The organism is Methylomonas sp. MgM2 (genome assembly GCF_054172045.1).
Window position 1 is genome coordinate 1 of record NZ_JBSYXO010000026.1, and the last position, 57,671, is coordinate 57,671.

Sequence of the window (57,671 nt, forward strand, 5' to 3'; positions counted from 1 at the left end):
GCTAGCAGACCACCCGGCGCTTCAAAAAATGGCGTCGAAACCGAAGGTATGGCGGCAAATTTCAACAGCCTGCTAAGCCGCCTGCGCGGCGGCGAACTCGACCCGATAACTTCCTGCGCTCCCTCTGGCTTTCTAAGCCGCCTGCGCGGCGGCGAACTTTTGAAACTGATACTCTGTAGATTCCGTGGTTTTCTAAGCCGCCTGCGCGGCGGCGAACGTAGCGTCATCAGGATTGGTTTCCTGAGTCAATTTCTAAGCCGCCTGCGCGGCGGCGAACGGTCGTGTTCAATTTGTTAGGATTCCTTTAAATTTCTAAGCCGCCTGCGCGGCGGCGAACATCATCACAAAACACGACGCTAGAATCACAGTTTTCTAAGCCGCCTGCGCGGCGGCGAACGTATCGCCAAAATCAGAACCTATACCCGCTAATTTCTAAGCCGCCTGCGCGGCGGCGAACTTGTCTAAATTCTCCGGGCTGACAAAAATGCTGTTTCTAAGCCGCCTGCGCGGCGGCGAACAGCCAGTATCGGGGTTTAGACGGGATTAGTCATTTCTAAGCCGCCTGCGCGGCGGCGAACGAAGTCTCAATCTTCAGGTGATGACCGTTATATTTCTAAGCCGCCTGCGCGGCGGCGAACCGGCGACAACTACCCCAACAGCGTGGCGGTGCTTTCTAAGCCGCCTGCGCGGCGGCGAACGATAAAAGGGGAAAACAGACAACAAAAGCACTTTTCTAAGCCGCCTGCGCGGCGGCGAACTTACATCGGCTACGTTTAACAATTCGACAATTTTTCTAAGCCGCCTGCGCGGCGGCGAACCCTGGTAGCTCAATAGCACAGGCTCGTTCTCGTTTCTAAGCCGCCTGCGCGGCGGCGAACGCTTGCCGATAAATTGGTGCGGTAGATCACGCTTTCTAAGCCGCCTGCGCGGCGGCGAACAACTTATGGATACGATCAACTATCAGTTAATTTTTCTAAGCCGCCTGCGCGGCGGCGAACGGTCGCAAACTTATGGCCGGCTGGTGGCATTGTTTCTAAGCCGCCTGCGCGGCGGCGAACGTATTTGTAACGTCAAATTAATTTCCCCTGATTTTCTAAGCCGCCTGCGCGGCGGCGAACGTATCGAATCGAGGCTTAGAACCGGGCTTCAATTTCTAAGCCGCCTGCGCGGCGGCGAACATCTCCGCCTTGACTTTATCAATATTCGGCGTTTTCTAAGCCGCCTGCGCGGCGGCGAACACCCGGCTGAGGAGTGTCACTAAATGCCAGCTTTTCTAAGCCGCCTGCGCGGCGGCGAACTTATCCACATTTGTTGTAAGTCGTCGGCAACATTTCTAAGCCGCCTGCGCGGCGGCGAACTCAGACATTCGGCAATAGTAATAACTTCCGACTTTCTAAGCCGCCTGCGCGGCGGCGAACTAGCAACATATGCCAATGCGGACAACCATCATTTTCTAAGCCGCCTGGGCGGCGGCGAACTGGTCATATCGTCTTTAGTATCGTTTGCTACTTTTCTAAGCCGCCTGCGCGGCGGCGAACCGATGAATGTCGATACCACTATCGATGGTAATGTTTCTAAGCCGCCTGCGCGGCGGCGAACTTTGCGATTGATGCGCTTAAAGCGGGTAGGGTTTTCTAAGCCGCCTGCGCGGCGGCGAACATAACCATAAAATTCACCCGACCTGCTAACCGTTTCTAAGCCGCCTGCGCGGCGGCGAACAGGTTATTTATTACGGTTGCAATGTCCTAAATTTTCTAAGCCGCCTGCGCGGCGGCGAACAATATCCGCACGTGCCTAATTTGCGCGTTATCCTTTCTAAGCCGCCTGCGCGGCGGCGAACTTTCCAAAACGGTTTCAGGATGCCGGCCCAGCATTTCTAAGCCGCCTGCGCGGCGGCGAACAATACGGTCGTAACCCAGGATGTAAGAGCTATCTTTCTAAGCCGCCTGCGCGGCGGCGAACTATTTGCTGCTTTATCGAAATTAGTAACGAATTTTCTAAGCCGCCTGCGCGGCGGCGAACAGACATCGCGAAGCGGCTCCAATCTCGCACACTTTCTAAGCCGCCTGCGCGGCGGCGAACGTCCCTATGTTTCTGTTGGGCGCTTTTATTGCTTTCTAAGCCGCCTGCGCGGCGGCGAACCAAGGCCGCATCCGGACGCTCGTCCAGATATTTTTCTAAGCCGCCTGCGCGGCGGCGAACAAACAACACCAAGAAGGATATTGCACCGATTTTTTCTAAGCCGCCTGCGCGGCGGCGAACCTAAGGCGGTTTTAATCGACTGGTCTGTTAACTTTCTAAGCCGCCTGCGCGGCGGCGAACCCGGCTCCTCTGCTACGCGCGTGTTACGACAATTTCTAAGCCGCCTGCGCGGCGGCGAACGCTGATCCAAGAAATTATCTTGATTTTCCTAATTTCTAAGCCGCCTGCGCGGCGGCGAACTCGTGCGCAGGCGGCTGCGGCGAGGTGTGTGATTTCTAAGCCGCCTGCGCGGCGGCGAACTAGCGCGGGCGTATCGTCGGAGCGGTTTTAATTTTCTAAGCCGCCTGCGCGGCGGCGAACCCCCATCCCTCACAATTAGCCGTTGTGTGCAATTTCTAAGCCGCCTGCGCGGCGGCGAACAAAAACGCATCGATATTTTGACAAATAGCATCTTTCTAAGCCGCCTGCGCGGCGGCGAACAGGCCAAGAACAGACTGCAATTCCCTGATTTATTTCTAAGCCGCCTGCGCGGCGGCGAACGGGCCAAGGCACGGGCGAAAATGGCGCGTGATTTTCTAAGCCGCCTGCGCGGCGGCGAACCTGCTTCGAATTCGGCCATTGAATCAAATACTTTTCTAAGCCGCCTGCGCGGCGGCGAACTGTTTATGATTGTTTAATTCCTGCTCCTTTTGTTTCTAAGCCGCCTGCGCGGCGGCGAACCTCGTGCTGATCGTAAAAACATTCCTTACCTTTTTCTAAGCCGCCTGCGCGGCGGCGAACTCTTGACTTCGCCGGGAACGGGAGAAGGCAAATTTCTAAGCCGCCTGCGCGGCGGCGAACTTGCATCGCAACCGCTACGTTGGACATTTTGCTTTCTAAGCCGCCTGCGCGGCGGCGAACTCTCCCTAACCTCCATTTCGACCTGATCAGCTTTTCTAAGCCGCCTGCGCGGCGGCGAACTAATTGATTGCTTCTAATTCGGTAGGGTGAATTTTCTAAGCCGCCTGCGCGGCGGCGAACGTCACCTATACAACTGCATTACCCAACCCCCATTTCTAAGCCGCCTGCGCGGCGGCGAACATTGATATGAGGGCGTTATCGACTTATTTACCTTTCTAAGCCGCCTGCGCGGCGGCGAACGATTGACCATGCGCGCCTATAAGATAACTATATTTCTAAGCCGCCTGCGCGGCGGCGAACCCTCGTCACTTCTTCTGTGTCGCTCCGATGCTTTTCTAAGCCGCCTGCGCGGCGGCGAACTTAACAAGTTAACTCCTCCGTCCGATTTATCCTTTCTAAGCCGCCTGCGCGGCGGCGAACTTTGCGTTCATCATTTTCCGTGTTTTCGTATATTTCTAAGCCGCCTGCGCGGCGGCGAACCGGTTTGATCTCGCATGGCCTGAGCTAAAACTTTTCTAAGCCGCCTGCGCGGCGGCGAACACTCGAAGAGCATTAAAAATACAACCCGTTTCTTTCTAAGCCGCCTGCGCGGCGGCGAACGATGTGACGACGCCAGGCGCGGCTTTAGTGATTTTCTAAGCCGCCTGCGCGGCGGCGAACGTTCGGTCGAGTATTGCGGGCAATGACCGACATTTCTAAGCCGCCTGCGCGGCGGCGAACACCATAGAAGGGAAGATGTCGGAAAGCGTCTTTTTCTAAGCCGCCTGCGCGGCGGCGAACTTGCGCTTACCCTTTTTAAGCATCGATATATATTTCTAAGCCGCCTGCGCGGCGGCGAACTGAACGGCTTTTTGAATTTAACCTGCAATTTCAAAAAGCTAGCGTATTTTATACGGGAAAGGGAATGTTTCGGAAGAGAGTGGTAACCAATTGAAAATAAAAAGCTTTTATGCAAGCTTTGCAACGAAGGTAAAAAGACGATCCAGGATTTCTTCTTGCTGGCAGATTTCGATCAACGCATTGCGGAAGTCGCGTTGACTGAGTTTTTCTGCACCGGCCAGAAATGCCGCCGGCATCACATAGGCATCCTTGACTAAGTCCGCGACATCGAACACCAGAGCCCCTCGCCGAGTTTTACCATGCAGCAAGGGCAGCGAAAAACTGATCCCCAGGCCGTTCAATACCGTCGCGGCATAGCCGTAGGCAATGTAATTGCCATGATCGAGAAAGCCGTTGATGCGGTCGGCGGCCGTTTCGGACGCGCCCTTGCCTTCCTCGCGTTTGAACTCGGCCACTTTCGAAGCTTCCGCCAACTTGGCATACAAGGCCTTGGCCCATTGCGCCTCTGCCAGCAACAAGCGCTGACTGCCGTCGGCGGCGGCAATGTCGTTTTCGAAACGTTTGAGCAGCACGTCGGGTATCGCGACTTTTCGTTTCAACAATTCGGCGTTATCCGACCAGGCTTCCAAGGTCCATGCCATCCGTTGGCGCAACAAGCGCCTGCCCATTTCAATTCGAGTGTTTTCATCGAACCACGCCTTGACCCAAGCCTGCATGTATTCGGTGGGACGATATTCGCTTTGCGGGGCGAGAAACACGGAATCGGCCATCGAAAACAACGGCGAACCGCCGGAGCCGCAAAAGCCGACCAGTACGTTGGCGTCGGCCAAACGGCGAGCGGCGGCATCGGTAATCGAGGTGCCCTTGCCGAGCAATACGAAGGCGGTGTTGCGCTCAGGGATATTGAAAAAGCGTTCGATGGCTTCGCCGGTTTCGGTCAGATACACCACCCGCTCGTCCTTCTGCATCACCCGTACGTGTTCCAGATAAAACACGTTGGCGCGCTTCGACAGCAGGATGCTGCGCGGTTTGATCTGCGGCTTGCTCATATCGGCAAATCCGGCAACGCGAAGGCGCGGCTGGCGACCGATAAGCCGTAACTGTCCGGTTCTATGTCGCGGTTTTGCCAATCGGCCGGCGGCTCCGCGGATTCGATAGCGATATACAGGCCAAATTGTTGGCCGGTGCTTTGGCTGTTGAGGATGAAATACGGCAAGCGCCGTTCGTCGGCTTGCATCATGCGCCGTTGCCGCAAGCCGTCCTCCGGGTGTCGGCCGGACTTGCGCGACGGAATCCGGTAGCGGGCGTAACGTAACCAAGGGCCTTCGTAGCTCTGCGCGACCTTGCGCGGGTAACCGAGTTGAACTTGATTTTGAAACACGTGGTGGCCCGACACGGATTCCTGTAGTAAGTCCAGGTCGTCGCGTTCGCCGGCGAATACCCGCAACTTGGCGAAGGGGGCGTCGGCAAAAACCGGCAGGGCCAACGCGTAACGGTTCGGCTGTTGTTTGAACACGCCGTGCAACACCCGCAGCGCGGCGCCGGCCAGCACCGGCGGCGGCAAGCCGGCACCGCGTCCGCCGTTCTGAAGGTTTAAATCGACATAGTGGCGCGGAATCATTTGCCGGCTTCCGAATATACGCCGCCGCGAATCAGGCTGGCTGTCACAAACATACCGTCCGGGCTGGCGGGGTCGAGTTGATTCAAGCGTTTGACCAAGTCAAAAGCGCTGGTCTTCTTGTCGCGGAAAAATCGTTGCGCTTCCAGACTGGCACCGTTGGGTTCCACTGCAATCGGCCGTTGGTAGCTGTCGAATTCCGGATACCACGTATCGATGGTACGTAAGGCATTGGAGATTTTTTGATCGCGCAGGGCAGCTTGGCCCATTTGGCGGATGCCGTCGGTTTTATCTAACTTTTCTGCCGTACCCAGGCAATATAACGAACGCGCGAATCCTCGCGGCTTGTCTTCCAAGTAATTCTGCGACGGGAATACTTCGACCGCACCTTTAACCCCGAACGAAACACGGGCCACGATGTTCAGCGTCGCCTGATTATCACCGCGCAAGCCTTGCAAAATCAGCTCAGCCACTTGTTGTTCGCCTTCTGAATAGCCATCGAAGCGGTGCAACGGGATGGTCAGCGCGTTAAATTCGGCTACTTTATTTTCGGCATGATAAACCTCGACCGTAATGCTTTCCGCCAGCAAGCGGTTACGCCACAGCCATCGGGCATTGGCGATATTACGGGCGTAGCGGCGGGCGATTTCGGCAGCGCCGTCGCTGGTTTTTGCCCGTTCGATGAAACTGTCGATACTGGCGCGCAACGCGGCGATTTCAGGATCGCTGTCCTTGGGGCCGGGCGCGCAGGCAAACAAGGCCTGCTTGAAATCCAAAAAGCGCAGGGCAAAGGTGACAATCAGGGCGTCGGCGTTGGGCTCCAATTTCGCGGTGTCGGTGGTTTGGATATTGGACACTTCCTGACGTTTGGCCTCGGCTGTCACGTTGGCTTCCCCATCGCCGGTTTTATTGATGTTTTGCGTGCCGCGAATCCCGTGGCGTACCACATAAACCGGATAGGATAGATATTGGCCTTCAATCTCGTTATAAAACAAGGCATCGGAAATCACGATGCCGCGTTGGAACGACAGCACGCCGGGAAGTTTTTTAAATACAGCATCGCTCATGGGTTTATCTCCTGTTGAGTCACTATGAATACATCGTCTTGCGGCCAATGGCCGCGCCATAACGGCAACGGGCGTTCACCCCAATGGCGGGGCGAAACGTATTGCGCCAAGCCGATTAGAGGTTCGGCGTAGGCATGCGGATAACCGTCCCGTACGCCGCCGCGTTGGGCAAAATCGGTGATTGCGGCATAGCCCAGGGTGGTTGGCGTTAGCCACGAGGCTGGCAATTGACCGGGTTCGGTTTCATCGGCTTTTTGTTTAGCCAGGCCGCATGCGGCGATCAAGCCATCCAGCGGATCGCGGTTTTCCAGCAAATCACGCCGTTCGACCAACCAGAAACCGCCGCGCAGCCTGCGCTTGACGGCATCGACATCGTTCAAGGCTTCCGCCGGTTCGTGACGGATGATTTGGCCTCCGGCCAGCCTGGCGCCGTGGAGAAAGTCGTGAACTTTCGTCAATGAAGGCAAGCCGTCATCGACGGAAAACGCCAGCAACAGCGACCAAGTCAAATGGCAAGAGGCCGTGGGCTGCAATGACAAGGCATGCTTATTGGTGGATGCGTAATCGGCGCCGTCGATGAACACAGCACCGCGCCGTTGCTGGGGATGAAATTTGCGGTAAAAACGTTCACCCAATAATTGGCCGTGATGATGAAAAATACCGACCGCACGAGGAAAGCGCCGGCAATGCCGGCCCAGGTTGTGGGCAAACAGGTTGGCCGCCATCACCGGCGCGGCGTTGATCAACCACCATGCCGATTGGGCATTGGCATTCTGAATTTCCAACCGTGGCAACAGTACATACTCGTCGCTCATCGAACCGCCTCCTCTATCCAGCGGGCTATCGTTTGCAACGAACCGCCGTCCAACGGTAAAAACAAATCGTCGCCGGTTTTGTACCGGCCGATGGCGGTGGCGATACGTGCGGCAAAATGTCCGGACCAAGTTTTATCGCGTTGAATCGGGTCTATCAGGCCGCGAATCACGGTATCGGTTAATGCGTCGGATAAATATTGCTCGCCCAATATGTCGCGCTGCTTTTCCAGCAAACGCAAGGCTTTACGCCCTTGAGTCAACACGCCCTGAGCCACATCGATTACCAATTGGCGCTCCCGGTTGCGATGACGCATGTCGGTGGGAATCTGGCCGCCGTGTTGGGCGGCGGTCTGTTCTCGCCAAGTTTTCCAAGCCAGCATCGCCCGATACGGCAGACGAACAGCAATGCCGCGATGATGTACTGCCCATGCGGCCCGAATCGCGCGATCTTCGGTAGGAGCGGAAAATGTCCAGGCGGTTTGGGTTTCCCTAACCAGAGAGCCGACGTTTTGCGGGTTAGATCCGCCAATGCCGAGCGTCGCGGCGCGCAGTGCGTTAAGACCGTTTTCTTTGGCGGTACTGTTATGCGCCTGAGCGCGGTGATTAATTGCTTGGCTCATGCCGGCACTGGGCAGCGGCGTGATCGCCACGTAGTGATCGCCCTTGGGAAGCAATAGCTGTCTCAGCCGAGGCGAAACCTGACGCATGCCTGCTTCGGAAATGAAAGCTTGCGAGGTTATGCTCTCCAAACCGGTTTTCAAATCCGACAAATTTTCGCCATCCGCTTCGATGGCGCTAAGATCTTCACTCAACACGCGTTTAATTTGCTTAATGACGTCGATTTTTTTTCTGCCATCCGCAGCTTTTGCAGCGGCAGGGTTTTGGATGTAATCCAATCCCGGCACCAAACCGTGTTCCATCAAACAGCGCGCCGAAACATACGGCATAGGTAAGCCGCCTTGAAGTCCAAGCCGGACGCCGAACGCTTCGGCATTGGAGTTGACGATTTTGGCCGAGAAATGCACTAGTTCACTGGCTTCGGCGCCATAAACTGCCAGAGGAATTTTCTGCCAAGGCGGTTGATCTTTTTCACTTTTAGGGGGCTTCGCCATTTAATTTCCTTAAAAAGTACGATTTTCGTTTATTTAGGCTAAATGCGCTTTTGCTTTTTGTCAACAAAGAATTTATCCTTGCAATATACATAAATCGAACATTGAGCCTTGCCATGGACCATTACCGCCCGCCCAACGAAGTCGATTACTTCATTCTGCGCCGCGCCGTGCGCTACGGCTCGGTAACCCGCCGCGACGTAATCGATGCCTTCGGCAAAATCGGCACCACCAAGGCCAGCTTGGCAATGGACGGTGCCGCGACGCACTGGCCGGACACCTTGGAACGTACCGGCAAAGCGGTAAAGCTGCGCCAAAACGCACCCATTCCTGCTCAAGCCTCGGAAGAACAACTGATGAATTGCCTGGATCAAGGCTTGTTTTCGCTGCGAGATACCGGATTGCGCCGCGACGAACTGCCGGTCAACATCGTGCAATGGACCCGGAATGCACCGCAAACGCCCGGCGTATTGCTGACGATCAGCCGCGCGTTGGCACATCACGGCGATTTGCGAATTTTTTATGTTGGCTTACGCCGCGATGAAGCGCCGCGTTGGCGCTGGTTGTTGCCGGCCGGCTTGGAACGCATGGGCGATCAATGGCGTTTGATCGCACAAGATTTGGAAGATACCGGCTACCCGCTAAAAGTCTTCGTCCTACCCCGTATTACAGCCGCCGAATTGGCCGGGCGGAAATTGCCGAAGGACTTGATCCGATTAGCCGCCGACGATTATTTAACCGATGTAGCGGTTCGCCTGAACGAAGCCTTGAGCGAGGCCCAGCAAGCGGTATTGCGGCACGAATTGAACGTCGTGGACGGCAAAGTCAGACTACCCAAACGCGGCATATTCGAGTTTTTACGCCGTTTTTCCGATCAGCCCGCCAACGCCAATGCGATTTGGCCACACTTGTTCAAGGAGGATTGATGCACGTTTTGTTTGTCTCGGCTTGCGAAAAACGGGCGATAAAGAAAACCCTCGCGGTGCTGGATAGTTTCGCGCTCCGCACCGGCGAAAAGGCCTGGGCCACACCCATAACCGCCGAAGGCCTGCACGAAGTACGTTTGGCACTGAAGCGGGTCGCCACCCGGCAAACCGCGGTAGCCTGTTACCGCAACGAGGGGCGGCAACGCATGAAACTACTGTGGATCGTCGGTTCGCGTAACGCATTCGGTCCGGACGGACATTTTCCGGCCGGCTATCGACTGGCGAAAAACACGACACCTATATTGGAATGGTTACGGGTGGCTTCGCTGTTGGCGCAAGCCGCCGGTTGGGGTCACGACATTGGCAAGGCTTCCACGCTATTTCAAGCCAAGTTGCGCGCGGCGGCACCGATCAAAGACGCCGTGCGCCACGAGTGGGTATCGATGCGGCTGTTGCAATTGATGCGCGAAGGCAAAAATTGGGACGAAGCCTGGCAGACTTTACGCGGGACGAAGTCATTGCAACGCAATCAACTGGAATCCGGTCTTCAGTCTGCCGCTGACACGCTGGATTATTTGTTGGTAACCCATCACCGCTTGCTTGGCCCAATCAAGACCATGACCGAACCGGACCAGAGCAATCATTTTTCCGGCGAAACAGTGAATCTGGCACCTCAAGGCGCATTATCCGAAAAACCTTTTGAAGCGATACCCGCACTGTTGGCACGTATAGAGCAAAAAACCGCCGATAAGCCGGCGGCTTATTGGCGAGGAATCAGCGTTTACGCCCGTGCCGCGCTGATCATGGCCGACCATGTCATTTCCGCTAGACCTTACGGAAAGCCTCCCGAAGACGGCATGTTCGCCAACACCAAAGCAGGTAAGCTCGACCAACCGTTGAACTGGCATTTAAATGAAGTGGCGCATGCCGCCGGCGATTTCGCCTATCGCATCGGTAATTTGCGTTTACCAAGCTTAAGCGAACAAAGCGTGGAGGCGATTTGCCAACCGGTGACCAAGGAGGCGTACCAATGGCAAGACCGTGCCGCCGATGCCTTGGCGGCTTTTCGGCGAGACTCCGATTTGCCGGTATTGGCGTTGAATATGGCCGGCACCGGCACTGGCAAAACTCGCATGAACGCCCGCGCGGCTTGCGTTCTAAGCCAAGGTAGAGTCCGTTTTGCCGTGGCATTGAATCTACGCACCCTGACGCTGCAAACCGGCGACGCCTACCGCGAACAATTGGCCATTGGACCGGACGAATTGGCTTGTATCATCGGCGATCGGATTACCGCCAAACTTCATCAACAAAGCCGGCTGGCGACGCCGGACGATGCCGACGAAAACGAGGTCGAAACCGAGTTCGACGTAACGCCCGGCGAGTTCGACGTTCCGGCTTGGCTGGAAGAATTCGCTGCCGGCAAACCGAATTTCAACACCATACTCGGCGCACCAATCTTGATTTCCACTATCGATTTTTTGATCGCCGCCGGCATGCCGCACAAACAAGGCCACCATGTCGCGGCGCTGCTGCGTTTGCTCGATAGCGATCTGGTGCTGGACGAAGTCGACGGCTACGACCCGAAGCCTTTGGTTGCGGTGTTGCGCTTGGTACAGATGGCGGCGCTGTTTGGGCGCAACGTGATTTGTTCAACCGCTACCTTGGCGGAACCGGTGGCCAACGCACTATACCAAGCCTATTGCAGCGGCGCGCGGATGCGCGCAGCGTTGGAAGGTACTGAACCGGCGTTCGCCTGCGCTTTGTTCGACGATACTCGGCTAATGCCGGACATTGTCCGCTTCGATGCGAGTTTGGCTTTTGCCGATCTCTACCGGAAACGTATCCAGCGCCAACGGCAAAAAACACCAACAATGGCAGAGCGTGTACCGTTTCTACAAACGGTAGCCGAACGTTCATCCGACTGTTGGCAAGAGGCCGTAGCAACCGCAGCGGAACGCTTACACGCGGCGCATGGCTGGACGCATAAAGCCAGTGGCAAGCGGGTGTCTTTCGGCTTAGTCAGAATGGCAAATATTGTTCCTGCTATCGCCGCCGCTCGTTTTTTGGCGAAGCGACTACCGAACGCCAGGGTTGCTTGCTATCACTCCCAGGATTTTCTGATCCAGCGATTTTTGAAAGAAAAAACATTAGACAGGCTGCTGCGTCGTCACGATGGAAATACCGCTATCGAAAACGACTCTGAAATCAATGCCCTGCTAGCCGCTTCGCCTTACGACGAAACAATATTCATCGTTGTTGCCACGCCGGTCGAGGAAATCGGCCGCGACCATGATTTCGATTGGGCGGTGATCGAACCGTCCAGTACGCGCTCTATCGTACAAACAGCCGGCCGGGTCAATCGCCATCGACACGAAAAGATCACGGAACCGAATATCGCCATCATGCAGTACAACTACCGATGGGCACGTAACGAGAAGGTCGTGTTCTGTAAACCGGGTTACGAAAGCACGAACACACCTTACGACACCAAGGATCTTTCTGTTCTGTTGGATTGGCAAAATTTAAAGGTAGCCGATGCCGGGCTAATGTTCGACGGGCATCGGTTTGCTCAATTGGATAAGAACGCTATTGATCTAATGCTCAGCAAACCGCTTGATAGACAATTCGATTTGAATCAAGCAAGCCCTTGGTGGATCGGCCAAGCACTGTACGATGCTTATCCGCTCAGGGATAAAGAGCGTCGAGATGAGTTTTATTTGGATGAGGACGGAAAATTTCGTTTGATCGACTTTTCCGTCGGCTCTGTCGACAGACATGATTCAGTTCGGCAAGTGCCGTCGATAATGAATACTTGGCTAACATGTGATGTCGATAGCCTGTTCGAACACTGCCATAGCCATGACATTGCAACGAAAATGGGAATGAAGGTGGCTGTTCCAGCACTAACAGGAACTGACACTTTAATTTTCAATCGTTCGTTCGGATTCTTCGTTAACAACGGAGATGCAACCGACTATTCATGAGTAGTAGGCACAAACGGGATTTTTTTAAAACATCCCCTCCTACGCCTTCGGAGTTGAGCGCGTCCCTGCCCCGCCATCAAACCTCGACTCCACCGCCTCATTCTCCGGCCCAAGCCAAAACTGCGCCACCATCTTGAATCGCGGTTAGGTTCAGCTAATCCCGCAAGTCTTCCGCCATGGCGTAATGTCGCTTGTCACCATCCCGCAAAGCCGGATCATAGGTTTCGAACTGATTGACGTTGACGATCTTGTCGGTATCGACATCTACACCCAGCAGATAATAGGCCTGGGTAGCTTGCAGGCTGTCGGCCAGCCAACGCAAAGAGTGGCCTTGCATAGTCGACCCGCTGCGAGATCACTCGCAACGGGTCGTCTGCGATCAACACGGCATCGATCGGATACAAGTTATGGCGCATCCGGCTCTCGCCGACCGAACGGGCCTTTAGGCGCCGGGCACCTCGACGAATTCGTCGTAAGCAATATCGAAGGCAGCTAGGCCACTTCCACGTTATCGGCTTTGCTTTGATAGCTATCCATTTGATCGAAATTCAAGTAACGGTAGGTATCGGCGCTGTTGGCGTCTATCACCGATGCGTATTGCATGTATTCGGTCACCGACGGGATCTTACCCAGCAACGAGCAGACGGCGGCCAGTTCGGCGGAAGCCAGGTAGACGTTGGCGCCGGTGCCCAGACGGTTGGGAAAGTTCCGGGTCGAGGTCGACACCACGGTGGCGTTGTCCGCCACCCGGGCTTGATTGCCCATGCACAAGGAACAGCCAGGCATTTCGGTGCGGGCGCCGACCTTGCCGAAAGTGCCATAATAGCCTTCTTCGACCAACTGGCTTTGATCCATCTTGGTCGGCGGCGCCACCCACAAGCGGGTCGGCAAGGCTCCGGCTTTTTCCAGCAGCTTGCCGGCAGCGCGGAAATGGCCGACGTTGGTCATGCAAGAGCCGAGGAACACCTCGTCGATCTTGGTACCCGCCAATTCGGACAAGGGCTTGATGTCGTCCGGATCGTTGGGGCAAGCCAGCAGCGGCTCGGTGATCCGGTTCATGTCGATCTCGATGACTTCGGCGTATTCGGCGTCCGGGTCGGCTTCCATCAACACCGGATTTTCCAGCCATTCCTGCATCGACTTGATGCGGCGCTTGATGGTTCTGGCATCGCCGTAACCTTCGGCGATCATCCATTTTAGCAGCGTGATGTTGGAATTAAGATATTCGCGTATCGGCGCCTCGTTCAGCTTGATCGTGCAGCCGCCGGCGGAACGCTCGGCCGAGGCGTCGGACAATTCGAAAGCCTGTTCCACTTTCAAATCAGGCAAACCCTCGATTTCCAAAATACGGCCGGAGAACACGTTTTTCTTGCCTTGCTTGGCGACGGTCAGCAAGCCGCGTTGAATCGCCGCATAAGGAATCGCATTGACCAAATCGCGCAAAGTGATGCCCGGCTGCATCTTGCCGGTGAAACGCACCAGCACCGATTCCGGCATGTCCAGCGGCATCACGCCGGTCGCGGCGGCGAAGGCCACCAATCCCGAGCCGGCCGGAAACGAAATGCCAATCGGGAAGCGCGTGTGCGAATCGCCGCCGGTGCCGACCGTGTCGGGCAGCAACATGCGGTTCAACCAGGAATGAATGATGCCGTCGCCTGGCCGCAGCGACACGCCGCCGCGAGTCATGATGAAATCCGGCAAGGTATGCTGCATTGTGACGTCGACCGGCTTGGGGTAAGCCGCGGTATGGCAGAAGGACTGCAACACCAAATCGGCCGAGAATCCCAGGCAGGCCAGGTCTTTCAACTCGTCGCGGGTCATGGGCCCCGTGGTGTCTTGCGAACCGACCGTGGTCATATGCGGCTCGCAGTAGCTGCCGGAACGCACGCCCGGCACGCCGCAGGCCTTGCCGACGATTTTTTGCGCCAGCGTATAACCCTTGCCGGTGTCCGCCACGTCGGCCAGTTTTTTAAAAACATCCGATGCAGGCAAGTCCAAGGCCTTACGAGCACGCGTCGTCAGGCCTCGGCCTATGATCAACGGTATCCGGCCGCCGGCCCGCACTTCGTCCAAAATCACTTCGGTTTTCAGCGAAAATTTGCAAACGATTTCATCGCTACCGTGGCGTTTGATCAAACTTTGATAGGGGTAGATGTCGATCACGTCGCCCATGTTCATATTGCTGACGTCGCACTCGATCGGCAAGGCGCCGGAATCTTCCATGGTGTTGAAGAAGATAGGCGCTATCTTGCCGCCGATGCAAACGCCGCCGGCGCGCTTGTTCGGGATATACGGAATGTCGTGGCCCATGTGCCACAGCACCGAATTGGTGGCGGATTTGCGCGACGAACCGGTGCCGACCACGTCGCCGACATAGGCCACCGGAAAGCCTTTGGCCTTCAGTTCTTCGATCTGTTGTTCGGCGTTGCTGATGCCTTCGCGCGGCATCTTCAGCATGGCCTTGGCGTGCAACGGAATGTCCGGCCGAGACCAGGCATCGGGCGCCGGCGACAAATCGTCGGTGTTGGTTTCGCCGCTGACCTTGAACACGGTGACGGTGAGTTTCTCCGGCACTTCGGCTTTGCTGGTAAACCATTCGGCCTCCGCCCACGATTGCAGCACTTGTTTGGCAAAGGCATTGCCGGCCTCGGCCTTTTCCTGTACGTCGTGGAAAGCGTCGAACATCAGCAATGTGTGCGACAAAGCCTTCGCCGCGATTTCGGCCAATTCGGGCTTATCCAAGAGTTCGATCAAGGGCGCGATGTTGTAACCGCCGAGCATGGTGCCGAGCAACTCGGTAGCCTTTTCCGCCGAAACGATGGGCGACGACGCTTCGCCCTTGGCGACCGCCGCCAGGAAACCGGCCTTGACGTACGCCGCTTCGTCGACGCCGGCCGGTATCCGGTTTTCCAGCAAATCCAGCAAAAAGGCTTCTTCGCCTGCCGGCGGATTCTTCAATAATTCGACCAAGGCGGCGGCTTGTTCGGCATCTAACGGCTTAGCGACGATGCCTTCCGCAGCGCGTTCGGCGACATGTTTACGGTATTGTTCAAGCATGGGATTTATCCTGGTAATAACGGTCGATCCAAGTTGGAGACCTGTCAAAAGAAATTCAATTACGGCGTTGCCTGATCGGCGCTATTAGCCTGCCGTTCAAGCAGATAAGTCGCGACATCGTCGTTTTCCACCCTGGCGTAAATATCGGCCACGGCGAGCGTCAAATCGATCGATTCAAAACGGACATCGTCGCCCAAAAAATAATGGTTGGATATCCAGCCTTCGTTGCGGCGGCAAACCTCGACGTCGACGATGTCCTGCTCGATCAAGACGTATTCTTGCAAGGTGGGAATCGACTGATAAACCTGGCGCTTGACGGTTTCATCGATGCGCCGGGTGGATTTGGACAGCACTTCAACCACTAAGACCGGCGTTTCGGTGTAATACTCGTGCGACACCGGATCGTCGCAAACCACCATCGCATCCGGATAAAACAGATAATTGCCGGCCTTGATTTTTAAATCGGAGGAGAATGGTTCGCATGGTTTATCAAGCAAGTGATTTCCCAACATCCGTGAAATATTGAATGCGATCCTTTCATGATTGCGGCTGGCACCGGACATGGCATAGACATGTCCATCCAAATACTGATGCTTCACGTCCGCGGACAACTCGTCCCGCAAATAATCTTCCATCGAGATACTATGCGTTTCAAATTCGGGTCGCGCGCTCATAACCGCCCTCCTCCAATCAAATCATGCCATCGCGTCAACGATGGCTTGCCCCATCTCTTTAGTACCGCAAGTGCTGTTCGGGTTCAAATCCGGTGTGACATATTTGCCTTCGTTGACGACTTTCTCGATGGCGTGTTGCATGCGGTGCGCGGCGTCGTGCTCGCCCAAATGATTCAACATCATCACGCCGGCCATCATCACCGCGGTCGGGTTGGCGATGTTTTTCCCGGCGATATCCGGCGCGCTGCCGTGCACTGCTTCAAACAAGGCCGCGTCGGCGCCGATGTTGGCGCCCGGAATCAAGCCCAAGCCACCGACCAGGCCGGCGGTCAGATCGGACAAAATATCGCCGAACATATTGGTCGTGACGACGACGTCGAATTGTTCCGGCTTCATGACCATGTGCATACAGGCTGCGTCGATGATTTTTTCGTCGAACTCGATATGCGGATATCTTTTCGCGACGTCGCGGGCGGTATTCAGGAACAAGCCTTGGGTGTATTTCAGGATGTTGGCCTTGTGGCAAACCGTCACTTTCTTGCGGTCGTTGTCCACCGCGTATTTGAAGGCGTAATCGACGATGCGCTCGGAGCTGTTTTTCGTGACGACCGCCAGACTCTCGGCGATGTCTTTTTCCGGCGTCAGGTAATGCTCCAATCCGACGTACAGCCCCTGGGTGTTTTCGCGCACCACGACGATATCGACGTCGTCGTAGCGGGTTTTAACCCCCGGCCAGCTCTTCGCGGGCCGCACGTTGGCGTAAAGATCGTATTTCTTGCGCAATTCGACGTTGATGCTACGGAAACCCTCGCCCACCATCGTGGTCAACGGGCCTTTGAAAGCCACGCGGGTTTCGGCGATGGAGTCCATGGTCGCATCCGGCAACGGCGTACCGGTTTTTTCGTAAGCCGACATGCCCGCTTCCGCTTCCTGCCAGCGGATATTCGCGCCGGCCGCATCGATCACGGCCACCGCCGCGTCCATAATCGAAGGACCAATACCATCACCTTTAATCAACGTGACGTTGTGCATTCAGTATCTCCTGAGTCTATTCAAAAGTCTAATCATAACAGTTTCCGCCTCTGCAGGCAGCCGGTCTCCCGGCCGCGCGATAAAGCCGGCATCCACCTTGAGTTGCTGAAGCAAATTTCGTACCGGTCATTCCATGGCAATTAATGTCCGAAATGGATGCCGGACCATGCTAAAAAGGCATACCGATGCACCAAAACTGTTAGTTAGGCTACCGATCTGGTGCGCAATTCGGCGATTGAGCGATTGTCGGATAAAATGGCCGGACCTGACGATTATTAAGCGACTACCATGATCACAGTGCAAGACCTGATCTTTGAATATCCGGGAATCAGGGCTCTGGACAACTTAAACTTCCAGGTCGCCGAAAGCAGTATTACCGCCCTGGTCGGCCCCAACGGCGCAGGCAAGACCACCCTGCTACGCTGTATCGCCGCGTTGGAACGGCCGGTAAAAGGTTCCATCAACGTCGCCGGTATCGACGTCTTGGAACAGCCGCGCGCATGCCATCGCATCATCGGTTATTTGTCGGATTTTTACGGTCTCTACCAACGCCTGACGGTAAGACAATGCCTGCACTTCGTCGCCAGGGCGCAAGGCATCGCCGAAATCGATTGCGAGGCCGCCATTTCCGAGGTCAGTCGCAATCTCAAGGTAGAAGACCGGCTGGAAATGCGTCCTTCCGAACTGTCGCGCGGGCTGCGCCAACGCGTCGCCATCGCCCAAGCCATCATACACAAGCCCCGTCTGCTGCTGCTCGACGAACCGGCCTCCGGCCTCGATCCCGAAGCGCGCCACGAACTGGCGCAACTGTTTTTATATCTACAAGGACAAGGCCTGACGCTATTGGTGTCGTCCCATATCTTGGCCGAACTGGAAGCTTATTGCACCGATATGCTGGTACTGCGTGGAGGCCGTATCATCGAACAAACCGGCCTATCCAACGCCTCGCCCAGTCAGACCTATAAACTATCGCTGGCCGAACCTTTCCATGCGTTATCCCCAGTCTTGCAAGCGATCGAAGGCGTAGGTGTAGTGAAAATAGAACAAAACCAAACAGCTTGGCTGCGAGTGCCTGACGATGAACGGCAGCGGCATGTCATTTTAAAAGCCCTGCTGGCGCACGGCCTGCCGGTGTGCGAATTTAGCCGCGATTCCCGGAATCTACAAGAGGCTTATTTACAAACCATAAGGCAATCGCTATGAATTTAAACCCGGAATTTCAGCGCCAGCTTTATTTGGAAGCTTCGCCAGCCCGTTTAACGGGTGTGCCTCTAGTCTTGGGCACTATTTTTACCTTCACTTATTTCATTGACGGAGACCGCTTGGGAAACCTCACGGCCAAAACGGCATTGACCTTGTTCATGCTGGCTTCCTTGCTTTGGGGCGCGCGCCAAACGGTCGACAGTATCATGGACGAATACCGCGAACATACCTGGGACGTCCAGCGCCTATCTGCATTAGGTCCGTGGGAAATGACCTGGGGCAAACTGCTCGGCAGCACTATCATGGTCTGGTACAGCGGCGCATTCTGCTTGCTGACCTACAGTTTGGCAAGCAGCGCCGACCAGCAACTGCATTTGCTGTTTTTTTATTGCATTTGTGCCGCATTATTGGTTCAGAGCGCCGGGCTCTTGTTCGGTTTATTGGCCGTGCAACGCGGCCAAACCAAAGGCGGGCCCATCTTTGTATTGGCCATAATCGGTTTTTTATTGATCGCACCACGGTTAACCGACCTCTCCCAGGTCCGGTATTACACTCAGACCCTATCGATGGTCGATTGGTACGGCATATCGATTGATAGCGGTCAATTTCATCGCATCAGCCTTTTGTTAGCCTTATTTTGGTGCAATATCGGCAATTACCGATTATTTGCGCAAGCGTTGGGCATAAGCACCCTACCCTGGGCCTGGTTCGGATTCATGCTGTTTGCGATCGTATACCTAGGCGGCTTGATCCCCAACGCTTCGTATCCGTTTTCATTGGCCAGCTTCGCTGTTTGCGTTGCGCTCACTTATGTGGGTATTTTGGTCGAGCGCAACGACGCCATGCGTATCAAACGGGTGCTGACTTATTTCTCCGAGCGAAATTGGCTACGATTCGGTGAGGAATTACCGGTTTGGTTTGTAAGTCTGGTAATGATTTTGCCGTTTGCTTTCTGGTTAAGCTTCAACGAGCAACCGTTGCGCCAACTCGGCATCACCTTCAATTTTCATTTCTATCCTTTGGCGATTACGCTGATTCTACTAAGGGACTGCGCGATTTATTTATATTTTCTGTACGGACAAAATCCGCAACGGGCGTTCAATCTGACGCTGCTAAGCGGCGTATTGCTATATGGCGTTCTTCCGGGAATTTTTAAAGCCATCGGCCAAAACGGTTTGGCGGCCTTGTTTTTTCCGCTTTGGGCGGAGTCGGCTATGGGTGCTTTGATATGCGCTGCGCTGCAGACAGGGATCATGCTTAACCTGCTGTATCAGCGCTGGAGGTTAAAAGCTGCCGCCGTTTTGGGCGAGTCTCTTTGACAGTCTGTCGATCAATCTCATCGACCGGCAGCACCCGCAATTTTCGGTAGAACAAAAACGGAGCCTCACCTAATCTCAGCGGGGAAATTTGCTGCCAACTCTTGCGTGGGCGGCCCAATCTCGTCCGCTTCGACTCGGTTTTCATAATTTTCAGCGTGAATTTTTTATCAACAAACAAGGATGCCTGCGGAACCTCATCCCTTAAAAACTGAACAATTTTTGTCTTACATGTCTCGGTAATTTGGGTATTCCCCGGCCTGAATAATAATTGCTTTCCTTGCTCTGTTGGCGATGTTATATTATAACAACACAAACCATTAACGGACCTTAAAGTATCCATGCCAAATGCAAGTCAACCGCTTATTCCCGCGTAAATGTTTTGTTCGAGATATGTGAAGATATAACATCAGGTCAACACACATGATTAAAGCCCAAAAACTCATTTTACTTGCCGCATCTGCCGGCTATGTTTTGTCCGCCCAAGCCGATGATCAAGCCGCCATTGAGCTCGAACCGATGATCATTACGGCCCCTTTACCGGTGAAACTATCGGAAAGCGCCACACCGGTAACGGTTTTAAGCGGTGAAGAATTAGAGATGAAAACCGGCCACAGCATCGGCGAAACCCTAAAAAACGAACAAGGTATTACTAACGAATCATTCGGCCCCGGAGTCGGGAGACCTGTCATTCGCGGACAAACCGGACCTCGCGTACGCGTGTTGAACAATGGCATCGGCAGCAACGACGCTTCGACGATCAGCCCGGACCACGCCGTCAGTGTAGAACCCTTGCTCGCCGACCGCGTCGAAGTATTGCGAGGCCCGGCAACCCTGCTCTATGGCAGCGGTGCGATCGGCGGCGTGGTTAACATCATCGATAACCGCATTCCCGGAACGATACCCGATAAGATTTTAGGCGGTGCTTTGGAACAACGCTTCGACTCCATCAGTGACGAGACCACCACCGCGATGAAATTGGATGGCGGAAAAGGCAACATCGCTTACCATCTGGACGGCTTTTATCGCCATCGCGACAACCTGGGCATCGCCGGCGAAGCCATCGACACCGCCAACGTAGCGATTACCGATCCGTCGCTCGACGTGGTGGATAACTCACGAGGCTATATAAACAATACCGGTGCCGAAGCCATCAGCGGTTCGGCCGGGATGTCGTGGATAGACGATTTCGGCTTTGCCGGCGCATCGATCAACAACATCAACAACAATTACGGGATTCCTCCGGACGGCACCGGCGAAGAGACCGTACAAATCGCTATGCGGCAAAACAAATACGACTTCAAAAGCGAATTGAACAACCCGTTCCGGTTCGCCAAAACGATACGCGCCAGACTGGGTTACACCGATTACCAACATACCGAAATCGCTAATGGCGAACCCGGTGCATTTTTCACCAACAAAACTTACGAAGGCCGCATCGAGCTAAACCATCACGATATCGGCCCGTTGAGCGGCGCCGTCGGTTTTCAAGCACAATCCAGCGATTTCAATGCCATCGAAAAACTCAGCGGCGAGAGCATCGTGCCCCGTTCGGATATTTCCAGCTACGGCGTATTCGCCTTGGAATCCTTCGATATCGGTCCGGTTACTTACCAGTTCGGTGCTCGCGTCGAACAGACCGACATTCGCCCGGACGGTTATCAAACTTTGAGTTACACACCGGTCAGTGCGTCGGTATCGGCTGTATGGACGCTTGACGACAGCAATAAGTTGAATGTAGCCATCACCCGTGCGTCACGAGCGCCCTACATACAGGAATTATTATCCGACGGCTATCACGATGCGACCCGTAGTTATGAAAAAGGCAGTTTGAGCTTAAAAGAGGAAACCTCGTATAACCTGGATGTAGGCTATCGTTTTAACAGCGACTGGCTGCGGGCCGAAATCGACTTATTCCACAATTGGGCTCAAAATTACATCTATCAGCACCGCACCGGCCAATTCGTTGACGAGGACGGCGCCCCTTGCGTCGTCGATTGCGTACCTGTAGTAGGCGTCGGTCAAGCCGATGCCGTCTTCAAAGGCTACGAAGCCAAATTGATTTTCCCAGTAATGGAGCATCGCGATAGTTTGTTGGAACTGACGTTGTTTAGCGATTATACCCGAGGCAAATTCAATTACGGCGCCGACGTACCGCGCATGCCGCCTTTGCGCTACGGCATGCAATTGGATTACAGCAAGGAGCAATTATCCAGCTATCTGCGCTTTACTCGCGTCGACTCCCAGCCTTACGCCGGCGAATACGAAACCTCGACAGCCGGTTATTTCCTGTTAAACGTCGGACTGAACTACCAGCTCAAGGCCTATCAGGACAGCAAACTAATGGTTTTTGCCAAAGGCAACAATTTGCTCAACCAAAACATCCGCAATTCGACGTCCTACTTGCGCAATTTCGCACCGGAAGCGGGTCGCGGCGCGGAAATAGGCTTTAGATTGAGTTATTAATCCCCCCCAACCTTCCTGGCGCGCCGTTAAGCGCGCCTTTTTTTGGTTTATTGATTGCTACAATATAACATCGCCATGATCAATTTAAATTCGTCTCAACCTAACAAACTGCCAGTCACCGTCCTATCCGGTTTTCTGGGCGCCGGCAAAACTACGCTGCTCAACCACATCCTGAGCAACCGCGAAAACCGGCGGGTAGCGGTGATCGTAAACGATATGAGCGAAGTCAACATCGACGCCGCATTGGTCAAAAACGAGGTACAACTGAATCGCGGCCAGGAAAAACTGGTCGAAATGAGTAACGGGTGCATTTGCTGCACCCTGCGCGAGGACTTGCTGACCGAGGTCGGCAAACTGGCCAAGGAAGGCCGCTTCGATTACTTGGTGATCGAATCCACCGGCATCGCCGAACCCTTACCGATTGCCGAAACCTTCACGTTCCGCGACGAGCAAGGCGTCAGCCTGTCCGACATCGCGAGGCTGGACACGCTGGTGACCGTGGTCGACGCGGTCAACTTCATGCGCAACTACCAGGAAGCCTTGAGTCTGAAGGAAGCGGGAGAAGCGCTAGGCGAAGACGACGAACGCAATGTCGCCGACTTGCTGGTCAATCAAATCGAATTCGCCAACGTGATTCTGATCTCCAAAATCGATTTAATTGGTTCGGCCGAAATCGCTAATCTGAAAGCCATCCTGCACAGCTTGAATCCGGATGCCGAGATCGTGCCGATAATGATGGGCCAAGTCAATCTGGCCAAGGTGCTGGATACCGGTCTGTTCGATTTCGATAAAGCCGAACAAGCGCCGGGGTGGCTGAAGGAGCTACGCGGCGAGCACATTCCAGAGACTGAGGAATACGGCATCAGCAGCTTTGTTTACAGTGCCCGCCGGCCGTTTCATCCCGAGCGTTTTTATCAACTCTTGCATGAAGGCGAATGGGAAAACGGCACGCTGCTGCGTTCCAAAGGCTTTTTCTGGCTGGCTTCGCGACCGGAACACGCCGGTAGCTGGTCGCAGGCGGGCGGCATCATGCGTCACGGTATGGCCGGGCGCTGGTGGGCTTCCGTTCCCAAAGCGCAATGGCCGGAGGAATACCTGCAAGACATCCGCGAACAATGGCAAGAGCCCTACGGCGACTGCCGTCAGGAATTGGTGTTCATCGGCCAAAACCTCAATAGCGAACAAATCCGCCGCGAACTCGACGCTTGTTTGCTAACCGATTCGGAACTGGCTGCCGGGCCGGAGAGCTGGCGCGCTTACCCCGATCCGTTTCCGGTTTGGTTCGCGTAATGAATACGAAACCGAACCGCTCAACCGGCCCTGAAATCTCGCCTCAACGCGATATTCACGGCCAAATATACACCTCTAGGAGATGAATTCGATGAAAATAACCAATACCGTTTCCGCAACCTTAGTCGCACTCGGTCTGAGCCTGTCGCCTTCGGCCTCTGCCCACGAATCCGATTTAGCCGGTTTTTACATTGGTATCGACGGAAGGTCTAGCATAACTTCCGGCACCTACAACGGCTTGGCCGAACCCAACGCCGGCAATCTGACCCTGTTATTCAATCACGGCAACCACTATCACGGGATTGGCACCTATAGTTACACAGGCCCGGCGGCATCGCCCACTGTCAACGATACCAACGGCAACAACCGCATACCGGAAATTTCTTCACTGGAAGCGCCGCTGTCGCTAACTTTGGGGTCGAGCATTTTATACGGCGACAAGTTGACCTCACAAAACAACCCATCCGAGTACGGCCACTTGACTTTCGCGCGAGTCGATGCCTTGACCGGTCATGAAGCCGGTAGCGAAGAGCAGATCCTGTTCAATAGCAGCGCCGACCGTTGGTCTAATTTATTGGGAGACACTTCGATCGGCTTGCAATTGCTCTCCTCCACCCCTGGCCTGTTCGTTGGCGACGAGCAAAATGACAACCTGTTCGCCAATGGCGACACCATCAGCCTGGACAGCTACTTAGACGACGAATTCGCGCCTATCTTCTGGACCGCCGCCAACGCCTTGCCGGGTACCTATTCTGCTGAATTCCGTTTGATTGGTCTGAATGACGCCAACATCAATTCGGGACGTTTTTATTTCGACTTTAGCCCCGTATCTGTACCGGTGCCGACTGCTGCGTGGCTATTCCTATCGGGCTTATTGGGACTGCTTGGCTTAACACGCAAACCAAATGCAACACCGGCTTGATTCCAACATGCAAACGGTTAATAAGCCAGTACTTCCCTGCTGCGGTTCGGAGACCCATATATGCCGATTTACCTGGTGCCTGCTTGCCGCACTCGCATAGAGCGAGCGCGGCCTTTTTTGATAGGTTTACCTGCATGCGGTTCATTTATGAATAACGCCGATAACTATTTACACCTGATCGGCGCCGAAGTGCTCATCATCCTCGGCATCGTCATCCCGTTGCTGGACGACAAGACCCACAAACATGCGCTGTCCAGCGTATTTGTGCTCGTGCTCGGTTTCATGCTGGCCCATTTCGTTTCGCATGTGCTCCCCAACCGCCTAGCCGATTTTATCTACAGCTCTCACCGGGATTACCGTTCTATGAAAGACCGAGGATAGCCATGAACGTGGACATTGCCTTACCGACCATCGCGGCCTGCCTGGCAGTCAGTTTATGTTCGCTGTCCAGCGCATTCGCGTTGTGGCTACAACCTGACACCTTGAAACGCATCGTGCCGTTTCTGGTGGCGTTGGCGGTCGGTGTGCTGCTCGGCGACGCCTTCATCCATCTGATCCCGGACGCCGTTGCCCGCCACGGCTCGGTGAGCGAGGTGTGCATGACGGTACTGCTTGGCGTGTTCGGCTTCTTCGTGTTGGAAAAACTGGTACGTTGGCGCCACGACCACAATGTCGATACCCGACCCGCCAGCAGCGAGATTCTGCCGTTGGCGAAAATGAATTTGATCGGCGATGCGATACACAACTTCGTCGACGGCATTCTGATTGCCGGCAGCTTTCTGGCCGATCCGGTCTTGGGATTGACCACGACAGTGGCGATCGTCGCCCATGAAGTGCCGCAGGAACTAGGGGACGTCGGCGCCTTGCTGCGCGGCGGTTACCCGCCTCGGCAAGCGGTGCTGTACAACTTCTATTGCTCGCTGAGCATCGTACCCGGCGCGTTGTTCACGTTGCTGCTGAGCCAGGTCGCCGAATCGTCCTTGGTCGTGCTGCTGCCGATCGCAGCCGGCGGCTTTATTTACATCGCCGCATCCGACCTGATCCCGGTCTTGCACGAACGCTCGACCTTGCGCCATCTCGGCGGCCAAAGTGCTTCATTTGCGCTGGGCATCACTTTTATGCAAGCCATCGTCTTATTCGAACAAACCCTGTTAAACCCTTAAGGAGCTCACCATGTTTGCCCGCCCGCCACTTGCTCAACCAACCATATCGCGGTACATGCCCAAGGGGTCGTTCCGTCCGGTGGAACGGCGATACGAGACTAAAACCGTCGTGTCCAATCATTTTGCCGATCTCGCCCGTATCTATGAAGACGGCGTCAATTTGTGCCTGATCCAACGGCCATTGCCTAAAGCAATCGAAGCTTTCGTTTACGCTGCGCTCGACGCAAAAACCCGTATCGAGATCAGCCGACCGATCAATCCTTTGAGTTTCGATTTTTCCCTGATCTGGCCGCAAGCCTCTAAAATCCCGGGCTACCAGGCCTGGACCGCCGATGTCGCTTGGCTGACCGGCGCGTTTTGCGAACTTTTCGGACTGCGCGAAGCCGGACTGCGCCTGCGCACCTTGGATAAAGCCATGTGCCCGCGTTTTCACGTCGACCGGGTGCCGGCCAGGATGATTTGCAGCTACGGCGGCATAGGCACCGAATGGCTGCCCGAATACGCTCTGGATCGCACCAAACTGGGGATGGGCGGCTGCGGCTTGCCGGATGACCAATCCGGTTTGATAGCCGATCCGACCGCGATTAGGCAAATGCCGGCCTACGGGGTAGGTCTGATGAAAGGCGAAAACTGGGAAGGCAATGAAGGCCATGGCCTGATACACCGCTCGCCGCAGCCAACCGCCGTGCAACCGCGCCGTCTGTTGTTGACCTTGGATATGTTGTAACCCTTCGGATTTCTTTGTGCTGCATCCGGGCTACTTCTATCAACTATCCAAACCGACCCATGCTGATCAAACTGCAAAATGGCGCGATTTACGACCCCGCGCAAAACCTGCATGGCGCAATCCGCGACCTGTTCGTGCGAGATGGCGCCATTGTCGCCGACCCCGGCCCGAACGCGCGTTTCGATGCGGTGTACGATTTGACCGGCAAAGTGGTAATGGCCGGCGCCATCGATATTCACAGCCACGTCGCCGGCGGCAATATCAACACCGCCCGGCTGTTGCTGCCGGAACAGCACCGCAACCACATGGCGCGGCGGCTTAATCATGCGTTTAGTACCGCCAAGTGGTCGACTACCGACACCGGTTACCGCTACGCCCGCATGGGGTACACCACCGTGGTCGAACCGGCCATGCTGCCGGTCAACGCGCTGGATGTGCACCTGCAAATGGCCGATATCCCGATCATCGACACCGCCGCGCTGGCGATACTGGGCAACGACGATTTGTTGTTGAGATTGATGCGCGCCAAGGCCGGCCAAAACCGGATCAACGATTACGTGGCCTGGACCCTGAACGCCACCCGCGCCCTGGGTTTGAAAGTAATCAATGCCGGCGGCGCCAATGCGTTCAAGTCGAATGCCCGTCAATTCGGTCTCGACGATATCGTGCCGGATTACGGCGTCAGCTCACGGCAAATCCTGCAAACCCTGCAAACCGCCGCTTGCCAACTTGGCGTGCCGCATCCGGTACACGTGCATTGCAACAACTTAGGCATTCCGGGCAACGTCGATACCATCGTCGCAACGATGGAAGCCGCGCAAGGCTTGCCTATGCACCTGGCCCACGTGCAGTTTTACGCTTACGGCAGCGAAGGCGCCAAAGGCTTTTCCTCGGCAGCGTCCAAACTGCTGGAAGCCTTCAACCGCCATCCCAACATCACCATGGACGTCGGCCAGGTACTGTTCGGCCAGACCGTCACCATCTCCGGCGACGTGATTGCCCAATACAGCCGCCACGCCGACGCCAGTCCCAATAAGTACGTGATCTGGGACGCCGAAACCGAAGGCTCGGGCGGCGTGGTGCCGTACCGCTACCGCGAGGCCAGCTTCGTCAACACCCTGCAATGGGCGATTGGTTTGGAACTGTTTTTATTGGTCGAAGCTCCGGAACGCTTGTTCTTCACCACCGATCATCCCAACGGCGCGCCGTTCACGGCCTACCCGGAACTGCTGCAACTGCTGATGGACGCCGACTACCGGCAGCAATACATGGCGCACCTGAATCAGGAAGCCCTCGCCCTGACGCTATTGCCGGGCTTGAAACGCGAATTGAGTTTGAGCGAAGTCGCGGCCATGACCCGCTCCGCCGCCGCCAAACTGCTGGGCCTCAACGACCGCGGTCATCTCGCCCCCGGCGCGGTGGCCGACCTCGCCGTTTACGATCCGAACCGGAGTGCCGGCCAAACGCACCCCGATTACCGGGACATGTTTGCCGACGCCGCACTGCTATTCAAAAACGGCCGGCTGGTGGTGCAGGACGGCGTCGTGATCGACAGACCAGCCGGCTTGGCGCAGACCGTCAGCCCGATTTACGACGCCGGCATCACCCGCACCGTCAAGCAGCATTTCGACCGTTTCTACAGTTTGAAACTCAGCCAATATGGCGTCAACGACGCCGATTTCGATGATCTCGAGCGCGAGCGGTTTCGTCATATCGCAACACTTTAATTTTCGCTATGCAATCCAAGCAATCCGCCATCGAATCCCACCTGGAAACCTTACGCCACGACTGCGCCCACCTGTTGGCACAAGCCGTTAAAGAGCTGTACCCGGCCGCACAGGCCGCCATCGGCCCCACCGTCGAACACGGTTTTTATTACGATTTCGCGTTTCCAGAACCGCTGACCGCCGACGAACTGCCGGCGATCGAACAGCGCATGCGCGAGATCGTTGGCCGCCGCGAACCCATTCGGCGGGAAGTATGGAGCCGCGTCCAAGCCGAGACTTTTTTCGCCGCGAATGGGGAACGCTTCAAGCAAGAATTGCTGGCCGCCATCCCGGAAGGCGAAACCATCAGCGTCTATCGGCAAGGCGGATTCACCGATCTGTGTCGCGGCCCGCACGGCGAGGATACCGGACAAATCGGGCTTGCCTTCAAATTACTGAAGCTGGCGGGCGCCTATTGGCGCGGCGACCGGCGCCAACCCATGCTGCAACGCATCTACGGTACGGTATGGCCGACGCGAACCGAGCTGGATAACCATCTCAAGCAATTGGCGGAAGCGGAATTGCGCGATCACCGCCGCCTGGGGCGGGACATGGATTTGTTTCATTTCCAGGAGCAGACGCCCGGATCGGTATTTTGGCACCCCAAAGGTTGGCGCTTGTTCCAGCGGCTAATCGACTACTTGCGCCAACGGCAAACGGCGGCAGGCTATCAGGAAATCAACACGCCGGACGTCATGGACATCGGTCTGTGGCAGGCCTCCGGGCATTGGGAAAAATTCGGCGAACACATGTTTACCACCCAGACCCCGGACGAGCGGATTTTTGCGCTCAAGCCGATGAACTGTCCCGGCGGCGTACAGGTATTCAAACAGGGTTTGCGCAGCTACCGGCAACTGCCGCTACGGTTGGCGGAGTTCGGCAAGGTGCATAGGTACGAGCCGTCCGGCGCGTTGCACGGCCTGATGCGGGTGCGTTCCTTCACGCAGGACGATGCCCATATTTTTTGCAGCGAACAGCAGATTACCCAGGAAAGTTTGAACATCTGCGAGCAGATTTTAAGCATCTATCGCGACTTCGGTTTTCATGACATTCGCATCAAACTTTCCGACCGCCCGCCACAACGGGTCGGTAGCGACGCGGTTTGGGATCGGGCCGAACAGGCCTTGACCCAAGCCATGCAAACCAGCGGTCTGCCGTACACGCATAGCCCTGGAGAAGGCGCGTTTTACGGGCCGAAACTGGAATTCGTGCTGCGCGATGCGGTGGAGCGCGACTGGCAGTGCGGCACCTTGCAAGTGGATTTGAATCTGCCGGGCCGCCTGGGAGCCGGTTACATCGACGCCGACGGCAACAAGCAAACCCCGGTGATGCTGCATCGGGCCTTGTTCGGTTCGCTGGAGCGTTTTACCGGCATTTTGCTGGAACATTACGCCGGCTGGCTGCCGTTCTGGCTGGCGCCGTTGCAAGTCGTGGTCGCGCCTATCAGCAAACAAACCGAAGCCTATGCACAGAAGGTTGCCGAGCAATTTAGCGGCGCCGGTTTGATGGTGGAAAGCGATTTACGCAACGAAAAAATCGCTTACAAGGTGCGCGAACACAGTTTGGCCAAAGTGCCGCTGTTGATCGTGGTCGGCCGGCGAGAGATGCAAGGAGGCCAAGTCACGCTGCGCTGGTTGCACGGCGGGCATCAACAAACCATGCCATTGGCGCAAGCCTTGACCGAACTGTCCATGCAAAACCAATACCCTTCCTGCCTATCCGGCACTCCGACAAGACACACTGAAAACCATGACCCTCTCTGAACAAGAGCCGCCGACTTACGGCCTTTATACCCTGAAAGTCCACGCCCAATTTTGCTCCGCCCATGCCTTGCGCGATTATCCCGGCGATTGCCGCCGCCTGCACGGGCATAACTGGAAAGTCGAAACCGAAGTACAAGCCAAAGTACTGAATGACATCGGCATCGCCATCGATTTCAAAGCCATCAAGGCGGCAACCCGGCATTTGGCCGACAGCCTGGATCACCGCTTTCTGAACGACATCGAACCCTTCGACCGCATCAACCCCACCGCCGAGAATCTGGCGGCCTGGTTTTTCCGCCAGTTGTCGAAAACCTTGAACGGCAACGGCTTGACTGTCAATGCCGTGACGCTATGGGAAACCGACAGCGCCTGCGTCCGCTACAGCGAGGTGGCCGCATGAACGCCTGCGCTATCGAAGACATCCAAGGCCGCCCGGATACCCGTCGCATTGCGATCGACAAGGTCGGCATCAAGGATATTCTGCATCCGGTGCGGGTGCAGGATAAAAGCGGCGGCGAACAACACACCGTCGCCCGCTTCGACATGTACGTGAATTTGCCGCACGACTTCAAGGGCACCCATATGTCGCGCTTCGTCGAAATTTTGAATAGCCATGATCGGGAGATCAGCATCGCCTCGTTCCCGGTCATGCTGACAGAAATGCTGGCCCGACTGGAAGCCGAATCGGGCTACATCGACATGCGCTTTCCCTACTTTATCGAAAAAGCCGCGCCGGTCAGCGGCGTGCGCAGTCTGTCGGATTATCAAGTCAGCTTCATCGGCGAAATCGATGACCAAGGCTGCCGCACCAAGGTCAAGATCGTGGTACCGGTGACCAGTCTCTGCCCCTGTTCCAAGGAAATCTCCGAGCGCGGCGCCCATAACCAGCGCTCGCACGTGACCGTAACGGTTGCCACACGGGAATTCGTCTGGCTGGAAGATTTGATCGCGCTGGTCGAAGCCGAAGCCTCGTCGCCAATCTATGGCTTGCTGAAGCGCCCGGACGAAAAATACGTGACCGAATACGCCTACGACCATCCCAAATTCGTCGAAGACATGGTGCGCGACGTTGCCGCCCGGTTGGACGCCGACCCGCGCATCGGCGCTTACACGGTGGAATCGGAAAACTTCGAGTCGATACACAACCATTCGGCGTATGCGCTGATCGAGCGGGTGAAATGAACCTGTTCAAGCGTGCGGAAATCTTGGCTGTCGGCGACAGTCTGCCGTGGGATGCCGTATTGGCCGAATTACCCTTCAACGCCGACGGCCTGTTGCCGGCCATTGCGCAGCAATACGACAGCGGCGAGGTGTTGATGCTGGCCTGGATGAACCGGGAAGCATTGTTGGAAACCTTGACCTCGAGCCGGGTCTGTTATTGGTCGCGCTCGCGGCAACGCTTATGGCGAAAAGGCGAGACTTCAGGTCACTATCAATCGCTCAAAGAACTCCGTATCGATTGCGACGGCGATACGCTGTTGCTGCTGGTCGATCAGCAAGGCCCAGCTTGTCACACCGGGCGCCGCAGTTGTTTCTATCATGCGGTGCGTGGCAAGCGCGTGCTTATGATCAGCGCACCGCAGACGCCCGTTTAATTAGTTGTCTATCTTTTTGGAGAAATCTGTATTATGAATGCCGTTTCAAAACTCAACTACCCGGTGCCGGTGACGATATTGACCGGCTTTCTCGGCGCCGGTAAAACCACGCTGCTGAACCGCATCCTAACCGAGCACCATGGCAGGCGCATTGCGGTGATCGAAAACGAATTCGGCGAAACCGGCATCGACAACGAATTGTTGGTGCAATCCGACGAACAAATCGTCACCATGAACAACGGCTGTATTTGTTGCACGGTGCGCGGCGACCTGGTGCGCATTCTCGGCGAATTATCCGAGCGGCGTGAAAGCGGCGAAGTTCATTTCGGGCGAGTCATCATAGAAACCACCGGCCTGGCCGATCCGGCGCCGGTCGCGCAAACCTTTTTCATCGAACCGGACATCGCCGAAAACTATAAACTGGATGCCGTTATCACCGTAGTCGATGCGGTGCATGCTCATCAGCAGTTGCAGGAACACCACGAAGCGCAGGAACAAGTCGGTTTTGCCGACCGGATTTTGCTCTCCAAAACCGACCTCGCAGAGACGGAAATTGTTGCCAACCTGGAAGCCCGGTTGCGAGCGATTAATCCCAGAGCGCCAATCAAGCGCATACATTTCGGCGAAACCGAGTTACACGATATCCTGGACATCGACGGCTTCAATTTGGACGATATCCTGAAAATCGAACCGGATTTTCTGCAGGACGTCAGCCACGAACACGAGGACGACATCAGTTCATTCGTTTTCCGCACCGAGCGGGAACTCGACGCTGCTCGCATACTGGCCTTTCTGGACATTATGGTCCGCGGCTACGGTAACGACCTTTTGCGCTACAAAGGCATTTTGAACATTGCGGGTTGCGATAAGCGGGTAATCTACCAGGGCGTACACATGCTGATGACGGAGAATTTCGGAGCTCCTTGGCAAGACGGCGAAACCAAGGCATCCAATCTGGTGTTTATCGGTCGTAATTTGCCCAAACAGGTTATGCTGGAAGCACTGGAATCGTGCCAAGTAACAGCTTGACAGAAAAAGTTGCGGTGAATGTCGCTAAAAACCCATTGAGAATCCTGATGAGCTTTAAACCCTTGTTTGCCTATCTTTTGCGGATCACATTATGAAGGAATTACCCAAAATTCCCGTTATCGTTATCACCGGTTTTCTGGGGAGCGGCAAGACCACACTGTTGAACCGCCTGTTGGCAGACGGGATAAAGACAGCGGTAGTGCTCAACGAGTTCGGCGCCACGCCGATCGATCAGGATTTGCTGCAAAATCAGGATATTCCGATAACCATGCTTGCGGGCGGTTGCTTGTGCTGCCAGATCAAGGGCGCATTGGCACCCACTTTGAAGAACTTGTGGATGGCCTGTAACAATGCCAAGCAAAAGCCTTTCGAACGCGTCATTATCGAAACCAGCGGTGTTGCCAGTCCCGAACCCATATTGGACACGCTGCTGCGCGAACCCTGGTTGTCCAAACGCTATCATTTACAACAAATTATCGCCACACTTGCGATTCCGTCAGCCATTGTCCAACTGGAGCGTCATGCCGAAGCGCGTGCGCAGATGGCTTGGGCCGACCTGTTGCTACTGACCCAAGCGGATCTGGCGGACGCCGAGCAACACGCCGAACTGATTGAATACTTAAAGCTTCAGGCACCGGCTACGCCTACGCTTGCGGCTACGCTCGAACAGTTCGATGCTGCCATCTTGCAAAATCAGGTAATGCCGGCTTTCCGGCATATCCCCGCTAGCCAAGCCTTGCCGGAACATGGCTTTCGCAGCATTTCCCTGTATCTGGAGAACACGCTAAGTTGGTCGTGGTTGCAAGTCACTTTGCAAACATTTCTGGCAAACCACGCCGATGAAGTTGTTCGAATCAAAGGCGTAATTTATCTCCCTGAGTGCGCAACCCCTTTTGCGGTGCACGGCGCGGCTGGTCATTTATATCCACCCGTCTCAATACCGGACCGACCGAACCAGGCTAGGCGTAGCCGCTTGGTGCTGATCACGATTTCGAATCCGGAAAAATTGGCCAATGACTTATTAATCCACTTGGGTACAGAGCGCAGCTAAAATCCGAGAACGTCTGTCGGTTCGCGGCGTTCTCGGTTCGAAAAAATCACGCTTCCGCGTTCCAACCGCCCCCCAGGGCCTTGTAGAGCTGTACCATCGCCACAAGCACTTCAAGCCGGGCTTGAACCCGGTTGTTTTGCGCGGTCAACAAACTACGTTGCGTATTCAGCAAGGTTTGATAATCGATGGCGCCGACCCGGTATCGTTCCTTGGATAAACGGTAAGCCTCGTATGCGCTCGATTCCGCGTCAATCAATGCGTACATGCGTCTAGTCGAATTGTTTCTAACCGCCGCGGCGTCCTCTACCTCCTTAAACGCGGTCAACACCGTTTGTCGATAGATTTCGATCAGTTCCGCGTTACGTGCTTCGGCATATTCCAAGCCGCCTTCCAGACGGCCGCCCTGAAACAAAGGCTGAATCAAACCCGCCGCCATGGTTAGAAGAACGCCGGCGGGTTGCGGGCTCGCTACCAAAGTATCCAGATTGAGTTGCAAACTGGGATAAAACGCCGCCAGCGCAATACCGATTTCGGCGTTGGCCGCTCGTAACAGAAACTCGATCCGCTTGATATCCGGCCGTCGCTGCAGCAAAGCAGCAGGCTGCGAAGGCTTAATATACGGAGTTTGCACACGGTTGAATCGGTCTGTGGTCGGTAGTAACTGCCGAGGCGCTTGCCCGAGTAAAATCGCCAACGCATTTTCCACCAGTGCTTGTTGCTGCGTTAATAGATCAAGGTTGGCGCGAGCAAGCGCCAATTCGGTCTTTTGTTGAGCGACATCGACAGCCGATACCGCACCCGATTCAAAACGCGATTCGACGATAGCCAGCACTTCCGCCGCATTTTGCAAAAACGCCTGTGCTATCTCGATACGCTCCTTAATTGCCAACCAGGCGAAATAGGTTTGTCCGACATCGGCCATCACAACCAGTTGCAGAGCATCTCGAGCAAACGCTTCGCTCCGTAAACGCGATTGCCCCGCATCGCGTTTTGCTCGATTGGCCCCCCATAGATCCACTTCGTAGGAGACCGAAAAACTCCCCAATTTTTCTCTGGTTTCGCCTAAACCGTCGTGTATGCCTAAATAGTCCGCCCGAACACCCACCGACGGCCACAAGTCGGCTCCGGCGATTTTGGCTTGGGCTCTAGCCTGCTTTATACGCTGTACCGCGGCGGCTATGTCGTTGTTGTAGGCCAGGGCGTTTTGGATCAAACGATCCAGTTCGGTGCTGCCGAAGGCCCGCCACCAATCGGGATCGACTTGGTTATCCTTCACCGATGGCGTTTGGCGCCAATCCGCCGGCACATCGGCCGCCGGCGCTTTAAATTCCGGTACGACATTGCAGGCTGCTAACGGTATCGAAGCGAGTATCGCTCGCCAAAATTTAGCCATAGGACATCACTCCGCCGCCAAAGCCGCGACCGGATCCATATGAGCCGCTTTACGCGCCGGCAAGTATCCGAACAGCAGACCGGTACAAAAAGCGCAAGAAAAAGCCAATATTGCCGGCATGGGTGAAAACACCACGGACATATTGAAGTAGCGCAACAAAATACCCATAGCGAAACCCAACAATACCCCGATCAGGCCGCCTAAGGTGCATACCACGGCGGCTTCGGTGTTGAACTGCAATAGGATATCGCGCCGGCGGGCGCCGGTCGCCATTCGTATGCCGATTTCCCGAGTACGCTCGGTAACGCTGACCAACATAATGTTCATCACGCCGATGCCGCCGACCAGCAACGAGATGGCGGCGACAATTCCCAGCATCAATGTGAAGGTGCTTTGGGTTTGCTCGGCGGTTTCGACGATGGATGCCATGTTACGAATTCTGAAATCGACGGTTTGGTGGCGAATCAACAGCAAGTCTTCAATCGCCTGCTGAGTCTCCTCTATCTTGGAGACGTCGGCCACCCGCACGGTGATACCGCTGAGATAGGTTTGTCCGAACAAACGGATCAAACCGGTGCTCAACGGCACGAAGACGGCGTCGTCTTGGTCGGTCCCCATTGGCGTGGCGCCTTTCACGTCCAATATTCCTATCACTTCAAACGGAATGTTTTGTATCAGAATATAGCGGCCGATCGGATCTTCACCGTCCGCAAACAATGTTTTCAGCACCGTTTGCCCCAGCACCACGACCGGCGCGTAACGGCGCATATCGTCTTCGTCGAAAAAATCCCCTTTCACGACAGGCCAGTCGCGTACGACGGGCATGCTCGGCGCCACGCCTTGCACCGTGCTGCCGTAATCGACGTTGCTATAGCGTAATGTAAAGCGGGCGTTGCGTTCGGCGGAAGCATATTCCACGTTGTCGAGTTCGGCGATCGCATCCGCATCCGCCGGTATCAGCGTGGCCACGTCCGAGCTGCCGCGCAAACCGGGTGCGCCCGGCCTGACCGACAGCACGTTGGTTCCCAGCGACTTCATCCTGTCCATCACATCTTTCTGACTGCCTTCGCCTACCGCCATCATCGTCACCACCGCGGCGACGCCGATGATGATGCCGAGCAGGGTTAAGGCGGTCCGGAATAAGTTGACGCGCAACGAGCGCAAAGCGGTCTTGGCGGCTTCCAATAGCTCGGCGATCAATCCCGTTGCACCTAAATGATGATGTTCCGCTTGTGCAAGTGGAGTCTCTTGCCGGTTTGCGCCGCTATCGCTGATGATTTTACCGTCGCGTATGCTGATGATGCGCCGCGCGTTCGAGGCAACTTGCTCGTCGTGGGTAATCAATAATATGGTGCGGCCGCGCTTATGCAGTTCGTGCAGTATATTCATGACATCGCTACCGCTTTGGCTATCCAGCGCACCGGTAGGTTCGTCCGCCAATATCACCGGCGGATCGTTCATCAACGCCCTGGCAATGGCGACGCGTTGTTGCTGGCCGCCGGACATTTGCATAGGCCTATGTTCGCTGCGGTCGGCTAAGCCTAATTGCTGAAGCAAATACAGCGCCCGGCTTTCGCGCTCTCTTTTGTGCATACCGGCATATAAGGCCGGAATTTCGATATTCTCCGCGGCGGAAGCCGTATTCAACAAATTGTAACGCTGAAACACAAATCCAAAGGTTTCGCGCCTAAGCGTGGCCAGTTGATCGGCGTCCAATCCTTCGACTTCTTGGTCCAATATTTTATAACGCCCCTGATCGGGCTTATCCAGACAACCGATCAAATTCATCAACGTGGATTTTCCGGAACCGGACTGACCGACGATCGCGACAAATTCGCCCGGCCAAACGGTCAGGGACACATCGTCCAAAGCCCTGACCACCGTATCGCCATTCGGGTAATAACGTTTGATATGTTTCAGTTGTAACAGTGGATTGGTCATGGCTTGCCGAATGAGCGCTATAACTTGGGCGTTCTTGCCGCGGGGTAAGCGGCGTCCTTTTTCTTGCCGTTGCCTTTTTCTTTAGAACTAAAAAGACTGACCAGCTTGGTACCGGGCTTGACGCCGCCGCGGACTTCGGCATATCGCCGATTCTGCAAGCCTATATGCACGACTTGCTCCCGTATGCCATCGCCAAGCTTGACTTTCACTTTATAGGCCCGGCCTTTTTCGTTATCGGCTTTCGGCAACCGTTGCCCCAGCGCCACGACAGGAATCAACGCTACATTCTCGGCCTTACCCAGCACAAAAAACATTTGGGTGCTCATGCCGGACATCAGCTGCCGATCGCGGTTATCGACATCGACCAACACGTTGTACAGAACCACGTTATTGACCACCTCGGGCGAAGGCAAGATTTGCCTGACCGTACCGTACCAGCGTCTATCGAAAGCGCCGAGCGTCGTAAAATACACCGGCAAACCGGCCTCAATACGCATGATGTCGGCTTCGGCCACCTGTGCGCGCACCGTCATGGCGTCGAGTTTGGCCAACTGCATGATCATCGGTGTGGTTTGATTGGCATTCAGAGTTTGCCCCAAACGCGCGGTGCGATCCACCACCGTACCGTCCATGGGCGCATAAATCTTGGTATATCCGAGGTTGGTGCGATCCCCGCTTAAGGTTGACTGGACTTGTTCGATTTGCGCTTGAATCGCGTCGGCCGTGGCCACGGCGTTTTTAAGATTAAATTCGCTATTTTGAAAATCCTGCTCGCTGACGCCCTTGCTTTTCATCAGCTCGCGATTGCGTTCGTATTGTTGGCGAGCAAACACCACTTGCGCTTGTTGGCCGGCCAGTTGCGCGCGCAGGTTTTTAATGTTGGCTTCGTCGGCCTGTACCCGTGCCGCATAGACGCGCGGGTCGATTTCCGCCAGTAGCTGACCCAGTTTCACGTTATCGCCGATGTCGACATGGAGCTTCTGTAGTTGCCCCGTGACCTGAGCGCCGACATCGACGTATTCTTTCGGTTCCAATTTGCCTTGCGCCGTGACGTTTTCTTCGATGTCGCCGATGCTTACCTCCAGCGTCATCTGATCATGTTCCGCATCCTGCTCGGGCCGCGTCCAAAAATAAATCCCCATACCCATGAGGAGAAGCAACACAAAAGTCGACAACCAAAACCTACGCGTTTTCGCCCTTAATTGTTCAGTACGTTTCATTTTACTCTGGCGAGTGTCTTTACCATCAAAAAAGGCATCTATTAGATGCCTTTTTACAAGCGAAGCTAATTAAAATCTCACGGGAAATTCGTGTCCGCAATGTTTACGAAGCCCTTATACAACTGTCGAGGCCAACCGGCAAACCCATCGGCGCGCGATCACATAGCCAACTAATCGCCATTCGATTGACGTCTAAACTGTAATGTGCCGCTATCGGCCGGTAGCTCCAAATAAAGACTGTCACCATCGACAAAAAATGAATCGACATCGTTCAAATGCTTCGTGAAGACGTAGTCCAAAGAATCCTCGGGACAAGCCATGCGTGTCGCCATTAGCGGCCCGAACGACAACTTGCCTTCAGAAATTTCGTAACGGCCACCGCCGCTATTGCAATCGAATCTGGCTTCGAGCCGGCCAGTTTCGGCAAAATATAAGGTGTAGCGTTCCGGTTGCTTGACATCGATAGTCTCTACCGGCGTCACCGTCCCTACCCACTGCCAGGTTTTGCCGATGACCGATTGAGGGTCGCGGCTGCGCGTTGACGTCGCCTTCGTTTGTCCGGTGTCAGCACACCCCGACAGCAACAAGCCTAGCCCTGCTAAAATTAGTAAATGCTTCATCTGCTTATCCTCAAAGCGCGGCGATTCCTGTGTCATTTACGGAAACGCCGCAAATTCAAAATTCATCCACCGATCTTTATCTTTTGCCGACAGCAAAAGACGCCCGGCGCGAAACGTGTATTGGCTGGACTTCAATAACTCGGAGGCAAGACGCGCATCAGGCGTATCAGCGCTACTAGGTTCCGGCGAAACACCGGAAACCGAGATATGGCCGGGTGAGATTTCGTCGACGACGGCATGATAGGATTGCCCTGAAACTTCCAAGTAGAGCCGGTCGCCATCAATATGCATTCGAGTGCAACTCGGATGCGCGGCATTCAATCTGTCGCCCGGCCTGTCCAATAAATACCATTGTGCGTTGTGCAACACTGCGAGCGATAATTGGCCGAGTACCAGACGCTCCTTTAAAACTAACTGCCCATCCTGTAGCTGCCAATTCAGTTGGCTTAGCTGCGTGCCGCAGCACAAAGCTTGCTCGGGCCCCGCTTCGACGATTTGCAAAAGGATTTGCCGGTCCCTCACTTCCATGGACCGAACTTTAACGCGGTCGCCCAACAGCGCAGGTGCTAACGCACGATACTCCCCGTTCCGCTCCGCGCCGACAATCAAATACACGCGCTCTCCGCTGCCGCCCGACGTCTCGCTGATCAAACCGAGTTTCTCTTCACTCCCTTGGCCGTCCAAATCCGCACTTGCCAATAATTCAGGCCATAATCTAAGTTGCGGGCGCGATTGACCGCCGGGCACAAACGGCAAACCTTCGTACTGACCGGCGCGTAATGTCACCGGTTCATCGAATATCCCGCTAACGATGATGTTCGATAAATAGGGCCATACCCGCTCGGAATGATTTTGACCGGATGTCGGCAAAGGACATTCTAATGCGGCAACACCGGTGCTTAGCAAACAAAGGGTTATTACGCCGCCACTCCAAAGTTTAGAGATTGCGGTATAAAGGAACATAAGCCGATCTTTCCGCCACCGGCAGAAAGTATCTCCTCGAATTTTTTCTTCGGTGGCGAACGGTTTCAAACGAGGTCTCCTGCCGTCTATTTAACTCAAAGCATCTTGCTTTAGGCGTTGCATACGTTTAAGCATTTCGCTGCGCATCCGTGCACGTCCGATCGAATGTCTTAAACCGCTTCCTATGCCGGCGACCCGAGCGGTGGACATGCGTCTGGCATAAAACACGATGGCCCCTTCGCGATAAGCGAAGCAGCCAATGGTTAACTCACTGGCGTCATAAGAATGCCCTACGTAAAATTGACGTGCAAGAATCACCGCGCTTTCCGGATTCGTCCGTATGATTCGGTGTGCTAAAACGGGCGTTGGCCGGTCTTCTATCGTCAAATTGAACCATAAATACTTTTCTTCGGTGTCTGTTGGCAAATCGGCAGGGTAATTTAGCCATAGCCTGTATAAATCCGGAAAATATTGTGCCAATACATGATTGCTGATGGCGAATTCGCGGAGCGCCGACGCAGTATCGGACTGGTTTCCGTCCCTATCGTACGGTGCAACGCCCTTCAAACCGTCGCGTTTGTAGGCTTGCAGACGGCGCAATAAAAAGGCACGGTATTGCCGTGCGGCAGTTTCGCGTACCGCTATACCGCTACTTTCGATAGAGCTCAGTGACCGATACTCGTCGCTTGACAGATTAAATCGATCCCCGGGTTTTGCCTGTAGAAAACTATCGGCCTCCTCTTCCTGCATTGTGCCAAATTCCAATTGATTGAAATCGGCAACCCCGGCATCTTCCGGTAAGTATCCGTACGCGCTGATGTCCGCGTCTATGGACTCCAAGCGGCCGAATTTAATGAGGGTACTGATTCTATCCGGGGTAGAAGGAAAGTACATCGCCAATCCCACCGCAAGTTCTTTATCGCCTTTTTCCGTGACGTCAAACGATACGGCTTTGCCTTGCTCCAACCGGCTAACATCATCGGGAGCAATTTTGAGTTGGGCCAACAGTTGTTGAGCGTATGTCAATTCGTCCGCCGCAACCGAATTCCGGCTGTAAACGTTCAAAATAAGCACTACATGGATAAAAAAGACCCAGCTTCGAATGAGACACCTTAAAATCACGGCATATTCCCTTTGGATATTAGTCCTTAGTACCCTGCTTCAACCATGCTTCGGCTTGTTCATATTGATCCGGCGTGAAAAAAGCGATTTGCTCTGTCCGCATGGGCTGACCGGCAAACATGAATATATCGTCCCGCCACTTTTGATCGCCGACAAAGGCAATACGCGAATCCTGGTTTTCACTTGCAAGTAAAAATTCGGTATTTTCCTAATCCGGATCGTGACTCCAACCCTTAAAGTCCTGCAATTCGGCCAAAACTCTAAAATAATGATGCTGCTGCAGATCGGTACGCGCCATAGTTTGCAGGGATAAAAAATCCCGTACGCTAAACACTCCCCGGATTTGGATATGACTATAGTTCCGGTGTTGGCTAATGACGGAGTAGGGCATGCTGTTTCCTCGTTCTAACTCGCTGTAATTCGCTATATATTGTTGCAGCCGAATATTATATTGACGTTAAATTTTTGCTGGCGGCTTTCGCCAGTCTGACTCGGGAACCACAATTGCGGCTTCAGGCTGAGCTTCGAAATGCGGCGACATGATCTGAACGCCGTACTCATTAAAAATGTCTTGAATCTGTCCGTGCAACTCCGATAATACGGCGTAACGTTGTTCCGGCCGGCCGATACGAAATAACAGTTGGTATTCCACATAAAAATCCGACAGTGATCGCTGAAAAACGCGCGGCTCGGGTTCGCTCAAAACTCCCGGTGTGCGCTTTGCCGCCATCTGCAACAAGCTGTGAACTTGCCGCCACGGAGCATCGTAACCTATCGTGACAGTCGTCGACAGAATAGAACCGCCGCCTTCGCTGTAGCGGGAATAATTGACGGTGGTCGAGCCAACCAGCACCGCATTCGGAATCGTGATTTCCTCTTGCTTCAGCGTCAGCATTTTTGTCGAAAGTATGCCTATTTCGCGAATCACACCTTCGTATTCGCCGATGCGGACATATTCGCCAGTGCGAAATGCGCGCGAATAAACCACAACCAAACCGCCCACGATTTGCCCTACCATGCCGGCCGAACCCAAGGACAACATTAAGCCGACAAACACGCTGACGCCTTTAAAAGCTTCGGTATGGGCGCCCGGTAAATAGGGATAGGCGACCACCAACGCAAAAATCCAGATCAACACCACCACCAAGCGTCGTGTTGCCCGAGCTGTTTCCGGTTGCAACCAAACGGACTGAAAAAGGCCTCTTTCGGCGCTATAAAAAAAAGCGGTAATCACACGAACGAATAAACGAGTTAGCAGAAAAATAACCGCGACGGTAAAAAGATCCGGCATTGCTTGCAAAATCGCGACGCCGAAGTCTTTAAACATCTGCATTAGAAAGACGCTAAGTTGACTGCCCCATGGCTTGCTGTATGGAAATTGATGAAATACGAACGTCGCCCAAACATAAGCCAACGCCAAACCCAATCCCCAAAAGCCCAGTTTAAAAACCCCGATCTCCAATGCAATCACATAGGGTTTGATATTGACGTCACCGATCATGAAAGGCGCCAACGTGAAATCGGACATCTCTGCACTACGTTTAGCCAACCAGCGGTTACTGAAGCGGAGCGAATAAATGAGGATAATTCCGAAAATAATGGTCGCAGCAATGGAAAGTGCCCCTCCCCTAAGGAGCAACGGCCATCTTTGCTGCTCGGCTCTAACTGCTAGCCAAGCTCTCAAATTGTCTACTGTTTTTTGTTTTAAAGCCTCGAATGACTCGCCTGCTGCAATATTTGCATCTTGCAGCATTAGGCCAAAAATAATTTTATCGTTGACTAAAATCCATGCGCCGGTGTACTGCGCCATAACCGCATCTTTAGCTTCGACCTTGTAGCTGGACTGATCGGTGGGAATGGACAATATTCTATCCACAATACCGACGGCACGTTCCCTTGGAGACAAGTTTTCGAAATAGCCGCGAAGCTCGGTAATCTCCCGATTCCAAACGATAATTGGAGTCGCTTTTTCATCTATTTTGACCGGCGCAAGTTTTGATTCGGTAATTGCGATCGCCGGGAATAAACTCAACAACAAAACGATCAACAAATTCCTGCCTAGACATAAGCTCATATGATTACCGACCGATTTGACATATTGTAGAAACATTCAATACAGCGACCCGATAACTTGGCGAACATATAACCAGCAAAACCGCACTTTATAAAACCAATACGTCTAATTATGAACGGTACGATGTCTATTAACGATTTATTAGGGGTAGAAAATTATTATACCTAACGGTAAATTTCAATACGGCTCAAATTAATCGCTTGGCAACTTTTTGAATATTTCGCTAACGGCGTAATCCAGTCTTTTTCTAATTAATTCGTCCGACGGATTTTTTTGAATTTCCCCTATGGCTTCGCCAACCCAAACAACATAGCCGGTGTTTGCGTCGATTAATGCGACCGCCAGTGCCGCAGAAGGTACTTTAGACATGATATCTTGTTTCGTTTTCGGATCGGTTTTCAGCTCCAATGCTTCCATGTCAACCCCCATGAAAAACGCAACCGCTAAATCAGGGTTTTCTGCGTAGCTGTAAATACCACGTTTACCTAATTCCCTATCGATTAAATATTTTATGTCCTCCGCAATGTCCATTTTAGGCGGTTGCCAAACACCGTCGGGATCGTTTAACCCGGAAATTTCCGCCAACCATCCGTAACTTTTATAACCGCTAAATTTAATTGTCGGATCGGCTGTCGCATCAATTTCGATATCTTTAGTAACCGACGCGCATCCTCCGGCCAAAAAAGTTAAAAACAGCACCAGAATTGTTATTGTTTGATATTTTTTCATATAGTCTTTTATGTTTTAATTAAAAAAAAGTTATTCGAAATATTCACAAAATAATAAAACAAAACGCTCATCTCAGTCCATGTGGTTTTTAGGCCTTTAATCAAAAAGATAAATTTGCATTCTTCAAATAATCATTATATGCGCCTTCCAATAATCGCTTAACCAATATCGCTAAGCGCTCCGCAATAAGTCGACTTAAATTAACTGTCCATCCATGAGCACTGGATTCCGGCAATCCATGCCGGAATTTACAACAGAACTTTCTGCGAGGCTTATGTTTAACCGTTCAAACTCTGCAGCTGCAATGCTCGCGATTCCATCGGCAGCTTCGCTGTTAAGGAATAACACTCACAAAACGAACCTATTCATGGCCGGCAAACGGTAACGTTGCCGATCTTGCTTCGCGTTCGTATAGCATAAGTCAAACCTTCCCGACCAGGCCTGACCTACTGTACAGGCACATTTAGATTGCTTTTGTCCCCCACTACCAGGGTGTTGTTCCAAGTATCAAACAAAGCCCTTTGTTCTTTGAAATACCGTATTGAAACAACCGTTGGCGAACCCACGCGGCTGAAAACGGTACGCTCGCCACCGCTAGTGGTTTGATTCGATTCTATTTTCCAGCTATCGCCCAAACATCGCTGAATGATGCCGCGTCCCATTTCGTACGAGGCTTTTGCTTCGCTTTCTCCGTCCTCGGCGTTCCATTGGCAGTAGTAATTTGTTAAACCGTCACCCCATTCCCAAATTTGACAATTATCCGCTGAAGGTAATGCCGGCTCCGCAGTCCACGTTTCTCTTCGACGGCGTTGCATCTGAGTTTTTTTATGATGCTGAAACTGAGTAGCATGATCGACAATCAAACCTTGAATTCTGTTACAAGCCTCGGATTCCGAAAAATTTTCCGCTTTGCTTGGTGTTTCAGCACAACCGGATATTACCAGTAAAACCAAACAACTCATCAAGTACAAAACGTGACGTTTCATAAGATTCATGATCTAACTTCCTTGAGTTAAAAAATTAGGCCGCTTACTTTTCGACCTACGAATGATAGAAAAATAAAGTGAACAAGCCTAAGTCACGACTTTGGCTCATCGGTGCATACTATAACCGGCAAAAACTAAAGCCGGCATTCTTTTTGGTAGCGGCATTCCCCGTCCTCGCAAATGGCAGCTTGCAAACAAAAATTTCCAGATGGTTAGCGATGAAAGGTTCCGGTAAAGTCGGCACGACTTTCGTTAGGTGTTTATTTTTCTCCACAACCATCATCCTACCTATTCGGACAATTCTTCTACCGGCCTAAACCCAAGCACTTTTGCACGTTGCCAATCGGGGAAATTAATTAATGTTTGTTGTTAGTACGCCGCATCGTAATAGCGGCAAGCCCGGTATGACCTCGACTGCGACCGACAAAAGCTCGCTTCGAGGAGTTCTAATGCGATGCCTTCGCTTTCGCATTGTATCCGGCCGTCGGGTTTATATATTCTGATCGATTAAAACGCCGATTGGCCGCTAACATTGGTATTTTGATCTAACGTAGGCAAATACGCATCACAGCCAATCATTAACGAAACCACCAACATCAACAAATGAAACATCGTTGGAAACTAATCAATGTAATCCGGAAATGTATTTTTACCGCCACTCGCCGCAGCCTAATTCCCGATGTCCCCCAAAGTTAACTTAACCAGGTGACAGCGAGTCAAAATGACCGCTAGGCGATTGCCGATTGCTTATTCTTTAGGTGTTTCAACTTGCGTGCGGCGGTTACCTTCGACGACAACATGCTGCGGAAAAACCATGATCGGAATTAAAGAGCTGAATACAGTGATGACAGCGTCGCTAATGGTATCCTGCGTCCTAACCCGGACTTCAGCAAGATCCTGTTCTACTATGATTTCCTCAGGCTGGGTAGTCCAAACCGGAAGAAGACCGCCAAACAGATAGAAATTTTTGTACTCAGTCGTAAAGTTAACCGGTTCATCCTGAGATAAAATACGAACATCTTTACCTTCCGGCGCCGCTAATTCGGTCCGAAAACAAGCGGTCATACATAAGGAAATTGCGATCAGCAAGAGCAAGCGGCGGCAGGGTTTCATGGCTTTGGCAATATACGGGAAGGGTTGGCTGCGACGTAATCATCCGAAGCCTGCGGATTACCTTCAACGATCAACGTGCGCCTGGGAAATCCAAATGGTCCGGTAAACATGCTGATCAAAGCGTCGGCAAAGGTGTTGACCATGCGAATTCGTGCCTCGAACAGATGGTGAGCCTCTATGATCGTTGCGGCATGAGTCTCCGGAGCCGAAAACGGTTCATTGCCCCAATATTTGAACCAAACGACCTGTTCCGCTTCGATGACGGCCGGTTTATCTTTCGGCATCAAACTGATATTGCTGCCATGAGGCGCATCGAGATAAAGGTCGCCACAAGCTGCCAAACAACAAAAGACAGGCACGAGCAGCCAATATTTCTCGAAAGATATCGACGACCGCCGACAGGCGACAGGCAAGCGGAAAAGTCTTTCAAAAAGTTTCGTCACTTGAACTCCTTGTTGTTTGACTAGCAGGACATAACGCGAATCCTTTTAAATTCGAGACTTTCTACTCGCGGTACGCCGATTTCGAAGTTGCAAGTTCCGCTTATTTATTGAGGAAGACTAACCATCGCGTCATTAAGCTAAAAGCCAACATATTACGGCTGAAACCAGCATCTTATAAACAACACGCAACAACTAAAGGGAAGGCTAAGGTACAGAAGATACATTTAAAGGATATTGCATCGCGCCTCCCTGAAGGTTGCTATATTCTATTTTTAACTATGGTTGCGATTCGAAGTCAAATCCGAACAATCAGCGCCCATACTGAGCATCACGCCGGCCTTGCTCGTAAGCTCTTTGCTCGGATTCTTTATGTTTTCCGTACAAATATCCTCCCAAGGTTCCCACTCCGGCACCAATCGCCGCCCCCATGCCCGCGTTACCGGCCATCGCACCAATTGCCGCTCCCGCCGCTGCACCGCCTAAGCCACCGGTTACCGTACGCTGCTGGGTATCCGACATTCCTGCGCATCCCGTCAAAAGCGTTAAAACCGTGACAATTGAAATGATTTGCTTATTCATAGTACTTACTCTCTAAATCCGGTTACTTTACACAAGGCCAAGTCTCGGTCAGAAACCGGAATTCAGTGTCTACCGGTGATTCATTCATATACTCAGGATGTTGTTTTGCCCACGCGATGAATTGATCGATGGCTTCATTGCGTGTGGGTCTCGGTTCCGGAAAACAAAACAGTTGATATTGGGGTTTACCCGCAGTCTCTGACAGATGAAAATGAACCGCGCCTACCAAATATCCCTGACAAAAATGAATGGCCTTTTGATAATTTGGATCCTGCGGTGACGCAGTACAGAGATTAATTAAATTTTGCGTAGTTGTAGCTACAAAGTCTTGTTCAGTGACATTGGCATTAACTACAGGTGAAAATAAAGCGCTTGTCATACATAGGCAGATCAGACGCTTAAATGGCATGGAACACCTCCTCTTGTCATAAAATCTTTGGAACATGGGAAAAACCTACAATTCTTAAATACCTCAAATCAGGTCAAATCCGCACCATTCCCGTTAGGGATAGTACACCAGAAATAACCGTAATACGAGTGCAAGTTAAATGCGTATTTTCTGTAAAGCCGTTAAATAAAAACATGAACGGCAATAATCTAATAAATTACGGCTGTCGTTATACTTATAGCTCGCTTTAGCACAAAGGAGCGTGAGGCATAGAGTATGGCATTGTGTAATAACAGCAAATGACCTGCCTCTATTCAACTGTACGACTCAGGCTTAACCCCGGTAAATCGAGCGACCGCAAAAGGAGGCGGAAATACGAAACGATGGGCAGTAGCGGTAAATGAGCTGCGGCCGATTACATCATTGATGCACATTTATGAGGATAAACAATGGCCTTACAGCAAATTGCGGATCGTTTATGGATACATGACGGCGGGGCTGTCAGATTTTTGGGTTTGCCGTATACGACCCGAATGACCGTAATCAAACTGCAGGACGAAAGTTTGTGGGTCCATTCTCCGACCGCATTGACATCCGACTTGCAGGCCGAAATCGATAATTTAGGCAAGGTTCGCTATCTGATCGCGCCGAATAAATTGCACCATTTATTCCTGTCGCAATGGCAACAAACCTATCCGGCGGCAGAAACCTATGCAGCGCCTGGTTTGCTTAAAAAAAGGCCGGACATCGCTTTCAATAAGGAATTGACAGCAAAATCCGAACCGGTCTGGCTGACTAGCATAGAGCAAGTCCTATTTTCGGGCAGCCTGTTTATGGAGGAAGTCGTGTTTTTCCACAAAGAATCAAAAACCCTGATTCTGGCCGATCTTATAGAAAATTTCGATCCGCAAGTCTTCAGTCCTTGGCAGCACTTTGTTGCAAAACTGACCGGTATTCTGGCCCCGAACGGAAAAACGCCGGTAGATTGGCGATTGAGTTTCATGTTCGGTAAAAAACGTGCTCGGGAGGCATTGGCAATCATGTTGGCATGGGAACCGGAAAACATCGTTATCGCGCACGGCATGTGCATCTTCGGAAACGGCACGGAATTTCTAGACCGATCTTTTAGTTGGTTAAAGTAAGCCGGTATCGATAGCAGCGCTTAATTACGCTATTTGGCGGATCCTTAATAAATTACTGACATTTTATTTTCGATGGATATTTTTTGAAGTTTTGCTGTCATTGTCTCAACTGCGGCGATTTTGCCTTTAAAAAATAGCATTTTATGCTTGACCTATGAGTCACACATAGGTTTTAGAATAAACCTTAAGGAGAGGCTGAAGTGTCGTATCAAGTAAAACAGCTGGCCGAGCTTTGTAACGTTCCTGCGGATACCGTACGCCATTACACCCGAATCGGCCTGCTTAAGCCGGATCGGAATCCTGATAACGGCTATTACAAATATCGGGTCGGCGATTCTAAACGCCTTGATTTCATTATGAAAGCCAAAAGCCTAGGCTACAGCTTGAAAGAAATCGAACAGATTCTGGCTGAAAGTCGGAAAGGGAAATCACCTTGCCCGCTGGTTCGCGAACTGATTAGTCGCCGAATTCAAGATAATCGGGCACATTTGGAGCAGTTGATGGAGTTGCAAATTCGTATGGAGAATGCGCTGACCAGTTGGAAAAAAATGCCGAACGGAATACCCGATGGAAATAGTATCTGTCACCTGATTGAATCGACGGAAATTAATAAGCTTTAACAGATCAGTTTTATCGGTGGCGGATTGGACACGGCATTTGTACCGACTTCTTTATTATTAATAACAACATAACAGAGGTTGAAAAATGAATACCATCATCAGAACCATTAAAACCTTAGTTTTTTCAGGCATCGTTGGTTTGTTCTGGGCCAATATGGCTTATGCGGATGCACCTCATTCTGTAGATGCTTTAGAGCATGCCGTCATGGCGCAAGTCCATAATAAACAAGGCCATATGGATGACGTAAAAACTCACCTTTCGGAAGCAATCAAACATGCCACAGAAAGCGAAAAGATGCATGCGGCTTTACATGAGCACACTAAAGAAGCGATTAAACACCTACAAGTCTCATCCAAGCACATCAGTATGCAACATACTTTGACGGGCGTTTATGACAGCGAAGCTTTAAGACATGCCGAAATGGCGGAGAAAGCTCATGGGGAGTTCCATCAACATATGACCGAGGCGGTTAAACATCTTAAAGAAGCCGAGACACATGCCAAAGCCGGACATAAAGACAAAGTTTCCGAACATTTGACACAAGCGGTAGAACACATCGAAGCCACGCTTTAACGATAACGTCAGCAAAACTGCTTACGTTAAAATTGTATGGGAACGTTTAAACCGGTTTCCATCGTTCTTCTTTAAGTTTTGGAGTCGCCGGCCTTGACTTTAAGTGTATAAACACTAGAGGTTAGCGCTGGTGGCTCTATAGTTAAAACGTTAAGTTAGATTGTAATGAACTGATTAATTGATACGTTTATTGATCGCAGGATGGGCCGACAAATAATCGAATTCCGGTTCTCCATGACGGTTTTGTGCTTGTTACGTCAAAATTCGAATGAATTGTTCGAGGTTTATTCGGAAAATATACCTTGACATATCCCAATAGCCGCCACATACTATTTTCAGCTTAAAGAATAAAAATTTACCCTCAGTTTATCAATTCGACGTCTCTTCTTAGCAGTCCCTCGTCCTGTTTTTCACAAAGTAAGTTCAAATTTTATTTTAGCGGCTACATCACCTCTCTGAGGTATTTATTCACATTTATTAGGACTTACTATGTCTACACTTACAACAGGCACCGTGAAATGGTTTAACTCCGGCAAAGGCTTCGGTTTTATTGAGCAACAATCAGGTCCTGACGTGTTCGTTCATTTCACAAGCATCGTCAATACAGGCGGCTATAAAACCCTTGAAGAAAACCAAAAGGTCGAATTTAGCATAAGCCGTGGACCTAAAGGTCCCCAAGCGGAAAACGTCAAAATCATAGGCTAATCTAATTTACGGGTTGCTGACGCATTTACGCTGCAACCTGTTTAAAAGCGAACCTATCTTGAGCGTTATTGTTTCACGAGAGCGAATAACGGCACTCAAGCATTAAAGCTCACCTTTGGGCCCTTATGCAGGATGCCAATTTTTATTGTCTCTGCAAACCTGGGCAAAAATAACAATGCTGTCCGGTTCTCGTTAGCCAACCGATTTTCGTTTGGCTTAACTAAGTCTCTAGTCAGTTTCAAACGGTCGTTTTTTCATTATCCACAATTATCTCAGTCGACGAATTTTAATAACGCCGTTTCGATTGAGGGAAGTTAGGGCTCAGTCCTAGGTTCCGTTTTAGTGTTACGGAGTTAAATTTTTATGCCGACACAAAGTATCTATTCAGAACCCATATCACCCTCGCAACAATACGGCTTTGATCTCCGTGAAAATTTGATTCAAATCGTCTCAACGTATGCTCGAGCCGATTATCGAAAGGCGTTTGCGCAATTAGCGAACCCTTTTCTACCCGGCGCCGGGCTTGGGCTCCGATGATTACCTTGGTAGTTTACAGTCTTCCAATTTGGACGGCCGTTTTATTGGCGCTACCGCCCGCCGCCTTTCAGGTACGCATTTTTGCCCTATTTCATGATTGCTGCCGCGAAGTTTTTTTCCATTCGCGTCATGCCAATCAAGTTTTGGGTTATATCGCTGGCAGCCTGCATCATATACGTCATGTCAGAGCGAATATTCCCAACCACAACATGCGATGTTATACCGAAGTGCCGTTGTTACAACCTGTAAAGCCTTTAACGTCACGCGCAAGATTAAATTCGCGGGTTTCCATCCGACCGGAATGCATCCGTGTTCGACCGGTCAGGCAGTGGAGATATAAGCGAGTCTATGCACAGGGGCTTTAAGGAAAGATGAATGGTCCTTTTCGGTCGACGACCTCAGTCCAGCTAATTTATGCACGATCAGCAACCGGAGTTTTTCGTTTTGACACTGATGATTCGAAAGAACTCCTTTTCCCCGTTGAAGTAAGGTTGGGAGTTTATATGATCGAATCGATTTCGAATGTCATATACGCATTGACTGTTTTTCGTTAAACATGAGGCAGCAATGATAATCACTTTTGATCCGCGGCTCTTGCCGAAATACTGCATCCCTTCCACACTGGCGGCAATCCAGTCGAATGTTTGAGGAAAATCGTCGCCGCCCCAAAATCCACGCTACGTTTGTTCACGGAGAAGTAAGCAAACCGATGAGTCGTTTCTTTCTCTCGTCGATTCAATCAGCGTAGCATCATCCGTTGTATGCCTGCTGACAAATAGCAAACGCATACTGTCTTCTCACATAACTAAGGACACATTTTGAAAAAAATATTTGTCGGAAACTTACCGAGCGACGCCACAGAAACCAGTGTAAAAGCCTTGTTCTCGGAATTCGGTAAAGTACATTCCATTGAACTGATCACCGATATGTTCAGCGGTAAATGCAAAGGTTTTGGCTATATCGGCATGGAGGGCCATGAAGCCAGAGTCGCCATTGCAAAACTGAGTGGACGACCGTTCGGCGGTAATTTGCTTAGGGTAGGTTTTGAAACTTCCACCGGCAGACACGGCAGACGCCGTTAACCAAATCGAATAACGGCTTTTTCAGAAATAGGGACGGCGCAGCACAACGGATATTCTTTCCGATCATAGCCTACCCATCATTTCTGCATCTAAACATTTACCGGGAATTTTTCCCTTTATCGAGATTTTCTATGTCATTTTCTTCTCTCGGTTTATCCGAGCCCCTGTTACGCGCCATTAGCGATTCAGGCTATAACACACCGACCCCGATACAGCAGCAGGCGATACCAGCAGTCTTATCCGGCCGAGATTTGCTGGCCGCCGCGCAGACAGGCACCGGTAAAACAGCCGGCTTTACCTTGCCAATCCTACAGCGCTTGACCGACAAAACCGTCGGCGGGATTCGGCCCGTCAGAGCGCTGATTTTAACCCCTACTCGCGAACTGGCCGCCCAAGTGTCCGAATCGGTCTGCAAATACGGCAAGCACCAGAAACCGCGGCTCAGATCCGACGTCGTGTTCGGCGGAGTTAAAATCAATCCGCAGATGATGCGTTTGCGCGGTGGCGTTGATATCTTGACCGCTACGCCGGGACGCCTGCTCGACCTGGTTGCGCGGAATGCACTCAAGCTAAATCAAGTAGAGATTCTGGTGCTGGATGAAGCCGACCGCATGCTGGATATGGGCTTCATCAGGGACATCAACAAAATTTTAGCTTTATTGCCGAAAAAACGGCAAAACCTGCTGTTTTCGGCGACATTTTCCGCTGATATCCGTAAATTGGCCCAAGGTTTGTTAATCAACCCGGCTCAAATTGAAGTCGCGGCTGAAAATAGCACGACCGATACCATCGAACAGATTGCCTACAGCGTTAGTAAAACCCGGAAAACCGCTTTACTGACGCATTTGATTAAAAGCAACGATTGGCGGCAAGTGCTGGTTTTTACCAGTACCAAACATGGCGCCAACCGTTTGACCGAAAAACTGAACGTCGCGCAAATCAGCGCCAAGGCGATACACGGCAATAAAAGCCAGGGCGCTAGAACCACCGCCCTAGCCGCGTTCAAAGCTGGCGACGTACAGGTTTTGGTCGCCACCGACGTGGCTGCCCGCGGTATCGATATAGCCATGTTGCCGTATGTAGTGAATTACGAGTTGCCACGTTCCTCCACCGATTATGTACACCGTATCGGCCGTACCGGAAGGGCTGGGCAGAGCGGGCTTGCGGTATCCTTGGTTTCTCACGAAGAAAGCAGCGCGCTAAGACAGGTTGAAAAGCTGATCGGCGCTCAGATCGCTCAAGGCCGGATTTCGGATTTCTAGGCATTGGTTGGCGTGTTGACTACGGCGACGAGAAGACGGAGCATCATGGTTTGCAAAGCAATAACACTCGGTCGAATAACGCGGCGAATGTTTGGCCCGACTCGCGTGGCAAGTGCCCTTGGCCCAATGTTTCACGGTGTCGACCATGATGTTGACTCAGGCGAATTTTGCTTTCGTCACGCTGCTTGGGCCGCCGCCAGTGACGATGGTGTAATGACGGCAACTCTGATCAAATACGGCGAAAATCAAGCCAATCGATCCGAATACACAGGCTGCCCGGTTCCAGATGCTTGCCGGCCCGGCGCTTGATTTCAGCCCTCCGGAAGCCTTTAACGACGTTCAATTTCATGGCGATGGGATGGCGTTTTTCGTTCAGAGCGGCCACGCAAACGAAGGATGTCTTATTCCGCGCGCCCCGCCGGCATTTTCCGCCCCGGCAAACGTCATCCAGTCGAATGATGCCGATCAACGAGGCTTGGTGATGGCAGCCAGAATACTGATACAGCTTGGGCGTCATGGCCGCACTACAGCGGCGGGGGACACTGGATGGACATTGAAAGCCCGGCGGACGTCGCGCCTGAAGCGCTTAGACGCACCTCGATTCTGTGCCATACCGCTTCGTAAAATCCGTCAGGCTGAAGCCTTTAAGGTATTCATTGGACAGGCGGGTAAGCAGATAGAAATTCGAGCCAAGCGCCGTAGGGTCGCTTTATGGAATTGAACGCTCGTAGTTTTCGTTGGCTCGCGCCATGTTCGGCTCAAACCGCCGTTTAAGCCACTCTCCCGGTCGGACGATGCGCCCGGCCCCAACTTTCCTAACATTCAATCATATTAACCGCCAAGCCGCCACGCGAGGTTTCTTTGTATTTGGTTTTCATGTCGGCGCCGGTTTCCCGCATGGTCTTGATCACCTTATCCAGTGAAACGAAATGCGTGCCATCGCCGCGCAAAGCAATTCTGGCCGCATTGATCGCCTTGACCGCTCCCATCGCATTGCGCTCGATACAGGGAACTTGCACCAGGCCTCCAACCGGATCGCAGGTTAATCCAAGATTATGTTCCATTCCGATTTCGGCTGCGTTTTCGACCTGTTCGGGCGTTCCGCCTAAAACCTCCGCCAAAGCCCCTGCGGCCATCGAGCAAGCCACGCCTACCTCGCCCTGACAACCGACCTCCGCACCCGACAACGAGGCATTTTCTTTATATAAGATAGCGATTGCCGCCGCCGTGAGTAAAAAACGGACCACACCGTCTTCACTCGCATCGGGACAAAAGCGCCAGTAATAATGCAGCACCGCCGGAATGATGCCGGCCGCACCATTGGTCGGCGCGGTGACGACCCGGCCGCCGGAGGCATTTTCTTCGCTGACCGCCAATGCAAACAGATTGACCCACTCCATAGTACCGACCGGCAAATTCGGAGTTTGACGCTGAATTTCGCCCTTTAGCTGCCGATAAAGATTTGCAGCACGGCGTTTGACCTTCATTCCTCCGGGCATAACGCCCTCCTCCCGCATTCCCCGCTCGACACATTCCTGCATGACGCGCCATATATTCAACAGATTTTTTCGAATCTGATCTTCGCTCAGCCACGCTCTTTCGTTGTGCATCATCAAGCCGCTGATCGGCTTATTATGCAATTTGCACAGCTTTAACAGTCCTGCAGCAGTTTTAAAGGGATAAGGCAGACAGGTATCATCATTTGTTATGCGATCGGCCGCTGCATTAGCGTCCGTCACCACAAAACCACCGCCCACCGAATAGTAGTCTTTCTGCAATAATTCGGTGCCCGTGGCGTCAAACACGGTAAATCGCATACCGTTTGAATGGTACGGCAGCAGTTTGCGCTGGAAAATTAAATCGTTATTTTCGTTAAACGAAACTGGAAAGCGTTTAAGCAAGCGGACCGTTTTGGATGCCCGAATGGCCGTTAACCGTTCCGAAATGATCTCGGGATCGATTAGATCCGGAGCTTCGCCTTCAAGACCAAGCAATATCGCCTTGTCGGTTCCATGTCCCTTACCGGTCGCCGCCAGCGAGCCAAACAATTCGACTCGGATGCGTTTCACTTGTTCTATGATTCCGCTTTGTTCCAGCTTAGAAACAAAGGTCGCCGCCGCACGCATCGGCCCTACCGTATGCGAACTGGAAGGGCCGATACCGATCTTAAAAATATCGAAGACACTGATTGCCATCGCCGCCGCCTAAATCAGGAAAACTAATGGTGACTATACCAGACCGAACGATCAATCGAAGTCACTTTGTCATTTCGCTCCGTTTGCTATCCAGGCCTTAATACGAAATACGTCGGCGTCCGATAATCGATGCGCATCAGCCATCGCCATATTCGGGCGGAGACCGGTGATAATCGCTATCAAGGCACTGTTTTCGGCTTGCCCCGGAACTACCCAAGGCCCGTCCGCATTGAAAAACGCCTCGCGCAGATCGACGCGAAAACCCGCCGACGGGTTTTGCGGCCCATGACACCCGAGACAGTTTTTCTGGAAAATCGGATAAATTTGCGCCCACTCCGGCGAGTCGTTTCCTATTTCGGTTGATGGATTTTTTTCAACCATTATTTGAGCCGGCTTGCCCGCCCCCCGAAGCCCGTGCCTCGGCCGTTCAATTTCTGTGACACTTTCCCGGACTAAGCAGGCAAAACCGATACTGATAAGCGCCAAACCCGCTACGGTCCAGGCGCCACAGCGAAACAAGGATGGCTGTTTGTTTTTCACCAAACCGCATCGCTTGCCGATCACCGTGACAATCCAATTCCAGTGCAGCACCAGATGCAGCAGCATGGTCAGCAACAGTCCCAGACTAATCCAAAAATGAATATCGCCCCACTGATGGCGGGTCAATCCCCACAAGGCATAGGTCTTATTGCTACCCGGCGGTAATGGAAATCGCAACAAATAGCCGGTTGCTATCATGCCTAAAAACAACAGTGCGGCTATCAAATCGATGATGATATTGATCAGCGTCCTATTCATTTCGTTACCGGTGTCGTTTGGAAAAACGACATAATAGTCCTTTGTTTATCATGTTCCGTAGAAAACTTCTCAAAGCCCTGGCACCCGTTTTCAACAAATCCGTCAATGGATCGTTAATCCCGCTAGCTTTACTCCACTCTTTTGCATTACCTTTGTTCATGGCGTCTCTCAGGTTGCTGTTATTCGATCTTCACAATCTTATTTCAGCAGAGGGCGCCACCTTTCTTCAAGTCCGGCTGTACACCAGATTTAGTTATAACTCCTCCTAAATTGATCGGTTGGCTGAGCAAAGCGATCGAATATTGTGCCTGAAGCTTGTGAGTACCTCACGGTTTTCGTGCGAAACAGCTCCTTATTGACTCAATTTATAGCAAGCGCGTAGTGTAAAGCTTTTGCCCATTGGCCAAGCGGACACTTAAAATAAGCTACTAGGGACAGTAAAAAAGCTTAACAACAAAGGTTTACCTGAATCCGTGACTCCACATATTGCCTGACATTTTACTCTGCCGCCTATTCCAAAATTCGTTGGGTTTAAAGTACGATTCCGGCAATCGAGTTTAACGGCTAGAAATTTACCCTATTATCAGGCGTATTTTCCCGGCATGGATAAAATGGCTGGATTTTAAACGAAGGATCCTATCACCGCTGTGTTTCGCCGTGATGGGTGGCGGGCTGCCGATGGTGGATCAATCAACAGTACATCCAACGGCGTTCCTCTACCCACTAGGGACTATATAGCTGGTACGTCTTCGCTTTTTATACTGCCGAAGCGCAGTCTATGAAAATTTCGTCCCGAAAAGTTCTACGTGCGGGCTTATTTTGGGGCTGAAATTGAGCGACTGTCAAATGGTTTTTTCATATTATTTCAATTGGTTAGATGGCTAATACAGGCTGGACGGAGTTGGATTTTACTGGACAATTCAACTGTAAGGACAAGGGTGATTTTCGGGTGATTCGCCGGTAAAAATTGAGGCGGCACCAAGATCGGTTAATTCGATTTCGAAGAAAACACAGACTTTGTCAACCTGGATAAGGTTTATAGAAATCTCCACGAGTAATACCGGTATTACTTGGTATTAAAGAAACCTATCCTCTGCAGCCCACGCCAGATAAGGCGGTAACACTGGAATACCAGTAATCTCACTTCACTATAAGTTCAACAGTTATTGCGCTCGGGTTTGCCCAGAGAGGCACTACAGTCTGTCGTGATGTTTAAACAGGTCTTTTATAGATCATAAAATGCTATATTTGTGATCGATAAAATCATTTTGTATTAATCATGCTCTGGAATTGGCAACTGGCGGATTGGCCGCACTTCAGCTATAACGCGTCGCAGCTGGACAATTTTGAAAAGCGCTTATTGCTTGGCGCCGGCGTATCATTCGGCGCGGTGAAGCATTTATCCGAAGACGACAGACGGCAGTTGACCGTTGAGTTGATCAGTAATGAAGCGCTAAAAACGTCAGCCATTGAAGGCGAATACCTCAACCGGGACAGCCTGCAATCCTCCATTTGTCGTCAATTCGGTTTAATCACCGATCATCGAAAAGTCCCGCCGGCCGAGCAAGGCATCGCGGAAGTTATGGTCGATCTGTACCAGCATTTTGCCACGCCAATGACTCACGAGCGGTTGTATCGCTGGCATACCTGGATTACGGCCGGCCGCAACG

At 52.7% G+C, this 57,671-nt stretch carries 49 protein-coding genes, 2 pseudogenes and 1 CRISPR repeat array (1 of these 52 running past the window's edge); of the genes and pseudogenes, 24 read left to right on the forward strand and 27 right to left on the reverse strand.

What is annotated here, in order from left to right:
- Positions 1-69 precede the first annotated feature (69 nt).
- A CRISPR array of direct repeats spans positions 70-3,942; the repeat unit is 28 nt; unit sequence TTTCTAAGCCGCCTGCGCGGCGGCGAAC.
- Between the two features lie 107 nt (positions 3,943-4,049).
- From cas1f to ACW73I_RS16925, 5 genes are read right to left on the reverse strand one after another with little or no spacing between them, the layout of a single operon-like run.
- Positions 4,050-4,991 (reverse strand): type I-F CRISPR-associated endonuclease Cas1f, encoded by a 942-nt coding sequence (cas1f, locus tag ACW73I_RS16905; RefSeq protein ID WP_458030603.1) that lies wholly within the window; start codon positions 4,989-4,991, stop codon positions 4,050-4,052.
- A complete protein-coding gene (locus tag ACW73I_RS16910) occupies positions 4,988-5,563 on the reverse strand; it encodes a type I-F CRISPR-associated endoribonuclease Cas6/Csy4 (protein WP_458030604.1) in 576 nt (191 codons plus the stop codon). Before ACW73I_RS16910 ends, cas1f begins: the two co-directional genes overlap by 4 nt.
- Positions 5,560-6,627 (reverse strand): type I-F CRISPR-associated protein Csy3, encoded by a 1,068-nt coding sequence (gene csy3 / locus ACW73I_RS16915; RefSeq protein ID WP_458030605.1) that lies wholly within the window; start codon positions 6,625-6,627, stop codon positions 5,560-5,562. The genes ACW73I_RS16910 and csy3 overlap by 4 nt, the downstream gene beginning before the upstream one ends.
- Positions 6,624-7,442, reverse strand: coding sequence for a type I-F CRISPR-associated protein Csy2 (locus tag ACW73I_RS16920; RefSeq protein ID WP_458030606.1), 819 nt, complete (start codon positions 7,440-7,442; stop codon positions 6,624-6,626). Before ACW73I_RS16920 ends, csy3 begins: the two co-directional genes overlap by 4 nt.
- Complete coding sequence (locus ACW73I_RS16925) at positions 7,439-8,554, reverse strand: hypothetical protein (protein WP_458030607.1); 1,116 nt, start codon at positions 8,552-8,554, stop codon at positions 7,439-7,441. Before ACW73I_RS16925 ends, ACW73I_RS16920 begins: the two co-directional genes overlap by 4 nt.
- Before the next feature lie 113 nt (positions 8,555-8,667).
- On the opposite strand from ACW73I_RS16925, the gene ACW73I_RS16930 reads away from it, so the two are divergent.
- Together ACW73I_RS16930 and cas3f are read left to right on the forward strand one after the other, a co-directional pair.
- The gene (locus ACW73I_RS16930) at positions 8,668-9,477 is read left to right on the forward strand and encodes a WYL domain-containing protein (RefSeq protein WP_458030608.1); all 810 of its coding nucleotides are present in this window, start codon (positions 8,668-8,670) and stop codon (positions 9,475-9,477) included.
- On the forward strand, positions 9,477-12,461 hold the full coding sequence (gene cas3f / locus ACW73I_RS16935; protein WP_458030609.1) for a type I-F CRISPR-associated helicase Cas3f: 2,985 nt from the start codon (positions 9,477-9,479) through the stop codon (positions 12,459-12,461). The genes ACW73I_RS16930 and cas3f overlap by 1 nt, the downstream gene beginning before the upstream one ends.
- Before the next feature lie 154 nt (positions 12,462-12,615).
- Here cas3f and ACW73I_RS16940 read toward each other — a convergent pair whose 3' ends face one another.
- The 4 genes from ACW73I_RS16940 to ACW73I_RS16955 all read right to left on the reverse strand — a co-directional run bounded on the left by ACW73I_RS16940 (position 12,616) and on the right by ACW73I_RS16955 (position 17,224).
- Positions 12,616-12,798, reverse strand: a complete 183-nt coding sequence (locus ACW73I_RS16940; protein ID WP_458030610.1) for a hypothetical protein — start codon at positions 12,796-12,798, stop codon at positions 12,616-12,618.
- Positions 12,799-12,953: 155 nt separating this feature from the next.
- Positions 12,954-15,518 (reverse strand): bifunctional aconitate hydratase 2/2-methylisocitrate dehydratase, encoded by a 2,565-nt coding sequence (gene acnB / locus ACW73I_RS16945; RefSeq protein ID WP_458030611.1) that lies wholly within the window; start codon positions 15,516-15,518, stop codon positions 12,954-12,956.
- Positions 15,519-15,577: 59 nt separating this feature from the next.
- Complete coding sequence (locus ACW73I_RS16950) at positions 15,578-16,192, reverse strand: Uma2 family endonuclease (protein WP_458030612.1); 615 nt, start codon at positions 16,190-16,192, stop codon at positions 15,578-15,580.
- Positions 16,193-16,213: 21 nt separating this feature from the next.
- Complete coding sequence (locus tag ACW73I_RS16955) at positions 16,214-17,224, reverse strand: isocitrate/isopropylmalate dehydrogenase family protein (RefSeq protein ID WP_458030613.1); 1,011 nt, start codon at positions 17,222-17,224, stop codon at positions 16,214-16,216.
- 288 nt (positions 17,225-17,512) lie between these two features.
- Here ACW73I_RS16955 and ACW73I_RS16960 point away from each other — a divergent pair, with 288 nt between their 5' ends.
- From ACW73I_RS16960 to ACW73I_RS17030, 15 genes are all read left to right on the forward strand, one after another.
- Complete coding sequence (locus ACW73I_RS16960) at positions 17,513-18,427, forward strand: ABC transporter ATP-binding protein (protein ID WP_458030614.1); 915 nt, start codon at positions 17,513-17,515, stop codon at positions 18,425-18,427.
- The gene (locus tag ACW73I_RS16965) at positions 18,424-19,746 is read left to right on the forward strand and encodes a hypothetical protein (protein ID WP_458030615.1); all 1,323 of its coding nucleotides are present in this window, start codon (positions 18,424-18,426) and stop codon (positions 19,744-19,746) included. The genes ACW73I_RS16960 and ACW73I_RS16965 overlap by 4 nt, the downstream gene beginning before the upstream one ends.
- Before the next feature lie 420 nt (positions 19,747-20,166).
- Positions 20,167-22,209 (forward strand): TonB-dependent receptor, encoded by a 2,043-nt coding sequence (locus ACW73I_RS16970; RefSeq protein WP_458030616.1) that lies wholly within the window; start codon positions 20,167-20,169, stop codon positions 22,207-22,209.
- A 75-nt stretch (positions 22,210-22,284) separates the two neighbouring features.
- On the forward strand, positions 22,285-23,499 hold the full coding sequence (gene zigA, locus ACW73I_RS16975; RefSeq protein WP_458030617.1) for a zinc metallochaperone GTPase ZigA: 1,215 nt from the start codon (positions 22,285-22,287) through the stop codon (positions 23,497-23,499).
- A 91-nt stretch (positions 23,500-23,590) separates the two neighbouring features.
- On the forward strand, positions 23,591-24,421 hold the full coding sequence (locus ACW73I_RS16980) for an all3515 family Zur-repressed PEP-CTERM protein (RefSeq protein WP_458030618.1): 831 nt from the start codon (positions 23,591-23,593) through the stop codon (positions 24,419-24,421).
- Positions 24,422-24,568: 147 nt separating this feature from the next.
- Positions 24,569-24,802 carry a hypothetical protein gene (locus ACW73I_RS16985; protein WP_458030619.1) on the forward strand — a complete coding sequence of 78 codons (234 nt, stop codon included), beginning with the start codon at positions 24,569-24,571 and terminating at the stop codon, positions 24,800-24,802.
- A 2-nt stretch (positions 24,803-24,804) separates the two neighbouring features.
- Positions 24,805-25,584 carry a ZIP family metal transporter gene (locus ACW73I_RS16990; RefSeq protein WP_458030620.1) on the forward strand — a complete coding sequence of 260 codons (780 nt, stop codon included), beginning with the start codon at positions 24,805-24,807 and terminating at the stop codon, positions 25,582-25,584.
- A gap of 10 nt (positions 25,585-25,594) precedes the next feature.
- Entirely contained in the window at positions 25,595-26,311 is a 717-nt protein-coding gene (locus ACW73I_RS16995; RefSeq protein WP_458030621.1) for a DUF1826 domain-containing protein, read from the forward strand.
- A 59-nt stretch (positions 26,312-26,370) separates the two neighbouring features.
- Positions 26,371-28,038, forward strand: a complete 1,668-nt coding sequence (locus tag ACW73I_RS17000) for a formylmethanofuran dehydrogenase subunit A (RefSeq protein ID WP_458030622.1) — start codon at positions 26,371-26,373, stop codon at positions 28,036-28,038.
- 8 nt (positions 28,039-28,046) lie between these two features.
- Positions 28,047-29,840, forward strand: a complete 1,794-nt coding sequence (thrS, locus tag ACW73I_RS17005) for a threonine--tRNA ligase (protein WP_458030623.1) — start codon at positions 28,047-28,049, stop codon at positions 29,838-29,840.
- A complete protein-coding gene (queD, locus tag ACW73I_RS17010; RefSeq protein WP_458030624.1) occupies positions 29,827-30,240 on the forward strand; it encodes a 6-carboxytetrahydropterin synthase QueD in 414 nt (137 codons plus the stop codon). Before thrS ends, queD begins: the two co-directional genes overlap by 14 nt.
- On the forward strand, positions 30,237-31,022 hold the full coding sequence (folE2, locus tag ACW73I_RS17015; RefSeq protein WP_458030625.1) for a GTP cyclohydrolase FolE2: 786 nt from the start codon (positions 30,237-30,239) through the stop codon (positions 31,020-31,022). The genes queD and folE2 overlap by 4 nt, the downstream gene beginning before the upstream one ends.
- Entirely contained in the window at positions 31,019-31,435 is a 417-nt protein-coding gene (gene hisI, locus ACW73I_RS17020; RefSeq protein ID WP_458030626.1) for a phosphoribosyl-AMP cyclohydrolase, read from the forward strand. Before folE2 ends, hisI begins: the two co-directional genes overlap by 4 nt.
- A 33-nt stretch (positions 31,436-31,468) precedes the next feature.
- Positions 31,469-32,464 carry a CobW family GTP-binding protein gene (locus ACW73I_RS17025; protein ID WP_458030627.1) on the forward strand — a complete coding sequence of 332 codons (996 nt, stop codon included), beginning with the start codon at positions 31,469-31,471 and terminating at the stop codon, positions 32,462-32,464.
- A gap of 91 nt (positions 32,465-32,555) precedes the next feature.
- Positions 32,556-33,515: a CobW family GTP-binding protein gene (locus tag ACW73I_RS17030; protein WP_458030628.1), complete on the forward strand. Its 960-nt coding sequence runs from the start codon at positions 32,556-32,558 to the stop codon at positions 33,513-33,515.
- Positions 33,516-33,561: 46 nt separating this feature from the next.
- Here ACW73I_RS17030 and ACW73I_RS17035 read toward each other — a convergent pair whose 3' ends face one another.
- From ACW73I_RS17035 to ACW73I_RS17105, 15 genes and pseudogenes are all read right to left on the reverse strand, one after another.
- Positions 33,562-34,908: an efflux transporter outer membrane subunit gene (locus ACW73I_RS17035; RefSeq protein WP_458030629.1), complete on the reverse strand. Its 1,347-nt coding sequence runs from the start codon at positions 34,906-34,908 to the stop codon at positions 33,562-33,564.
- A gap of 6 nt (positions 34,909-34,914) precedes the next feature.
- A complete protein-coding gene (locus tag ACW73I_RS17040) occupies positions 34,915-36,849 on the reverse strand; it encodes a MacB family efflux pump subunit (RefSeq protein WP_458030630.1) in 1,935 nt (644 codons plus the stop codon).
- A gap of 17 nt (positions 36,850-36,866) precedes the next feature.
- A complete protein-coding gene (locus ACW73I_RS17045) occupies positions 36,867-38,069 on the reverse strand; it encodes an efflux RND transporter periplasmic adaptor subunit (protein WP_458030631.1) in 1,203 nt (400 codons plus the stop codon).
- A gap of 170 nt (positions 38,070-38,239) precedes the next feature.
- Positions 38,240-38,689 carry an META domain-containing protein gene (locus ACW73I_RS17050; RefSeq protein WP_458030632.1) on the reverse strand — a complete coding sequence of 150 codons (450 nt, stop codon included), beginning with the start codon at positions 38,687-38,689 and terminating at the stop codon, positions 38,240-38,242.
- Between the two features lie 36 nt (positions 38,690-38,725).
- Positions 38,726-39,652 carry a hypothetical protein gene (locus ACW73I_RS17055; RefSeq protein WP_458030633.1) on the reverse strand — a complete coding sequence of 309 codons (927 nt, stop codon included), beginning with the start codon at positions 39,650-39,652 and terminating at the stop codon, positions 38,726-38,728.
- A 90-nt stretch (positions 39,653-39,742) separates the two neighbouring features.
- The gene (locus ACW73I_RS17060; RefSeq protein WP_458030634.1) at positions 39,743-40,678 is read right to left on the reverse strand and encodes a hypothetical protein; all 936 of its coding nucleotides are present in this window, start codon (positions 40,676-40,678) and stop codon (positions 39,743-39,745) included.
- Positions 40,679-40,793: 115 nt separating this feature from the next.
- Positions 40,794-40,958, reverse strand: a pseudogene (locus ACW73I_RS17065) (STAS/SEC14 domain-containing protein); the annotation flags it as partial.
- 24 nt (positions 40,959-40,982) lie between these two features.
- Complete coding sequence (locus ACW73I_RS17070; protein WP_458030635.1) at positions 40,983-41,165, reverse strand: hypothetical protein; 183 nt, start codon at positions 41,163-41,165, stop codon at positions 40,983-40,985.
- A gap of 66 nt (positions 41,166-41,231) precedes the next feature.
- Complete coding sequence (locus ACW73I_RS17075; RefSeq protein WP_458030636.1) at positions 41,232-42,848, reverse strand: mechanosensitive ion channel family protein; 1,617 nt, start codon at positions 42,846-42,848, stop codon at positions 41,232-41,234.
- Positions 42,849-43,040: 192 nt separating this feature from the next.
- Positions 43,041-43,577, reverse strand: a complete 537-nt coding sequence (locus ACW73I_RS17080) for a DUF4136 domain-containing protein (RefSeq protein WP_458030637.1) — start codon at positions 43,575-43,577, stop codon at positions 43,041-43,043.
- Positions 43,578-44,023: 446 nt separating this feature from the next.
- Entirely contained in the window at positions 44,024-44,572 is a 549-nt protein-coding gene (locus ACW73I_RS17085) for a hypothetical protein (protein ID WP_458030638.1), read from the reverse strand.
- A 738-nt stretch (positions 44,573-45,310) separates the two neighbouring features.
- Complete coding sequence (locus ACW73I_RS17090; RefSeq protein ID WP_458030639.1) at positions 45,311-45,676, reverse strand: hypothetical protein; 366 nt, start codon at positions 45,674-45,676, stop codon at positions 45,311-45,313.
- A complete protein-coding gene (locus ACW73I_RS17095; RefSeq protein WP_458030640.1) occupies positions 45,673-46,119 on the reverse strand; it encodes a hypothetical protein in 447 nt (148 codons plus the stop codon). Before ACW73I_RS17095 ends, ACW73I_RS17090 begins: the two co-directional genes overlap by 4 nt.
- Positions 46,120-46,428: 309 nt before the next feature.
- Positions 46,429-46,698, reverse strand: coding sequence for a YMGG-like glycine zipper-containing protein (locus ACW73I_RS17100; protein WP_458030641.1), 270 nt, complete (start codon positions 46,696-46,698; stop codon positions 46,429-46,431).
- A 22-nt stretch (positions 46,699-46,720) separates the two neighbouring features.
- Positions 46,721-47,107 (reverse strand): Rap1a/Tai family immunity protein, encoded by a 387-nt coding sequence (locus tag ACW73I_RS17105; protein ID WP_458030642.1) that lies wholly within the window; start codon positions 47,105-47,107, stop codon positions 46,721-46,723.
- Positions 47,108-47,535: 428 nt separating this feature from the next.
- On the opposite strand from ACW73I_RS17105, the gene ACW73I_RS17110 reads away from it, so the two are divergent.
- From ACW73I_RS17110 to ACW73I_RS17135, 6 genes are all read left to right on the forward strand, one after another.
- A complete protein-coding gene (locus ACW73I_RS17110; RefSeq protein ID WP_458030643.1) occupies positions 47,536-48,228 on the forward strand; it encodes a DUF4336 domain-containing protein in 693 nt (230 codons plus the stop codon).
- Positions 48,229-48,428: 200 nt separating this feature from the next.
- Complete coding sequence (locus tag ACW73I_RS17115; RefSeq protein ID WP_458030644.1) at positions 48,429-48,848, forward strand: MerR family transcriptional regulator; 420 nt, start codon at positions 48,429-48,431, stop codon at positions 48,846-48,848.
- A gap of 85 nt (positions 48,849-48,933) precedes the next feature.
- Positions 48,934-49,422 carry a small metal-binding protein SmbP gene (gene smbP, locus ACW73I_RS17120; RefSeq protein ID WP_458030645.1) on the forward strand — a complete coding sequence of 163 codons (489 nt, stop codon included), beginning with the start codon at positions 48,934-48,936 and terminating at the stop codon, positions 49,420-49,422.
- Positions 49,423-49,911: 489 nt separating this feature from the next.
- A complete protein-coding gene (locus tag ACW73I_RS17125; protein ID WP_458030646.1) occupies positions 49,912-50,127 on the forward strand; it encodes a cold-shock protein in 216 nt (71 codons plus the stop codon).
- A 1,355-nt stretch (positions 50,128-51,482) separates the two neighbouring features.
- Entirely contained in the window at positions 51,483-51,746 is a 264-nt protein-coding gene (locus ACW73I_RS17130) for an RNA recognition motif domain-containing protein (protein ID WP_458030647.1), read from the forward strand.
- A gap of 131 nt (positions 51,747-51,877) precedes the next feature.
- Entirely contained in the window at positions 51,878-53,008 is a 1,131-nt protein-coding gene (locus tag ACW73I_RS17135) for a DEAD/DEAH box helicase (protein WP_458030648.1), read from the forward strand.
- On the opposite strand, the pseudogene ACW73I_RS17140 reads toward ACW73I_RS17135, so the two are convergent.
- The 3 genes and pseudogenes from ACW73I_RS17140 to ACW73I_RS17150 all read right to left on the reverse strand — a co-directional run bounded on the left by ACW73I_RS17140 (position 53,005) and on the right by ACW73I_RS17150 (position 56,001).
- Positions 53,005-53,672 (reverse strand): annotated as a pseudogene (locus ACW73I_RS17140) (transposase). The gene ACW73I_RS17135 and the pseudogene ACW73I_RS17140 overlap by 4 nt on opposite strands.
- Before the next feature lie 151 nt (positions 53,673-53,823).
- Complete coding sequence (locus ACW73I_RS17145) at positions 53,824-55,203, reverse strand: L-serine ammonia-lyase (RefSeq protein WP_458030649.1); 1,380 nt, start codon at positions 55,201-55,203, stop codon at positions 53,824-53,826.
- Positions 55,204-55,272: 69 nt separating this feature from the next.
- Positions 55,273-56,001 (reverse strand): DUF4405 domain-containing protein, encoded by a 729-nt coding sequence (locus ACW73I_RS17150; RefSeq protein ID WP_458030650.1) that lies wholly within the window; start codon positions 55,999-56,001, stop codon positions 55,273-55,275.
- 1,279 nt (positions 56,002-57,280) lie between these two features.
- On the opposite strand from ACW73I_RS17150, the gene ACW73I_RS17155 reads away from it, so the two are divergent.
- Positions 57,281-57,671: the 5' portion of a Fic family protein gene (locus ACW73I_RS17155; RefSeq protein ID WP_458030651.1), read on the forward strand. It continues 725 nt past the right edge of the window; only the first 391 of its 1,116 coding nucleotides appear in the window; its start codon is at positions 57,281-57,283; its stop codon lies beyond the right edge, outside the window.

What these genes read in the sequence shown, in the direction of transcription:
- cas1f (WP_458030603.1), bottom strand. Translation starts at nt 4,991, where the DNA reads ATGAGCAAGCCGCAGATCAAACCGCGCAGCATCCTGCTGTCGAAGCGC.
- ACW73I_RS16910 (WP_458030604.1), bottom strand. Translation starts at nt 5,563, where the DNA reads ATGATTCCGCGCCACTATGTCGATTTAAACCTTCAGAACGGCGGACGC.
- csy3 (WP_458030605.1), bottom strand. Translation starts at nt 6,627, where the DNA reads ATGAGCGATGCTGTATTTAAAAAACTTCCCGGCGTGCTGTCGTTCCAA.
- ACW73I_RS16920 (WP_458030606.1), bottom strand. Translation starts at nt 7,442, where the DNA reads ATGAGCGACGAGTATGTACTGTTGCCACGGTTGGAAATTCAGAATGCC.
- ACW73I_RS16925 (WP_458030607.1), bottom strand. Translation starts at nt 8,554, where the DNA reads ATGGCGAAGCCCCCTAAAAGTGAAAAAGATCAACCGCCTTGGCAGAAA.
- ACW73I_RS16930 (WP_458030608.1), top strand. Translation starts at nt 8,668, where the DNA reads ATGGACCATTACCGCCCGCCCAACGAAGTCGATTACTTCATTCTGCGC.
- cas3f (WP_458030609.1), top strand. Translation starts at nt 9,477, where the DNA reads ATGCACGTTTTGTTTGTCTCGGCTTGCGAAAAACGGGCGATAAAGAAA.
- ACW73I_RS16940 (WP_458030610.1), bottom strand. Translation starts at nt 12,798, where the DNA reads ATGCAAGGCCACTCTTTGCGTTGGCTGGCCGACAGCCTGCAAGCTACC.
- acnB (WP_458030611.1), bottom strand. Translation starts at nt 15,518, where the DNA reads ATGCTTGAACAATACCGTAAACATGTCGCCGAACGCGCTGCGGAAGGC.
- ACW73I_RS16950 (WP_458030612.1), bottom strand. Translation starts at nt 16,192, where the DNA reads ATGAGCGCGCGACCCGAATTTGAAACGCATAGTATCTCGATGGAAGAT.
- ACW73I_RS16955 (WP_458030613.1), bottom strand. Translation starts at nt 17,224, where the DNA reads ATGCACAACGTCACGTTGATTAAAGGTGATGGTATTGGTCCTTCGATT.
- ACW73I_RS16960 (WP_458030614.1), top strand. Translation starts at nt 17,513, where the DNA reads ATGATCACAGTGCAAGACCTGATCTTTGAATATCCGGGAATCAGGGCT.
- ACW73I_RS16965 (WP_458030615.1), top strand. Translation starts at nt 18,424, where the DNA reads ATGAATTTAAACCCGGAATTTCAGCGCCAGCTTTATTTGGAAGCTTCG.
- ACW73I_RS16970 (WP_458030616.1), top strand. Translation starts at nt 20,167, where the DNA reads ATGATTAAAGCCCAAAAACTCATTTTACTTGCCGCATCTGCCGGCTAT.
- zigA (WP_458030617.1), top strand. Translation starts at nt 22,285, where the DNA reads ATGATCAATTTAAATTCGTCTCAACCTAACAAACTGCCAGTCACCGTC.
- ACW73I_RS16980 (WP_458030618.1), top strand. Translation starts at nt 23,591, where the DNA reads ATGAAAATAACCAATACCGTTTCCGCAACCTTAGTCGCACTCGGTCTG.
- ACW73I_RS16985 (WP_458030619.1), top strand. Translation starts at nt 24,569, where the DNA reads ATGAATAACGCCGATAACTATTTACACCTGATCGGCGCCGAAGTGCTC.
- ACW73I_RS16990 (WP_458030620.1), top strand. Translation starts at nt 24,805, where the DNA reads ATGAACGTGGACATTGCCTTACCGACCATCGCGGCCTGCCTGGCAGTC.
- ACW73I_RS16995 (WP_458030621.1), top strand. Translation starts at nt 25,595, where the DNA reads ATGTTTGCCCGCCCGCCACTTGCTCAACCAACCATATCGCGGTACATG.
- ACW73I_RS17000 (WP_458030622.1), top strand. Translation starts at nt 26,371, where the DNA reads ATGCTGATCAAACTGCAAAATGGCGCGATTTACGACCCCGCGCAAAAC.
- thrS (WP_458030623.1), top strand. Translation starts at nt 28,047, where the DNA reads ATGCAATCCAAGCAATCCGCCATCGAATCCCACCTGGAAACCTTACGC.
- queD (WP_458030624.1), top strand. Translation starts at nt 29,827, where the DNA reads ATGACCCTCTCTGAACAAGAGCCGCCGACTTACGGCCTTTATACCCTG.
- folE2 (WP_458030625.1), top strand. Translation starts at nt 30,237, where the DNA reads ATGAACGCCTGCGCTATCGAAGACATCCAAGGCCGCCCGGATACCCGT.
- hisI (WP_458030626.1), top strand. Translation starts at nt 31,019, where the DNA reads ATGAACCTGTTCAAGCGTGCGGAAATCTTGGCTGTCGGCGACAGTCTG.
- ACW73I_RS17025 (WP_458030627.1), top strand. Translation starts at nt 31,469, where the DNA reads ATGAATGCCGTTTCAAAACTCAACTACCCGGTGCCGGTGACGATATTG.
- ACW73I_RS17030 (WP_458030628.1), top strand. Translation starts at nt 32,556, where the DNA reads ATGAAGGAATTACCCAAAATTCCCGTTATCGTTATCACCGGTTTTCTG.
- ACW73I_RS17035 (WP_458030629.1), bottom strand. Translation starts at nt 34,908, where the DNA reads ATGGCTAAATTTTGGCGAGCGATACTCGCTTCGATACCGTTAGCAGCC.
- ACW73I_RS17040 (WP_458030630.1), bottom strand. Translation starts at nt 36,849, where the DNA reads ATGACCAATCCACTGTTACAACTGAAACATATCAAACGTTATTACCCG.
- ACW73I_RS17045 (WP_458030631.1), bottom strand. Translation starts at nt 38,069, where the DNA reads ATGAAACGTACTGAACAATTAAGGGCGAAAACGCGTAGGTTTTGGTTG.
- ACW73I_RS17050 (WP_458030632.1), bottom strand. Translation starts at nt 38,689, where the DNA reads ATGAAGCATTTACTAATTTTAGCAGGGCTAGGCTTGTTGCTGTCGGGG.
- ACW73I_RS17055 (WP_458030633.1), bottom strand. Translation starts at nt 39,652, where the DNA reads ATGTTCCTTTATACCGCAATCTCTAAACTTTGGAGTGGCGGCGTAATA.
- ACW73I_RS17070 (WP_458030635.1), bottom strand. Translation starts at nt 41,165, where the DNA reads ATGCCCTACTCCGTCATTAGCCAACACCGGAACTATAGTCATATCCAA.
- ACW73I_RS17075 (WP_458030636.1), bottom strand. Translation starts at nt 42,848, where the DNA reads ATGAGCTTATGTCTAGGCAGGAATTTGTTGATCGTTTTGTTGTTGAGT.
- ACW73I_RS17080 (WP_458030637.1), bottom strand. Translation starts at nt 43,577, where the DNA reads ATGAAAAAATATCAAACAATAACAATTCTGGTGCTGTTTTTAACTTTT.
- ACW73I_RS17085 (WP_458030638.1), bottom strand. Translation starts at nt 44,572, where the DNA reads ATGAATCTTATGAAACGTCACGTTTTGTACTTGATGAGTTGTTTGGTT.
- ACW73I_RS17090 (WP_458030639.1), bottom strand. Translation starts at nt 45,676, where the DNA reads ATGAAACCCTGCCGCCGCTTGCTCTTGCTGATCGCAATTTCCTTATGT.
- ACW73I_RS17100 (WP_458030641.1), bottom strand. Translation starts at nt 46,698, where the DNA reads ATGAATAAGCAAATCATTTCAATTGTCACGGTTTTAACGCTTTTGACG.
- ACW73I_RS17105 (WP_458030642.1), bottom strand. Translation starts at nt 47,107, where the DNA reads ATGCCATTTAAGCGTCTGATCTGCCTATGTATGACAAGCGCTTTATTT.
- ACW73I_RS17110 (WP_458030643.1), top strand. Translation starts at nt 47,536, where the DNA reads ATGGCCTTACAGCAAATTGCGGATCGTTTATGGATACATGACGGCGGG.
- smbP (WP_458030645.1), top strand. Translation starts at nt 48,934, where the DNA reads ATGAATACCATCATCAGAACCATTAAAACCTTAGTTTTTTCAGGCATC.
- ACW73I_RS17125 (WP_458030646.1), top strand. Translation starts at nt 49,912, where the DNA reads ATGTCTACACTTACAACAGGCACCGTGAAATGGTTTAACTCCGGCAAA.
- ACW73I_RS17135 (WP_458030648.1), top strand. Translation starts at nt 51,878, where the DNA reads ATGTCATTTTCTTCTCTCGGTTTATCCGAGCCCCTGTTACGCGCCATT.
- ACW73I_RS17145 (WP_458030649.1), bottom strand. Translation starts at nt 55,203, where the DNA reads ATGGCAATCAGTGTCTTCGATATTTTTAAGATCGGTATCGGCCCTTCC.
- ACW73I_RS17150 (WP_458030650.1), bottom strand. Translation starts at nt 56,001, where the DNA reads ATGAATAGGACGCTGATCAATATCATCATCGATTTGATAGCCGCACTG.